Origin of the sequence: Halomonas alkalisoli, from assembly GCF_021412585.1 — a bacterium.
Taxonomy (GTDB): domain Bacteria; phylum Pseudomonadota; class Gammaproteobacteria; order Pseudomonadales; family Halomonadaceae; genus Halomonas; species Halomonas alkalisoli.
The window spans coordinates 107,218-162,533 of record NZ_JAKCMI010000029.1; the positions used below are offsets into that span (position 1 = coordinate 107,218).

A 55,316-nucleotide genomic window follows, 5' to 3' on the forward strand; every position below is an offset into this window, starting at 1 on the left:
GATCAACAACGTGGTGCTGGACGCCACGGACCCGATCTCCAAGCAGACGGACTTCAAGAAATGCGCCGTTCGTCTCGAACTGGTCAGCCTGGCCTGAGGCCGAGAGAGAAGGAGAAATGCAATGAAATGGCTCACTATGCTCAGTCTCTCGCTGGCGCTGGTCGTCGCCGGCCTTGTGATCGCCGAAGAGCACCGCGACGATTCGGCACCGGACGGCCTGCGGCCGGGCGGTACCCTCAGCCAGTCCCTGCCGGCACCGCCGCTGGCCGGCGAGCCCCGGGATGCGGGGCGTGAAGTGCTCAACTATCCCGAACAGCCGCCGGTCATTCCCCACGGTATCCGCGACTACCAGGTCGATGTCCGGGCCAACCGCTGCCTGACCTGCCACAGCCGCAGCGAGGCGGTACAGGCCGGCGCCCCCATGGTCAGCATCAGCCACTTCCGCGACCGCCACCAGCAGGTGCTGGCGGCGGTATCGCCCGACCGCTACTTCTGCACCCAGTGCCATGTGCCCCAGACCGATGCGAGCCCCATCGTCCCCAATACCTTCCTTACGGTCGACGAGGTGCTCGGCGACATGCTTCGGGAGCGGCGTGAGGGAGGTGGCCAATGAAGCGCTGGCTGGCCAGTTACTGGCGTATCCTCACCCGCCCCAGCATGCACTTCAGCCTGGGGTTCCTGACACTGGGGGGCTTCATCGCCGGGGTCTTCTTCTGGGGTGGCTTCAATACGGCGGTGGAGGCGACCAATACCCAGCAGTTCTGCATCTCGTGCCATGAGATGGAGCGCAATCCCTACCGGGAATTGCAAGGCACGATCCACGACGTCAACCGCTCCGGGGTCGGCGCGCAGTGTGCCGACTGCCACGTGCCCCACGGCTGGACCCACAAGATGGGACGAAAGATGGAAGCCTCCAAGGAGGTCTGGGGCTGGATCTTCGGCACCATCAATACGCCGGAGAAGTTCGAGGACAAGCGGCGTGAACTGGCCGAACGGGAATGGGCGCGGCTGGAGGCCAACGATTCCCTGGAGTGTCGCAACTGTCACGACTTCGAATCCATGGACTTCACGGCGCAGAGTTCCCGGGCTGCCCAAGCTCACTCCACCTCGCTGGCCAGCGGCGAGGCGACCTGCATCGACTGCCACAAGGGCATCGCCCACGAGCTACCGGACATGAGCGACTACCACGGTACCGCCACCCGGCTGCCCGATATCGAATCCTGGGTCGCGCACCTGGAGCGGGATGGGTGAGGTGATGCTGTAGCCACTTCTGTTTAACGTTCTGTGTTGCCCGATGTCCTGCCTATGGTGATAGGCAGGACATCTTTTTTTTCGGCTATTAGTTGTCCATTTGGTCGACGGATAAAAAATCCAGATTGGACATTTCTCTTCATGAGCTGCATTGCACCGTCTTGGTGCCGAAGCCTAAGCTCCTCCTTCCTACCTGCTAAAAGAAGCAGGGGACAAATAAGTATTAAAACAAGGAGAGAGAGATGGCTATAAATAATACCCTGAAAATGAGTGTGCTGGCTGCTTCGGTCTTCGTGGCATCGACTACAGTAGCGTACGCGGAAAATTCCTACCGGATCGGTATTACCCAGAACAACGTCGGCGTCGACAGCTACCAGACGACCTATGAAAGGGCTTTCGTGGAAGCCGCGGAGGCCGCTGGTAATATCGATATCGTGGTGCTGGACGCCGGGGGCGATGTGGCGCGCCAGATCGGCCAGATGCAGGACCTCGTCCAGCAGCAGGTTGACGCCATCATCATCTGGCCGACCAATGGTCAGGCGGTCATTCCCGCCATTCGCCAGGCAAACAATGCGGGTATTCCGGTCGTCGTGACCAACTCAAAAATTGCCGATGCCGGCATGGATTTCATCGCGGCGTTTTCAGGCCCCGATAACGTAGAACAGGGTTCTTCTTCGGCCGAGATGATGTGCGATGCCTTGGGTGGAGAAGGACAGATCGTGCAGATTTCCGGTCAGCCGGGCTATACCACCGCCATCGAGCGCGCTGCCGGGTTTGAGGAGCGGCTTGCCGAACTCTGTCCCGGTGTCGAACTGATGGAAACCCAGCCAGGCAACTGGAATCGTGAGCGGGCGCAACGTGTCATGGAAGACTTCCTCACCAAGTACGACCGTATCGACGGCGTCTATTCCGGGGACGACAACATGGGGGTTGGCGCCCTGAATGCTGCCAAGGACGCTGGTCGCGCCGGCGATATCGTGTTCATTGGTGCCACCAACTTCGCCGTAGGCTATGACGCCATTGCACGCGGTGAGTACTACGGCTCCATCTACCAGTCCCCGGTGGATGATGCTCATGCGGCGCTGCAGACAGCGTTGGACGTACTGGCCGGTGAGGATGTCCCCAAGCTCAACTTCTTCGAGACGCCGAAGATCACCGCCGAGAACCTGGAAGAGTTCGACCGTCCGGTCTTCTGACGACACGGTGCACTGCTCGGGGCGAGATATTCTTAAGCGATTTATGCCCGGGCTACAGGACTGGCCTGGGCGCAACCACCCCTGCGCAAGGCCTACCCAAACAGGTGATTAACATGGCTTCTGCAGAACAAACGAAACAGCCGGTCTTGAAGGGAAGAGTTAGCCGCGCGGGTATTCTCGGCTTTCTCTCCGCTCAGGGTATCCTGGTATTCTTTCTTTTAAGCATGTTCGTCTTCTCATTATTTTCCGAACAGTTTCTATCCCAGTCGAACATCATGACCGTCGTGCGACAAGCGTCGATCATCGGCATCATCGCCGTCGGAGTGACGGTGGTCATTATTGGCGGAAACCTGGACCTTTCCGTGGGCTCGATGCTGTCATTCGCCACCGTGCTGGTCGTGGATCTTCATGACAAGATCGGTCCGATGAACGCCATCCTGGTGATGTTCGCACTGACCCTGCTTCTCGGCGCCGTGAATGGTTTCCTGGTCGGCCTGATGCGACTCAACTCCCTGATCGTGACGCTGGCCATGCTCTCCGTCATCCAGGGGTTGGTGTTGATCTACAGCGGTGGCCAGAACGTGGATATCGCCAATCAGGGCGGCACCTGGTTCGCTTTCTTCGGCCGTGGGTATGTGTTGGGTATCGCGGTGCCGGTGTTGCTGTTCGGCCTGCTGGCCATTCTGGTCCAGTGCCTGATGTCCTACACGGGCTATGGACGGCGTATCTTCGCCGTCGGTGGCAACCCCATGGCGGCCGTCTACTCAGGCATTCGCAAGAACTGGTGTGTGTTCAGTACCTACCTGATCTCGGCCTTCTGTGTGGCATGCGCCGCTCTGGTGCTCGGCTCTCGGGTCATGGGCTCCCAGAACAATGTCGGCCAGGGCTACGAGCTGCTGGTGTTGGCCGGCATCATCCTCGGTGGCACCAGCCTGCTCGGCGGCGCCGGCAGCATCTGGAAGACCGTGATCGGCGTGCTCATCCTGGGGTTCATCCAGAACGGCCTGCTGCTGATGGGCTACCCCTACTACACCCAGTGGATCGTGACCTGGGTCATCATCATCCTGGCCGTCTGGCTGGACCTCGCCAACAAGCGCAAGCGCTTGCTGACGACCCACTCATGACGCGGAGGGCATCACGCATGACTTCAATAAAAGGCTTCTTCCGCGGTAAGGCGGCCATTCAGCCGATCTGGCTCTTCGTCATCGCCATCTTCATCTTCTTCAGCTTCATGTCGGAGTACTTCCTGTCGCTGGGTAACATCACCAATATCCTGGTCCAGACGTCGACCATCGGCCTGATCGCCTTGGGTATGACCTACGTGATGATCAACGGCAATATCGACCTCTCGGTGGGCGCGATACTGGGGCTTGCCGCCTCGCTGGCGGTCGGGCTACAGGACCATGGGTTGACCATCGCCATCATCGCGGCGCTGGCGTCCGGCATGCTGCTCGGGGCGCTCAACGGCCTGGTCGTGTGGAAGACCGGGGTCAACGCCTTCATCGTCACCCTGGGTGCCATGCTGGGTATCCGCGGGCTGATCTTCCTCTATACCGGCGAGCAGTCCTTCTACTCGATGAACTTCGCCTTCGCCGACTTCGGTGCCAGCACCATTGGGCCGATCCCGGTACTGGCGATCATCTTCCTGCTCTGCACCCTGGTGATGCACCTGGTGTTGACCCGCACCGGTCACGGCCGCAATACCTTCGCCGTAGGGGGTAACCCGGAGGCCTCCATCGATGCCGGCATCCGGCTCGGTCGCCACATGATGATCAACTTCATCATCGTCGGTTTCTTTGCCGCACTGGCCGGCGTCCTGCTGGCCAGCCAGATGGGTGCGGCCACTCCCAATCTCGGGCGTGACTACGAGCTGTGGACCATCACCGCGGTGGTGCTCGGCGGCACCAAGCTGACCGGCGGCTACGGCAGCATCACCGGCACCCTCGGCGGCGTCTTGGCCATCGGCATCCTGCGCAACGGCATGAACCTGATGCAGGTGCCGGCCTTCTACGTGCTGGTCGTCCTCGGTGTGATCCTGATCTCGGTGCTGATCATCGACAAGAAACTCAATGTGCCGTCGACCAAGGAGGTGCGGATATGAATCCCGTCCAAGCCATTACTGGCCGCCAACCGATCGACGCCGAGCCGATCCTGAAGCTCGAAGGCATCACCAAGCGCTTCCCCGGGGTGGTGGCCCTCAACAAGGTCGACTTCGATGTGCGCCCCGGCGAAGTCCATGCCCTGCTCGGCGAGAACGGCGCCGGGAAGTCGACCCTGATGAAGGTGCTGGCCGGCAAGCATCAGGCCAACGAGGGCAGGATCATTCTCGGTGGTGAGGAGATGGAGTTCGAGAACCCCAAGCATGCCAAGCGGGCCGGGGTCGTGCTGATCCACCAGGAGCAGTCGTTGGTCCCGGAGATGACGGTGGCCGAGAACATCTACCTCGGCAGCCTGCCGAAGAAGTGGGGCAACCGAGTCGACTGGCGCAGGTTGCGCGAGGACACCAACCGGATCCTCGAGACCCTCAAGTGCAGCTTCCAGCACGATGACCTGGTGGGTTCGCTGTCGATCGCCAAGAAGCAGATGGTCGAGATCGCCCGGGCGCTGGTCTTCACCCCGCGGGTGGTGGTGTTCGACGAGCCGACCGCCTCGCTCACCGACCACGAGAAGCCGGTGCTCTACGACGTGATCCAGTCGCTCTGCGAGCAGGGCGTGGGGATCGTCTACATCTCGCACCGCATGGACGAGATATTCCACCTGTCACATCGCATTTCGGTGCTGCGCGATGGCGAGTACACCGGCACGGTGAATACCTGTTCGACCAACGAGGACGAGGTCACGCGGATGATGATCGGCCGCAGCCTGGAGCTCGACCATGCCAGCAAGCCGAGCGAGTTTGGTGAAAACATGCTCGAACTGCGCAATCTCTCGGTCAAGCGGCTGTTCACGGATGTCAGTCTTAACGTCCGCAGGGGCGAGATCATCGGCATGTATGGCCTGGTGGGGGCAGGGCGTTCGGAGGTCGCCGAGACCATCTTTGGCCTGCGCTCTCCTTCGGGTGGAGAAATCCTGCTGGATGGCGAAGTGGTGAACTTTCGTAACTCCCACGATGCCGTTGTCGCGGGTATCGCCCTGGTGCCGGAGGATCGCAAGGACCAGGGGCTGATCCTGGGCATGAACTGCCGCGACAACATGACCCTGGCTGGGCTGAAAACAGTCTCCACGATGGGTTTCATGAAGCGTGCCGATGAGCGTGCCGTCTACGACAAGTACCACCAGGCGATGAAGATCAAGACACCCAGCTGGCGCCAGAAGGTCGGCAATCTGAGTGGTGGCAACCAGCAGAAGATTGTCATCGGCAAGTGGCTGCATACCCATCCCAAGCTGCTGATCCTCGACGAGCCGACCCGCGGGATCGATGTGGGCTCCAAGGCGGAGATCCACGCCCTGGTCAAGGATCTCGCCAAGTCGGGCTACGCGGTGCTGGTGATCTCCTCGGAGATGCCGGAAGTGCTCGGCCTGAGCAACCGCATCATCGCCATGTACGACGGCCGGGTCACCGCCGAGTTCGACGGTGACAGCGTCAGCGAGGACGAGCTGGTGCAGGCGATCACCGGAATGGGCACGCCAACCCCGGCGGCGGCCGTGATCGGCTAGGCGGCTCCGCCGTCATCGCGGCGTCCAGCAGGGCGCCGACATGCATCTTCAACGTCTGAGGAAAGACCCATGCAACCCTTTGTCTATCATGGCCTGCCATCTCGGGTGGTATTCGGCCAGGGGACCCTGTCGCGCCTCGTCGAGGAAATCGAGCAACTCGGTTGCCGTCGAGCCCTGGTGCTGGCTACTCCCCAGCAGCAGGAACAGGCCCGAGAGGTGCTGGATCAACTAGGCGAGCGTGGGGTCGGGCTTTATGCCGAGGCAGCCATGCACACGCCGGTCGAGGTCACCGAGCGCGCCATGCGGGTGGTCGAGGCACTGGGGGTCGACTGCACCGTGGCTATCGGTGGCGGTTCGACCATCGGCCTGGGCAAGGCCATCGCGCTGCGCACCGGGCTGCCCCAGGTGGCCATCCCCACGACCTATGCCGGCTCCGAGATGACGCCGATCCTCGGCGAGACCCGTGACGGCATCAAGACCACCCAGCGCACCCTGGAGGTGCTGCCCGAGACGGTGATCTACGACGTCGACCTGACCCTCTCGCTGCCCGCCGGGATGTCCGGTACCAGCGGCATCAATGCGATTGCCCATGCGGTGGAGGCGCTCTACGCCCGTGACCGCAACCCGGTGATCTCGCTGATGGCAGAAGAGGGCATCGCCGCGCTGGCCAGGAGCCTCAAAGTGATCGCCTATGACCCCGCCAATGCCGAGGCGCGCGCCGATGCCCTCTATGGCGCCTGGCTGTGCGGTACCTGCCTGGGCTCGGTGGGCATGTCGCTGCACCACAAGCTCTGCCACACCCTGGGCGGTTCCTTCGACCTGCCCCATGCCGAGACCCACACCATCGTGCTGCCCCATGCGGTGGGCTACAACGCCCCGGCGGCTCCCGAGGCGATGTCGCGCATCGCCCGGGCCCTGGGCTGCGAAGATCCCGCCGCCGGTCTCTTCGACCTAGCTCGGGCTGTCGGTGCGCCCACGGCACTGGAGGAGATCGGCCTGCAGGAGAGCGATATCGACCGGGCGACGCAGATCGCCACGAGCAATCCCTACTGGAATCCACGCGAGGTCGAGGCCGAGGGCATCCATCGCCTGCTGAGCGATGCCTATGCCGGCCGTCGCCCGACGTCGAGGGAGGTGACCGACGTATGAAGACCCTGCTGACCAATGCCACCGTGATCACCATGGATCCCGAACTCGGCGATCTGGCCGACAGCCAGGTGCTGGTGGAGGACGACCGGATCCTGGCCGTGGGCCATGACCTGCCGTCGGAGGGGGCCGAGCGGGTCGACTGCCGCGGCGGCATCCTGATCCCCGGGCTGGTCAACGCCCATATGCATACCTGGCAGACCGCCCTGCGCGGCGTCGCCGCCAACTGGACGCTGCTGGAGTACTTCCGCCACGTCCACCGTGGCCTGGCAACGCTCTTCACCCCCGATGACATCCATATCGCCACCCGCATGGGTGCGCTCAACCAGCTCAACTGCGGCACCACCACCCTGGGTGACTGGTGCCACAACAACCCCACCCCGGAGCATACCGATGCGGCGGTACGCGGTCTCAAGGAGTCCGGCATCCGGGCGCTGTTCTTCCACGGCTCGCCCAAGCCGGACCCCGAGCCGGGCCAGCCGCACTTCAGCGAGGTCCCGCACCCCCGCGGCGAAGTCGAGCGGCTGATGAAGGGGGCGCTTGCCGACCCCGAGGGCCGGGTGACCCTGGGGCTGGCCATCCTCGGGCCACATTACTCCACCCTCGAGGTCAGCCTGCAGGATTTCACATTGGCCAAGGAGTTCGGCCTGGTCGCCTCCATGCACCAGGGTGGCGGTGAGGCTGTCAGCCCCGGCGGCTGGGACGTGATCGAGGAGCGGGGACTGCTGGGGCCGGACATCAACATCGTTCACGGACAGAGCCTCGACGACGGACAGCTGGCCCGCTTCTGCGAGCAGGGCGTGACCTTCTCCATCGCGCCGGAGAACGAGATGACCCAGGGGCATGGCTTCCCGATCACCGGCCACCTGCGCCGGCACGGCGGTGTCGTTTCCCTGGGGGTGGACCTGGAGTCGGTCATCTCCGGTGACATGTTCTGTGTCGCCCGCATGGCGCTGGGCATGCAGCGGGCACTGGACAACGATGCCTCGCGGCGCGAGCAGGGCAGCATTCCCGACACCTCGACCATCCGCACCCGCGAGGCGTTGGCCTGGATCACCGTCGACGGTGCGCGTGCCCTGGGCCTCGAAGCGCGCATCGGTAGCCTGACGCCGGGCAAGCAGGCCGACATCGTGCTGCTCGATAGCGGCCTCCTGAACATGCAGCCGGTCAGCGACCCGGTCTCGACCGTGGTCATGCAGGCGAGTCTCGCCAACGTCGACAGCGTCATGGTGGCGGGGGAGTTCCACAAGCGAAACGGCCGGTTGCTGGCGGATGTGGCGGAGGGGGTCAGGCACCTCGACGCCTCCGCTCAGCGGATCTACGGCGAACTGATGTCACGGGAACAGGCTTCCCGAGCACAAGGGGAGAGAACCCAATGACCACGACAAGCCCAATGACCACCACAGACAGGGTGGCCTGGATCGGCCTCGGCAAGCTGGGCCTGCCCATGGCCGAGCGGATCGCTGCGGCGGGTTACCCCGTCCAGGGGTTCGACCTCAGTGCCGAGCGGATGGCGCTTGCCGAGCAGGCCGGCATCACTTCCCACCGGGCGTTGGCCTCTTCTGTTGAGGACTGCCACCTGGTCTTCGTCTCGATTCCCGATGACCGGGCGCTGCTGGGCCTGACCCTGGGGCCGGATGGGCTGATCGAGGCGATGGCCCCGGGCAGCGTGCTGATCGAGACCAGCACCGTCAGCATCGAGGCCTCCGCCAGGGTGGCCGCGGCCGCGGACGCCAGGGGCATCGCCTATCTGCGCAGCCCGGTCTCGGGGAATCCCGTCGCCGCCGAGTCCGGCACCCTGTCGGCCATGGTCTCCGGCCCGCGTGACGCCTTGGAGGGGGCCGTGCCGGTGATGGCCGCCTTCACCAAGGCCCAGTACTGGCTCGGTGACGAAGAGCAGGCTCGCTACGCCAAGCTGGCGATCAACCTGATGATCGCGGTGAGCGCGGGAATGATGGGCGAGGCCCTGGCGATGGCCCGCAAGGGCAACATCGGCTGGGAGGCGATGCTGGACCTGATGGCCGACAGCGCCGTCGGCTCGCCGATGGTCAAGTACAAGACCCAGCCGCTGAAGGATCGCGACTTCACGTCCACCTTCTCGGCCGCCCAGATGGCCAAGGACCTGGACCTGATCCTCGGCTGTGCCCACGGGGACGGTGTTGCCGTGCCCCTGGCCGCTCAGATGCGCGAAGCCTACAGCTCCCTGATCGGCACGGGCCACGGCGAGGAAGACTACATCGCCACGATCCACCACACCGAGCGCCTTTCCGGGCTGCCGGCCTTCGAGAGCGCCTCCGGCGCCAGGGGATGACGAGATGCGAAACCTTAACGCCGTGAACATCACGGATGCCGTGATCGAGCAGTTTGCCGGCTGTCGTGACGAGCGCCTGAAACAGGTGTTGAACAGCCTGGTTACCCACTTGCATGCCTTCATCCGCGACGTGGAGCCCAGCGAACAGGAGTGGACCGATGCCATCGACTTCCTGACCCGGACCGGCCAGATGTGCGACGACAAGCGGCAGGAGTTCATCCTGCTCTCAGATACCCTGGGCGTGACGATGCTGGTCGATGCCATCAATCACCAGACCTCGGACCCCATGGTCTCCGAGAGCACGGTGCTGGGCCCCTTCTATGTGGCCGACCCGCCCGAGGCCGCCCAAGGAGAGGCGATCGACTGGAACGTCGAGGGGGAGCCCTTCTTCGTGGAGGGGCGGGTGCACGATGCGCGCGGTGAGCCACTGGCCAATGTCGTGGTCGATGTCTGGCAATCGGACAGCGAAGGGTTCTACGACGTCCAGAAGGAGCTGGAGAGTGCCTCGCTGAGGGCCAGGTTTACCACCGATGCCCAGGGGCGCTATGCCTTCTGGACGGTGACCCCCTCACCCTACCCGATCCCCACCGACGGCCCGGTCGGCAAGATGCTGGAAATCACTGGTCGACACCCTTACCGGCCCGCCCATGTGCACTTCATGCTGATGGCCGAGGGATACGAGACCCTGGTGACCCAGGTCTTCGCCGAGGACGACCCCTACCTCGACTCCGATGCCGTCTTCGGCGTCAAGGATTCCCTGGTCAGGGAGTATGAACTGCTGCCTCCAGGAAGCGCACCGGATGGACGGTCGATGGAAGTCCCCTTCCGCCATCTGACATACGACTTCGGCCTCAAGGCGAGCCGCTAGTTGCATCGCAAGACGAAGCCATCCAGCAAGACGAAACCATCCAGCAAGACGAAACCATCCAGCAAGACGAAACCATCCAGAAAGACGAAACCATCCAGAAAGAGGAAAGCAACATGACGATCATCGACAACAAGGCGGTCGAGACCCTGTTTACCGAGGCACGTACCCATAACGTGTGGCAGGACCAGGAGGTCAGCGAGGAAAAACTGCGCGAGCTGTATGACCTGCTGCATTTCGGCCCGACCTCCATGAACTGCCAGCCCCTTCGCGTGCTCTTCCTGAAGAGCGAGGCGGCCAAGGAAAGGCTCAAGCCGGCACTGCTTCCCGGCAACCAGGAGAAGACCATGAAGGCGCCCGTGGTGGCTGTGCTGGGATACGACACAGAGTTCTACCAGCATCTGCCGCGCATGTTTTCCCACAACAAGGATGCCAAGTCGCTGTTCGAGGGCAAGACGGACTTCATCAACACCACGGCCTTCCGCAACAGCTCCATCCAGGGGGGGTATTTCATCCTGGCCGCCCGTGCGGTTGGGCTGAATGCCGGGCCGATGTCCGGCTTCAACAATGCGGCGGTGGATGAGGAGTTCTTTCCCGATGGCCAGGTGAAGAGCAACTTCCTCTGCAACCTGGGGTACGGCGATGCCTCGGCGCTCTTCCCGCGCCAGGAACGCTTCGCCTTCGAGGAGGTCTGCGACGTCCTGTGATCCCGTCTTTCGGGGGCGACTCCCGGATACCCCATGAGGCACCCCGCTCATGGGGGCAGCATCACCCTCCGCTTGGGCCGTGTTCGCTACGGCCCCTTTTTCATAGCCGGTCAGAGAATCGAGGCCCGCATGGTGTACGACTGGCAGTTCATTGTATTGATCATCATTGCCGTGCTGATTACCGGGATCTCAAAATCGGGTTTCGCCGGCGGCGTCGGGGTGGTGGCGGTGCCGCTGATCTCGCTGAAGGCCAGCCCGGCCTTCGCCGTGGCCGTCATGCTGCCTCTGCTGATAGTGATGGATGTCTTCAGCCTCAAGGCCTGGTGGCGCCATCGTGTGGGGGCCGTTCTGTGGCTGATATTTCCCCCGGCGGTGCTGGGGGTGGTGGTGGGCTACCTGACCTATGGCCGCTTCGATGAGGACCTGCTGAAAGTCCTGCTGGGGGTGTTCTCGATCCTTTTCGGGCTGTGGGGGCTACTCAAGCCCTTCCGTGGGCGGGTCCTGCCGACCTGGGTCGGTGGGTTGAGTGGCGGTATCGCCGGCTTCACCAGTTTCATCGCCCATGCCGGGGGACCGCCGCTCAACTTCTATCTGCTGCAGTGCCGGCTCACCAGGGAGCAGTTCCTCGCCACCGCAGTGGTCTTCCTGGCCGCCACCAATCTGGTCAAGCTGGTGCCCTATGGCATGCTCGGCCTGCTGAACCTCGAGAATCTCACCATTGCACTGTTGCTCATCCCGGTGGCTTGGCTGGGGGTTCGACTGGGGCTGGTCATACAGCAGCGTCTGAGTGGTGAGCTCTTCTTCCGAATCATTCTGGGCCTGCTGATCGTGCTGGGCATTCGCCTGATCGTCGACGGCTGGGGATAGCTGCGTTGGCGTCGCGTTTGCTGCCGGACGTGAGGCGGCGCTATCTTGGTGCACTACCCTCTTCCTGCCATGAGGCGAACATGAGCGACCTCCCCGACGAGAGGCATCCGGAGGGCCCCTATGATCGGCTGTCCCAGACGCCGATGCCGAAGCTTTCCAATACGGAACTCTCGCGCTTCATCGACTTCATCGAGAAGTTCGAGGAGGAAACCGAGCACTCGCTCTCCCTGAGCCACGGCTACCGGGAGATGCGCATGATGCTGCATATCATGCGCAACCACCTGGCCGGCCGACTGACGACGCCCACCTCGCTGGCGGATGCATCCGGGCTCTCCTACGGCACCGCCAAGCGCGGGATAGAGAGCATCATCCAACGCGGGCTGATCCTGTCACGCCCCAGGACGAAATCGGGCAAGACCGTCTCGCTGCATCCCTCGCCGATGATGATCGAGGAGTGGGAGAGCTATGCCCACCGGATCAAGGGCCTCCTGGGCCCCCTGTTCGGTGTGGATCCGGCCTCGGACACTGGCCGACGGATCTTCCTCGAGCCTGATGCGAAAAATCGCGTGATCTCGCCGCCGGCGGTGCTGTCGGCACGGCTCGAACTGAAGGGTGGGCTGCGTGGGCTGATCCACGCCGACCCCACCTTCATGGCGATGCATAACCTGAAGCAACAGCTGGAATCCATCTTCGGCCTGGAGATTCATAACTCTGCCAGGTCGATCGACGACCTGCTCGAGGCGATCCTGGCCAACGCGGGCCGGACCAGGTCCCGCTATGACCTGGTGGCCTGCGACCTTCCCTGGTTCGGCGAACTGGCGTCGAAGGGTATCCTGATGCCCCTCGACGGCTTCATTCGGCGTGATGGCTACGATCTCACTGATTTCCACCCGGTTGCCGTTCAGAGCACGCAATACGCTGGACGGCAATACGGTATTCCCCTGCAGACCACGCCGGAGCTGCTCTGTTATCGCAAGGATATCCTCGAGCAGGCACAGCTTGAGCCCCCGACAACGACCGAGGGACTGGTCAAGGTGGCCAGGCGGTTGCACGATCCCGCCCGGGGGCGGTATGGCATTGCCTGGAATGCTGCGCGAGGAACGCCGCTGGGCCATACCTTCAGTTTCCTGATGGCCAAGTTCGGCCAGCCGATCATCAATCTCCGCCCCTGCGATGGAGGCTATGACTTTCAGCAGGCGTCCGGGGAAGAGCTGCGACCAATGTTCCTGTCGGATGCCGCCTTTCGGGCCTGCGAATACATGCTGGATATCCTCAAGTACTCCCCTCCCAATATCCTCAACATGGCATGGTACGAGCGGGCCCAGTCCTATGCCGCCGGCGAATCCTGCATGGCCTACTGCTACACGCTGCTGGCCCCGCTTATCGAGTTCGATCGGGAGTCACCGGCCTGGGGGAAGACCGGTTATCTGCCACACCCTATCGGTAATCATGGCCGTCCGATCACCCCGATCGGGGGCTATGCCCTGGCCATCCCCGCCAACCTGTCCGATGAACGTGTCGAGGCTGCCTGGACGGCCCTGCGCCACCTGACCTCGGCCAACATGTCCAAGCTCTATATCCTGAACGGCAGCCTGGTAACCCCGCGTTTCAGCGTTAGCCAGGACCCTGAAGTTTCGGCACTGTCGCCGCTGATCGAGATTGTGGATGGCATGGCAAGGAAAGATATCCTGCAGGCATGGCCGCGGCCCCCGGTGCCGGGCATCACGGACCTGATCAGTATCGCCGGGCACGAGATCTTCGAGGTGCTGGATGGACGGCGCTCCATCAAGAAGGCCCTGTCCATGGCGCAGGACAGGGCCGATCGGGTGATGCGAGACAGGGGCTACTACTGATCCACCGGTCGGGTTTTCAGTGTTATCACTGCATAATCATGCCGCCGTCGATCATCAGCAACTGGCCGGTCATATAGTCCGATTCCTTGCTCGCAAGGAAGGAGGCTGTGCCGACCACATCTTCAGGATAGGAGTAGCGCTTCATCAGGATCATCTTCTCGGCGAGTTCGTCCATGGATTGACCCTGCTTGTCGAACTTGCCGATGCTGACCAGGTCCTTGTCAAGCTGCTCCCAGAGCTCAGTACGTACTACGCCCGGCCCGTAACCATTGACAGTAATATTGTGGTCGACCAGTGCCTTGGCGCCACCGTTGATCATGGCCAGCACGGCGTGCTTGCTGCAGGAGTAGGGCACCACGTCATCGAAGGCCTGGCGGGACAGGATGGAACCCACATTGAGGATCTTGTAGGGACCGTTCTCCTTGCCCTGCGCGATCATCTGCTTGGCGGCTTCCTGCATGCCGAGCAGGCAGCCCAGGGCATTCACGTCCATGATCTGATGCCAATTCTCTTCGGTAATATCGAGAAACATGAGCGGCTTGTTGATGCCGGCATTGTTGACCATGACGTTGATACTGCCGAAGGCATCGACGGTGGCCTGGACGGCTGCCTTCACCTGGTCTCGCTCGGTCACGTTGAGCTTGACCGCGATGGCCTTGCCGCCATCCCTGCCATTGATGCGCTTGACGACTTCCTCGCACCCCTCGATGTTGAGGTCAGCTACGCAGACATTCGCGCCTTGCTCGGCATAGTGTTCTGCGACCGCTGCCCCCATCCCTCGGGCTGCACCGGTGATAAGGCAGTTCTTTCCCGTGAGTCGATTATTGTCCATCGTTTCGCCCTTTATAGTGTTTAAAGAATTCATGGCGCAGGCCATCAAATTCTGGGTTGGTGTCAGTTGGAGCCAGCCATCACTAAGCTGTTGACCCAGCGATTTATTGCGAAGAAGCCAGCGGAGATGAACAGCTGCCTGGCTTGCTGAACTGCATTGTCGGTGGGGCGGTGGGGAAAGCGACAGGTCGTGAGCGGGTCAATCTGACCAGTTTGGATGTTTTGGGGTGGAGAAGAGTTACAGCAGTGCGACCACGGCCTCAATGGGGCCGGATTCAGGGCTGAAGGTATCAGCGAATGGGGAGAAGGTTGGCCAGCGTCATCAGCCAGATACCCAGGCTCAGGGTCACGAACGCGGCCAGGGTACCCACCATCAGCGCGGCGGCGCTGACGCCGGCCATGCCATAGCGCTGGCCGAGCAGCGGATAGATGCTGATCATCGGCGCACTGGCGAACAGCAGGGCGCCGACCAGCAGGGTCGGGTCTACCGACGGCATCAGCAGGAACAGGACAAGCACCGCCAGGGGATGCAGGATCAGCTTGCCGACGACGATCTGGCCGACGTCGTTGACCATGCCACGCACCTGAAGGCCAAACAGGGTGCCGCCGATGACGAACAGTGCTGCCGGGCCGGCGGCATTGGCCAGCATCTCGACGACCTGGGCCAGGGGGCCTGGCAGGGAGGTTTCCGTCACGGCCAGCACCAGGCCTGCCGCCAGGCCGACCAGGACGGGGTTGCGCACCAGGCGTACCACGGTCTTGCGAGCCACGGTGACGATGCCGGCGCCGCTCTGGCGACCCGCCTCGGCCAGGATCAGTGCTGCCGGTATGATCAACAGGTTCTCGATCACCATGTTAAGGGCCATGAGCACGGCCGCCGGTGAGGCGCCGAGCACCATGGCGGCGACGGGATAGCCGATGAAGCCGCTATTGGAGGCGGACATGCCCAGGGCATGCATGGCGCCCTCGCTGAGCGGCTTGCCTTGCAGCTTCAGGGTCAGCAGCAGGGCGAAGGCGAATACCGCCAGTGAGCCGAGGCCATAGGCCAGCAGGTAGTGGGGCTGGAAGACTTCGTCGAGGGGGCTTTGAGTCAGGGCCCGGATCACCAGGGCAGGGAGGGCGAAGTAGAGCACGAAGGTGGCCACACCCTGCAGCTGCTCCCGGCTCACCAGCCGGGTGCCCATGGCCAGGTAGCCGGCACCGATCAGCAGGAAGATCGGCGTGGTAATGGCGAGTATCTCGAGCACGTGGCCTCCTTGCCAAGGCAACCAGGACAGGGCCGCGGAAGATCACGGCCGGCCGTTTTCAGGAAGATGGAGGGTCAGCTGAAGGCGCGCGACGCCCTCAACTGATGTTGGTGCGTATCTCGCAGGCCTTCTGCTGAAGCAGCGGCAGGTACTCCTTCATCAGAGTGTCGAGATCCACCCGCGCGGCATTGGTGCTGATATTGATGGCGCCCAGCAGCTTGCCGTTGGCATCGAAGGCCGGCACGGCAATGGAGCGCAGCCCCGAGTCCAGTTCCTGGTCGGCGATGGCATAGCCCTGCTGGCGCACCTTGAGGATGCATTGCCTGAGTTCGGCCTTGTCGGTAATCGTCTTCTCGGTGTGGCGTTCGAGTACCACACCCTCGAGCCAGGCATCCAGCTCATTGTCTGGCAATTGGGCCAGCAGTGCGCGCCCCATGGAGGTGTGGGCCGCGGGCAGGCGCGTGCCCACCGAGAGGGTGATGGCCATCAGCCGGTGCCGCGAAGCGGAGCGGGCCACGTAGGTGACGTCGTTGCCATCAAGCACACCCAGTGACGAGGACTCGCCGCACTCGGCGGTGATGTCCTCGAGGACTTGCTGAATCACACTGCGATAATTGTTGGCGGAGAGAAAAGCATAGCCAAGCTGCAGCACCTTCGGGGCAAGCTCGAAGTGCCGCTGCTGCTTCCGTACGTAGCCCAAAGCATGCAGCGTCAGCAGGAAGCGGCGTGCCTTGGCCCGGTTCATCCCGGTTCGGGCAGCTACTTCGCTCAGGGTCATGCGTGGGTTTGCTTCGTCAAAGGCGAGTATCACCTCGAGACCGCTGGCCAAGGCGGTGATGAAATCGCGATCGTCTGTGCTTAGAGCGTCTTCCTGTGCTGCCTTTTCCATCCCGTATTGTCCTAAGTCTCGGTCGCTCGTCATGGGGCTTCAATCTAGCATAGCGTTCGAGTTGCGAACACTTGTACGTCTTTGGTTTTCCGGTGCCAGGAGAAGCTTCCGGCTTGGGCGAGTGGCCCCTTTCTATATACCTTGGTAGTGGTCGTCAGCAGGTCCGCACGCCCTTGTCTAACTGAATCTCACCTAACGTTTTGTCAAATCTCTATTTTCTATATCTCCGGATGTGAAGGGTGGGCCAAGTCCTCCCTTTTCAATTTGACGACGATTGTGTTCGGAGGTAGTTTGTTCGTATTGCAAATCAATGTTCACATAGCGAACTGCGATGATCGGCTCTACCGGCATCAGCTTGAACCCCCCAGGAGGCAAACCAAGATGGCCGAGCTCCTCAGCCTGCATGACGCGGTGGCACGCTACGTCGAAGACGGCGCCACCGTGGCCATGGAGGGCTTTACCCACCTGATTCCCTTCGCCGCCGGTCACGAGGTGATCCGCCAGCGCAAGCGCGACCTGACCCTGATCCGCATGACGCCCGACCTGGTCTACGACCAGATGATCGGCGCCGGCTGCGCCAGGAAAGTGATCTTCTCCTGGGGCGGCAACCCCGGCGTGGGCTCGCTGCACCGCCTGCGCGATGCGGTGGAGAAGGGCTGGCCGCACAAGGTCGAGATCCTCGAACACAGCCACGCCGCCATGGCCTGCGCCTTCGACGCCGGCGCCGCCGGGCTGCCGCTGGCGGTGCTGCGGGGCTATGTGGGCAGCGAGCTGCCCAGCGTCAACGACCAGATCAAGTTCATCGAGTGCCCCTTCACCGGCGAGCGCCTGGCCGCAGTGCCCTCGGTGCGCCCCGACGTCTCCATCGTCCACGCGCAGAAGGCCGACCGTGCCGGCAACGTGCTGGTGGAAGGCATCATCGGCGTACAGAAGGAAGCCGTGCTGGCGGCGAAGAAGAGCATCGTCACCGTCGAGGAGATCGTCGAGGACCTGACCACCGAGCCGGACTATCACCCCAACGCCTGCATCATCCCCGGCTGGGCGATCAGCGCCGTCGCCGTGGCCGAGAAGGGCTCCTACCCCTCCTACGCCCACGGCTACTACCCGCGCGACAACCGCTTCTACAAGGAGTGGGACGCTATCGCCCGGGATCGCGACGCCTTCACGGCCTGGATCGAAGATAACGTCATGAATGCAGGGGGGAACGCCTGATGAGCCTCGAGTACACCTCAGCGGAAATGATGAGCGTCACCGCCGCACGCGCGCTCGAAAACGGCATGACCTGCTTCGTCGGCATCGGACTACCCAGCGAGGCCGCCAACCTGGCGCGCCTGACCCACGCTCCCGAGGTGGTGCTGATCTACGAATCCGGCACCCTACAGACCAAGCCCGAGGTGCTGCCGCTCTCCATCGGCGATGGCGAGCTGTGCGAATCGGCGCTGACCACCGTCTCGGTGCCCGAGATGTTCCGCTACTGGCTGCAGGGCGGCAAGGTCAGCGTGGGCTTTCTGGGTACCGCCCAGATCGACCGCTTCGCCAACCTCAATACCACCCTGATCGGCGACTACCATGATCCCAAGGTGCGCCTGCCGGGCGGCGGCGGAGCGCCGGAGATCGCCACCAACGCTGGCGAGGTCTTCATCACCTTGAAGCACTCCAAGCGTGCCTTCGTCAAGGACGTCGACTTCATCACCACCCTGGGCTTCGGCCGCGACGGCAAGGGCCGCGACGGCGTGCCCAATATCGGCCGCGGGCCGACCCGGGTGATCACCGACCTGTGCGTGATGAAGCCCGATCCCGAGACCAAGGAGCTGGTGGTTGTCTCGCTGCACCCGAACGTCTCCCGCGAGGACGTGATTGAGGCCACCGGCTGGGAGATCCGCTTCGCCGACACGCTCGAAACCACGCCCGAGCCCAGCGCCCACGAACTCGAGATCCTGCGCGAATTGAAGGCCAGGACCGAGCGTAAGCACGCGGGCGAATAAATTCGCCTTGAAACGGGCTGCATTCGTCACGTTCTACAGCGAATTTCAGGAGATTTTTTATGACTGACGTCTTTCTTTGTCATCCGCGGCGCAGCGCCATCGGCCGCTTCGGCGGCACCCTGGCCAGCGTGCGCCCCGACGACTTCGCCGCCACCATCTTCAAGGCGGTGCTGAATGATGCGCCCGATCTCGACCCGGCCGCCATCGACGAGGTCTTCATGGGCTGTGCCAACCAGGCCGGCGAGGACAACCGCAACGTGGCGCGCATGTCGGCGCTGCTGGCGGGCCTGCCCACCTCGGTGCCCGGCACCACCATGAACCGCCTGTGCGGCTCCGGCATGGACGCGGTGGGCACCGCCTTCCGCGCCATCAAGGCCGGCGAGATGGAGCTGGCGCTGGCTGGCGGCGTGGAATCGATGTCCCGGGCGCCTTTCGTCATGGGCAAGGCCGACAGCGCTTTCTCGCGCGGCCAGAAGATCGAGGACACCACCATCGGCTGGCGCTTCATCAATCCGCTGATGAAGAAGGCGCATGGCGTCGAGTCCATGCCCGAGACCGCCGAGAACGTCGCCGAGCAGTTCAAGATTTCCCGCGCGGATCAGGACGCCTTCGCCCTGCGCTCGCAGCAGAAGGCCGCCGCCGCCCAGAAGGCAGGCCGCTTCGCCATCGAGATCACGCCGATCGAGATTCCCCGGCGCAAGCAGGAACCGCTGGTGTTCGATACCGACGAGCACCCGCGCGAGACCACCCTGGAGAAGCTGGCCGGGCTGCCGACGCCGTTCCGCGAGGGCGGCAGCGTCACAGCGGGTAACGCCTCCGGCGTCAACGACGGCGCCGCCGCCATGCTGGTGGCAAGCCAGTCCGCGGTGGAGCAGCATGGCCTCAAGCCGATGGCCAGGATCATCGGCATGGCCACCGCCGGCGTCGAGCCGCGCATCATGGGCTACGGCCCGGTACCGGCGGTACGCAAGCTGCTCGAGCGTACCGGCGTGACGATGGACGAGATCGACATTTTCGAGTTCAACGAGGCCTTCGCCGCCCAGGCACTCGCCTGCACGCGGGACCTCGGGCTCGCCGACGACGACCCGCGGGTCAACCCCAACGGCGGCGGCATCGCCCTGGGCCACCCGCTGGGCATGTCCGGCGCCCGCCTGCTGATGACCGCCGCCCATGAGCTGCACAAGCAGAACAAGCGCTATGCCTTGTGTACCATGTGCGTGGGCGTGGGGCAGGGGATTGCTACGCTGATCGAACGCGTATAACGGAGAGAGTCGCATGGCATTTCTGAACATCAACGGCCGCAGCGTCGCCTATCGCTTGCTCGGCCGCGAGGCGCTGCCGCTGGTGGTTCTGGCCCACCCGCTGGGCATGACCCAGGCGGTGTGGGACGACATTCTGCCCATGCTGCTGCCGCGCTATCGCGTGCTGACCTGGGACCTGCCAGGCCATGGTGCCAGCCAGGCCTGGCCGTCGGAGGGCGGCGAGATCACCCCGGCGGCTCTGGCCGCAGAGGCCCTGGCGCTGGCCGATCACGCCAGCGTCCGGCGTTTCCACTTTGTCGGTACCTCCATCGGCGGCGTGGTCGGGCAGCAGCTGATCGCCGAGCATGCCGAACGCCTGCTCTCCGCGACACTCACCAACACCGGAGCGGTGATCGGCAACGCCGACCTGTGGACCACTCGCGCCGGTCGTGTGCGCGATGAGGGCCTTTCGGCCATGTCCGGCGAGATCGTGCCGCGCTGGTTCTCGGCCCAACGGCTAGAAGACGAGCCTGCACTGGAGGCTGGCTGGCGCACCCAGATGACACGTACCGACGGCGAATCCTATGCCCGGCTGTGCGAGATGCTCGGCCGCACCGACTTCCGCGACAAGCTGAAGGGGCCGTTGGCGCAGCATCCGAACGTCAGCGTGCACCTGCTCGGCGGCAGCGAAGACGTGGCCACGCCGCCCGAGACCTTGCAGGCGCTGGCGGCCGAGTGCGGCGGCGCACCGCTGGAAATCCTCGAAGGCTTCGCCCACGTGCCCTCGGTGGAAGACCCCCAGGCAATGGCCAAGCGGCTGCTGCTATGGATGGCCAGCGACCGTGATGATGTCGGCTAGCATGGCGTGAGCTATGCCGGTGGACTACGGCAACTCGATGGCCGCAGCAGCACATTTGGATTGCGGAAGGACTTGCCCTCCGGCATGACGGGGCCGCACGCATTGCGGTAGTAGACGTTGGGCATCAACACGGCATAGCCGATAGCCGCCAACAACAGCCTCTCAGCCCCGTGGCTGCCATCCACCTTCTCGGATGGCGGTGTGGCCGTATATCTTGGGGTTGTAGAGATAGAGCCAGGCGAGGCCATAGGTAGTGGGGTGGACGGCGCGGTCGTAGAGCCCGGCTGCCGGGTTGTGCAGCTGATAATCCTCGAGGCGGTCCAGGTTGGCCAGCAGGCGGGCGCCTACCCGGAACACCTCAACCTCCACCCCGTGAGAGGGCTCGAGCTTGGCGCCGGGGAAGGGGCCCAGGTCATAAAGGGTGATGTGGTGCAGCCGGTCGCTGCCGAGGAAGCCAGCGCCATCTAGCCAGTGGTGGTTGCGCAGACCACGTTTCAGGGTGCCGTAGACGGCGACCAGCGGCGTGCGGGCAACGGCGATGACGGGGGTGGGCATGGCAGTAGTCCTCCCTGCAAGATATGGCTTCAGCATTGTATGCGCTCTACCGGGTTGGACATGATGCCAGGGCATCGGATCGCGGCTGATGGAGTGCGCCCTCGCGGAGCTGACGACGAAGGGGTAGTGGCCAGCGCGCCCGGTGTCAATTTACACCTGCTGACCTGTAGGCAGTGTGGGAGGCGTAAAATATCACCGGAATATATGGCCAGTATGGCTACTATGTGGAGTGTGGAACCTGCAACGCCAACACCTGATCTAAGAACTACAGGAATAAAGAGATGGAACTTATCGGCAATACCATCATGTCGGAATTTTCGGATTTTAACGATTTGGGTGAGTTTGTCGTTGTTGTGATTCGATTGCTGTTCGCTGCCCTTCTGGGTGGCCTGCTTGGGTACGAGCGAGAACAGCGTGGCAAGCCCGCTGGAATGCGTACTCATATGTTGGTTTGCATGGGAGCTGCTCTCTTTATATTTATCCCACAGCAAGCGGGTATCTCGGATGCGGAGATGAGCCGAGTCATTCAAGGTGTGATTGCCGGCATCGGCTTTCTGTGCGCAGGTACCATTATCACTCGCAAGGATGATCAAGGGGCCACAGGGCTTACCACGGCGGCTGGTATTTGGTTCACGGCAGCCATAGGGATAGCCGTTGGTCTGGGGCGCGAGCAGACTGCGGTATTGTGTACAGTTCTGGCTTGGATGGTGCTGTATGTGGTGCCTTTCTTTATTCACACTAAGCGCAAGAAAATCCAATAATGGTAGACGCTCTGAAAATAAATGTTCCAGAGCATCGGTATGATATTTGAATGCTGCATTGAATGCGATTTCTCCGCCCAATGTCACCGGACGCTCGTGACTCTCGCCATTTAATATATCATTATATTGCTCTTTTCCGAATTTCGATTCTAGCCACTGAGTGTCTATCTCAGTGGCTAGAATCGGCTTGTTTCCATACTTTTGTGCCGCGCTATTTTTGGTGATCTCACCAAGGTTGGCAACACCGCGGTCGCCGAAGCGTCGGGCCGGAGCTAAAGCCACCTCCAACAACGTTCTTTTCTTATATGATGGCGCGTCATGGCCGAATCCTGCCTTCACACTTCATTTCGCGCGATACGCGGTACCGCGAAATCGATGAAGGCCCGCAGCTTCTGCGGGAGCAGCGGCCGGCGTTCGTAAACCAGGTGGATCGGCCAGGGTGTTGGTTCCCACGCCTGCAATACGGTTTCAAGGCGCCGGGCCTGTATCCTGGGTGCGGCCTGATAAGAGAGCACGCGGGTAAAGCCGAGCCCCGCCTCTGCCGCATCAAGCGCCGCTTCGGCCGTGTTCACCGTTAGACGTGAATGCACAGGAATCCGCAGCGACTTTCCCTCCGCTTCGAAGCGCCAGGCCTGGGTGGCCAGCAACTGATCGAAGGTGATGCAGGAGGCACCTTCGAGTTCGCTCGGCGCAGCGGGCCTTCCGTGCTCGTCGAGATAGGCACGGCTGGCACAGACGACTTGGCGTACTTCGCCGACCTTGCGGGCGATCAGTCCGCTATCCGGCAGCGGGCCGATACGCACGGCCATATCGATGTGCTCCTCACCGATACTTATCGGGCGGTCGGTGAGTTGCAGCTGAATGTTCACGTCCGGGTGGCACTGCAGGAAAGCCGTGACCACCGGCAGGACATACAGGCGTCCGAAGACGATCGGAGCCGTCAGGGTCAGCGTCCCCCGAGGCGCCGAAAATTCGCCAGAGGCGCCACGTTCCGCTTCGGCCACCTCTTCCAGAATCCTTCGGCAAGCCGCCACGTAGGCAGTGCCCGCCTCGGTCAGCGTCAGCCCACGCGGAGAACGCAGGACCAGCTCGGCGTTCAAATCGGCTTCCAGCTCGGAGATCCTGCGGCTAACGGTCGCGATGGGCATTCGCAGGGCCCGGGCACCCGCCGTGATGCTGCCTTCGTCGACGACTCTTAGGAGCATGGCCATGGTCTGGAGTCTATCGGGCATGGGTCACCGATCCATCGAGCTGTGGTTTCCAAATAATGGAAGTCTAGGTTTCAACTTTGACATCTACTGCGGATTTTTAGAAACCAATATCCTCGTGAACAGCTCACCACATCGAGCGCGAAAGTCCCCATGTCACGTTCACAGGAGCCCAAGCATGAACCCCAACTTCCCCACTCATGCCGTCCCGATCAAACTGTACCGGCACCCGAAATCCGGCCACTGCCATCGCGTCGAACTCATGATGGCGCTGCTCGACCTTCCCTATGAAGCGGTCGATATCGATGTCGCGAACGGCGCGCACAAGGCACCCGAATTCCTCGCTATCAGCCCCTTCGGCCAGGTCCCGGCCATCGATGACAACGGCGTGACGCTGTCGGACTCGAACGCCATTCTGGTCTACCTGGTGAAATCCTATCCCACCGGCCGCGACTGGCTGCCTGAAAGCCCCGTGGCCGCCGCTGAGGTGCAGCGCTGGCTGTCGGTGGCCGCCGGCGAGATCGCGCGTGGCCCTTGTGCGGCACGGCTGGTGACGGTCTTCGGCGCATCGCTGGATCACGAAGGCGCCAAGGCGGCGGCGCATCGCTTGTTTGCCCAAATGGAGCCGATTCTGGAACGCCGCGATTTCCTGGCCGGGCCGACGATCACGATCGCCGATGTGGCCGGCTACAGCTACATCGCCCATGCGCCCGAAGGCGGCGTCAGTCTCGATGCTTACCCGTCGATCCGGGCTTGGCTGGCCAGGGTGGAGGCGCAGAAAGGCTTCGTCGGTATGGCTCGTACGCCACTTCCCGAAACCGCCTGACCGAGAGGGGCACCGCCATGGCACAGGACAATGTCTTTCACGCCGGCGAGCGTGCCGTCCAGGCGCGTGCCGAGGTTTCCGGCGACTGGCTAGAGAGTGCGGCAGGCTTCGTGCGCCCAGAGATGCCGCAGCAGCATCGCGATTTCTTCGAGAACTTGCCGATGCTGTTTCTGGGGCTGCTCGACCCGGCGGGGCGGCCATGGTGCGTTCCCGTCTTTGGGCCGCCTGGCTACTCGACTTCTCCCTCCCCGAATACGCTGGTGTTGCAATGTGCCCCGGTGCTTTCAGACGAGCTCGGGCTGGTGTTGACGCCTGGCGCGAGCATCGGCGTCGTCGGGGTCGATCTCACCAACCGCCGCCGCAATCGGATGAATGGCCGGGTGCAACGCGCCTCGGAAGGCGCTATTACCATCGCAGTCGATCAGAGCTTCGGGAACTGCCCGCAATACATTCAGACTCGCTCCCTGGCCCCTGCCAGGGGTGCGCCCTCAGCCGCCGTGGGCCGATGCAGCAGCCTGGATGACCCGGCGGTTCGTCACATTGTCGAATCTGCCGACACCTTCTTCATCGCCTCCCGTGCCGCCAGTCCGCTCGAAGGGGGAAGCGCTGGAGTCGATGCGTCACACCGCGGCGGGCGGCCGGGGTTTCTCGGCATCAACGACGATGGGTCGCTATCCTTTCCCGATTTTTCCGGCAATCGCATGTTCAATACGCTCGGCAACATCGAAAGCGATGGTCGGGTAGCCCTGTTCGTGCCGGCTTTCGAAACCGGTGAGGCGGTCGTGCTGACCGGCCGTGCCAGCATCGACTGGAGCGCAGGGCGCGCCGACGCGTTCACGGGCGCCGAGCGTATCGTCGATGTGGTGCCGGAGGAGGTGTGGCACGCGACCGCTACCTTGCCGGTGACCGCGACACTTGCCGAACAGTGGCCCGCACTCGATGCCACAGGCACCTGGGATGAGGTGCGCTTGGCCGCGCTCAAGCCCGACGGTTATCGCCGCTTCCAGATCGTCTCGAAACGCAGGGAAAGCGACGCCATCACCTCCTTTTACCTGACACCCGCGGATGGCGGCCCGATCGAGCCGCATGTCGCAGGGCAGTTCCTGCCGATCCGGCTTCAGGACGATGACGGACCGATTCTGCGCAGCTACACGATCTCGCAAGGGCCAAACGGGCGCGACTATCGGCTCTCCATCAAGCGTGAAGCGCGCGGCCGGGCTTCCCGGCTGCTGCACGACCGGCTGGAGAAGGGGGATATGGTCGAAGCCGCCTCGCCTGCGGGCGATTTTGTGCTGGACGACGGCACCCAGCCCATCGTCATGCTCTCCGGCGGCGTCGGCATCACGCCGATGGTCGCCATGCTCGACGGGCTTGTGAGCGCGCTGCATGGCGGAGCGCCTCGGCGAGAGGTGTACTTCATTCATGCCACCCGGAACGGTGCCAGCCGGGCGTTTCGCGGCGAGCTCGAGGCTATCGCCCGCCAGTACGACTGGCTGCATCTCTTCACGGCGTATTCGGCGCCGGGGGCGGGGGACAGGTTGGGCCACACCCACGATACCGAGGCGCGGCTGAGCATGGAGGTGCTTGCTGAGCTTCTCCCCTTCAGCGGTTACCAGTTCTATTTGTGCGGCCCCGAGAGTTTCATGCGAGCGCTTTATACGGGCCTGCGTGACATGGGCATCGACCGCTCACATATCCACTACGAATTTTTCGGCGCGGGCGAACTCGATGAGCCGAAAGAGATAGGTCCGGCCGTGAAGTTGCCAGCGCGCGCAACGGTTACCTTCGCCCACTCGGAGACCCAGGCCGAATGGAACGCGCAGAGCGGCACACTGCTGGAAACCGCCGAGGCGGCCGGGCTGAAACCTTCCTACAACTGCCGCTCGGGCAAATGCGGCACTTGCGCCACGCGGCTGCTCTCGGGAAGCGTGCATTACACGCGCAAGCCGCTGGTCAGCCCGGCCGATGGCCATGTGCTGACCTGCTGTGCGGTCCCCATGGGCGAGCAGGTGGAGATTGGCCTTTGAGGTAAAACGTGCGGAGGCGCGGCGGGATGGGGTGTGTGCGACCAAAGTCGAATAAATTAGACTAAAGTCTAGCGATCGGCTATTCTGTTAGCATCCTCATGAAATGACCGAGAACCCAAGCCATGACCGCCCAGACGCTTTCCGACAGTGCGACCGCCACCAAACCCCGTGCTTCCCTGATCAAGCGTATCGGCCGGGCCGCCTATCGTCTGCTAGAGCGGATGACCGAGCGCGCCTACCATCAGCACAAGCCCTGCTTGCGCAACAATTTTTATCTCTAACGGCTAAGGCCGTGCTTGGCCCGGGGCGGGCCGGCAACATGACACGACGAGAAGAGCCAGCGCATTTTTTGCGCTGGCTCTTCTCGTTTTGGGAGGGGCATTCGACAGAATCTCGGGCTCCGGGGGCGAGGCCTCCCACCTGGTGGTGTCGATTCCACCTGCACCCGCTCGACTGGATCAGGAGTCATGAGAAACAGCGGATGTCTGCCAATCGATGGAGCCGAAAATGCTGAAACTATACGGAACGCCCCCGACCCGTGTCCTGCGCGTCATCTGGTTGCTCAACGCCGCCTATACCCTGGACTGGGCGAATGAAGAGAACATGCTCGACGGCGCACCGAGGTTGAGAGAGCACCTGGCGTCGATGTATTCCCGCTCTACAGCGCCGCCGACCATCGCCGAGGCGTTCGCGGCGATGGAAAGCTAGACGCATCAGCGAGGCGGTAGTGATCTGGCAGATCAGGAGGGCGCACTCTCCATTCGTACTTATACGAGGCACGGCATTTCTACCGTGCCTCGCTCATTTTCAGGCCGCATCGTTCCTATACCGGCCATGTTATCCATCAGCCTATTTCGAGATTTGCTCGCATTGGTGCCCGACCACCTGAGCTGTGGTGATTGACGCCGAGATTTTCGGGGAGTATTTTGTTCGTTATGCAAATCAATGTTCGCAAAGCGAACTCAAGGTGCTTCGAACGAGTGCTCTAGCCCTCGTAAGAGGCAGGGTTCGCGATCTGCCCCGCCAGTCAATTACGCCGCTACGGTTCGGTACGAAGAGAGGCCACCATGTCCAACCCCTGCATCATCTGCGTTGCCATCACCGGCAGCCTGCCGCGCAAGGAAAACAACCCCGCTGTTCCCATCACCATCGAGGAGCAGGTCGAGAGTACCCAGGCGGCCTTCGAGGCCGGGGCGACCATTGCCCACTGCCATGTGCGCAACGACGACCAGACGCCCAGCTCCGATCCGGAGAAATTCGCCAGGCTGATGGAGGGGCTGAAGAAGCACTGCCCCGGCATGATCATCCAGCTCTCCACCGGCGGGCGCTCCGGGGCGGGGGAGGAGCGCGGTGGGATGCTGCCGCTCAAGCCCGACATGGCGAGCCTCTCGGTGGGCTCCAACAACTTCCCCAACCGGGTCTACGAGAACCCGCCGCAGCTGGTGGAATGGCTTGCCGACGAGATGCTGAAGTACGACATCAAGCCCGAGATCGAGGCGTTCGACCTGTCGCACATCCACCAGGCGGTGAATCTGTCGCAGCAGGGCAAGCTCAGGGCGCCGCTCTACGTGCAGTTCGTGATGGGGGTCAAGAACGCCATGCCGGTGGACAAGTCGACCTTCGACTTCTACGTGGAGACCCTGAAGCGGCTTGCCCCAGATGCCCAGTGGTGTGGCGCCGGCATCGGCTCGAACCAGTACCTGCTGAACGAATGGTCCATCGCCGCGGGCGGCCACACTCGCACCGGACTCGAGGACAACGTGCGTCTCGACCGCGATACCCTGGCTCCGTCGAATGCGGCCCTGGTTGAGCGCGCGGTGGCACTATGTGGAAAGTACGAACGCCCGGTGGCCACCTGGCAGCAGGCGCGTGAGATGTTGGGCCTTGTGACTGCTTGATGGTGCCCGCTGGCTGCCCTCAGAATCCGAGAAACGTTGCGAATGCCTTCGCGGTGGGCGCCGGGTGAGCAAGGAAGGCGATGGGCAGGCCAAAGATTAGCATGCTCATGAAAAAGTGCTTATGCTGAAGAAGAGGCCCCTTGCCCGCAACGGAGATAGCTCATGGCGACTCGAATCACGACCTCCCGCAGAGAGGACGGCATCACCCTGCTGAGGATCAGTTGCCCTGAACGACGCAACATCCTGGACGAGGCGAGTTACACCCAGTTGATGGATGCGCTGGCCTCGGCCGAGGCGGACGATGGGGTCAAGGTCCTGATCATCACGGGCAGCGAGAACTGCTTTACCGCCGGCAACGACCTGGCCAACTACAAGGCCCTGGCGGAGGCAACCGAGGTGCCGGCCATCACCTTCCTGCGCCGCCTGCATGCCTTTCCCAAGCCCGCTATCGCCGCCGCAGAGGGTCTCGCCCTGGGGATTGGCTCGTCGATTCTTCTACACTGCGATTTCGCCTATGCGGGCAATTCCACGACGTTCTACCTGCCCTTCATCAACTTTGCCCTGACGCCCCTAGGCGCCACGACACATCTGCTGCCCAAGCTGGCCGGCAACAAGTCGACCAGCGAAATGCTCTTGCTCGGTAAATCCTTTTCCGCGTCCCGCGCCTGTGACCTGGGCCTGCTGACCGATACCACTCCCGATGGCAAAGCGCTGGAGCAGGCGATCGACTGTGCCACGCGGCTGGTCGCCAAGCCTTTCGATGCGCTGCTGGCCACCAAGGCGCTGCTGCGGGAGAGCGAAGCCGAAGCAGTCGGCCTTGCCTTCGACCGGGAAGAAAGGCAGCTGCTGGAACGGTGTCGCTCCGCGGAAGCCCAGGGTGCCATCGACGCTTTCTTTGCCAGGAAAGCCAGCCACTAGCGATAAGCGCATAGCCAGCTGCTCGCAACTCCTTGCTGATCTGCTGTACTGGAGGCAAGAACAACCGTGATGGGAGGGGCGGTATGCAGATACTTCATGTGGCAGTGGACGAGTCGAGACGCTCCTTGCAGGGTATCGCCTTGGGCGAGCTGCTTCATCGTCAGTGGGGCGGCACAATGGCGCTGGTTTCCGTCGTGGCGTCATCCGACCAGGTGGATAAACGCCGGGCCGCGCTGCTTGACGCACTAGACCGGGAGGAGCTGGGGGCGTATCGGGAGTCACTCGAGATAGTGACAGGTGATGCCGCCGACGTGCTGGCCGAACTGGCTTCCGAGCCTGGCGAAGGGTTGCTGTGCATGACCTCCCACGGCCGACGCCCGTCTTCCGAGTTATTGCTCGGCAGCGTTGCGGCAGAAACCGTGCGCCGTGCTGGTGCACTGGTGGTGCTTGGCGGCCCCCGGTTCGATCCTGGCAGGCATGGGCGCATCGATACCCTGATGGTCTGCGTCGATGGATCGCGCCCAGCCGAGTCGGTGCTCGAGCCTGCTGTCAATCTGGCCAGGCGCCTCGATGCCAGGCTGCAACTGTTGCACGTGGTTGACGTCGTGACCGATGCGGCATCGGCATTGCCGGGCGGTACTGGTCATGGCGACATCATGGAGTCGGGGTATGTGCAAAGCCTGGCGCGCCGGATTCGCGAGGCGGACGGATTCGAGGTGGACTGGGAAGTGCTGCATGGGGACAGCCCGGCAGAGGCTATCCACCGTTACCTGACCGCTTGCAACAACGTCATGGTTGTCATGACTACCCATGGGCGCAGTGGTTTATCACAAGTAGCCGCAGGCAGTGTCAGCCGCGAGATATTGCACAAGATGCACTGCCCGGTGGGGATAATGCGCCCGGTAAAAGGGGGGTGACGGCTTCTTCCGGGAGTCGTCTTTTCTTCGGATAGGGCCCGCTACGGCGATTCTCCACCAGCACCTCAAGAATGGCATTGGCCTCCTGCATGACCGGCGTGGGGAGTTCGCCCTTGCGGCGGCGCAGTAAAGCCCACCCCATCCGATGGGCATTGAAAAAATACTAAAGACCTCCGCAGCCCGGCCGATATACCTTGGGCATCTTTTGCAAACATGATCGCCAGCGCCGGATGAGATCTTGCTTTAGTGAGGCCTACTTCCCAAGAGGTGCGCGACAGCCGGGAGCGCGGGGAACCATGAAGACACCGCAGTGGCTGAGGTGGCGGGTCGAGAGCGATACCGATACCGGCTCGGGAGCGGACCCGCGGCGGTCTGGGTTGGCCAACTGCTTCTTGATCATCGTTGCGCTGACGTCCCTGGTCTATGCCGTGATCAACTTCTTCCACTTCGAGGCCATCCTGCTGGCGGCCGTCGAATTAGCCTTCTTCGTCATCGTTGTGCTGGCGCTGGCCGACATGCGGGTCAACCGTAATATCGAGCGATCGGCCTGGGTGACGGTGTTGTCCTGTGGTGGCCTCTCGGCATTCTTCTATTGGTACGTCAAGGCCGATGTCTCGGCGGCGGTATGGACGGTTTTCTTCGCGATCATCAATTTCTTCCTGCTCGGCACGCGCAAGGGCCTGCCCGTCTACTTGGTCTTCTTCGCGGTCATCCTCTCGATGACCGTCACATACCGAGACGATTGGCCGGCACTGGCATCGGGAGCCGCCCTGACCAACATCCTCGGCGCGATGATGGCCTTCGGGGCCGCGGCCTATTATCAGGAACGGTCCCGGGAAGCCGCCCACGATAGAATCGAAGCCCTGGCCAACCAGGACAGCCTGACCGGCATCTCGAACCGCCGCCATTTCTTGCAGCGCTTCGAGCGGGATCGCCAAGCCTTGTGCCTCCTGGGCGGGCAGTATTCCCTGGTTCTCATCGATATCGACAATTTCAAGTCGGTCAATGACACCCACGGGCATACCGTGGGGGACCAGGTCATTATTGCCGTCACCCGACGCATTCTCTCGGCCGTCCGGTCTCAGGACCTGGTAGCCCGCTTGGGCGGAGAGGAGTTCTGCGTCCTGCTCCACGACTGCGGGGGCAGCGATGCCTTGCGCCTTGCCGAGGGGCTCCGTCGGGTCGTCGGTGCTGAGCCGGTGGCGGTGGGCAGCCAGAGTGTGATGGTGACGATCAGTGCGGGGGTCGCCGATGGGGATCCTCGGACCCGGGGGTTCAACGAGATGTTCGCGGATGCGGACAGGCGCCTGTATGCCGCCAAGGCAAGGGGGCGCGATCGGGTGGTGGGACAGTTGTCGCCGTGATGCCGTTTTCGGCTCGCGGGCGTTCGCGCATCTTCTTCACCCGACCTTCCAGCAGCGGCCCACTACGGATAACGCCCCGTACGGCGATTCTCCACCAGCACCTCGAGGATGGCGTTGGCGTCCTGCATGGCCGGCGAGGGGAGCTCGCCCTTGCGGCGGCTGCAGATTACCGGTGAGGTAAGCGTCTTGTCGGCGAGGTAGACGTAGACGATGCCGTCCCGCTGTACCCGGCGGACCTGCTCCGGCACCAGGGTGATGCCCAGCTCCGAAGCCACCAGGCCGAGGGCCGTCTGCAGCTCGTTGGCCTCCTGGGCGATGGTCACCTTGAGGCCGTGGCGGCGAAACAGGCCGAGGGTGATGTCGGCGAGACTGGGGCGCGGCTTGGCGGGAAACAGCACCAGCGGGTATTCGGCGAGCTGCTCCAGGGTCGGCGTGGTGCCTTCCAGCGGGTGGCCCACGGGCAGGGCGGCCATCAGGGGTTCGTCGAACAGCACCTCCTGTACCACGTCGGGGTCGTCGATGCGCAGCCGGCCGAACCCCAGGTCGATGCGGCCGGCCTTCAGCGCCTGGATCTGCTGCACCGTGGTCAATTCCGCCAGTATCAGCTCGACATTATCCTTTTGTCGTAAGCCCCGCACCAGCAGTGGCAACTGCCCATAGAACACCGACGGCACGAAGCCGATGCCGAACATGACGCGCTCGCTGCGTGCCATGCGGCGGGTGGTGACGACCGTGGCGTCGACCTTGTCCAGTATCTGCAGGGTATGCTCATAGAAGAACTGTCCCGCCGTGGTCAGGCGCAATCCCCGTGCCCCCCGCTCGAAAAGTGCCGCTCCTATCTCCTGCTCCAATTGCTTGATTTGTCTTGATAAAGGCGGCTGTGCCATATGCAGGCGCGCCGCCGCCCGGGTGAGGTTCAGCTCCTCTGCCACGGCGCAGAAGTAGCGCAGGTGTCGCAGCTCCATGATACCTCCAGGGTATGGCTTGTGACTCAAACGATATTGGTTCTGGCGTCGTGTGGCAATCAAACTGCTCACCATCACCCGTTTCCCGGAGTTCAGAGTCTTCATGTCATCCCTGATCGAAGCCATCGAGACGCTGCTGGTCGACCTGCCGACCATCCGTCCCCACAAGCTCTCCATGACCACCATGGCCTGCCAGACGATGGTCATCGTGCGCATGCGTCACAGCGACGGGATCGAAGGGCTGGGCGAGGGCACCACCATCGGTGGCCTGGCCTATGGCCCCGAGAGCCCCGAGAGCATCAAGCGCAATATCGACAGCTACCTGGCGCCACTGCTGATCGGCCAGCCCTCCGGCAACGTCAATGCCCTGCGGGCACGCATGAACCGCCATGCCCGGGGCAACAGCATCGCCAAGTCGGCGCTCGAGACCGCGCTGCTCGACGCCCAGGGCAAGCGGCTGGGGCTGCCGGTGGCCGAGCTGCTCGGCGGCGCACGTCACGACCACCTGTCGGTGCTCTGGACCCTGGCCAGCGGCGATACGACCAAGGACATCGACGAAGCCTTCCAGCGCCTCGACGACCGCCGCCATTGCGACTTCAAGCTCAAGATCGGCGCCAACGCCGTCGATGCCGACGTGCGCCATGTGGCCGCCATCAAGGAAGCCCTGGGCGACCGGGCAAGCGTCAGGGTCGACGTCAACCAGGCCTGGGACGAGTCCACCGCGGTGCGCGGCATCCAGGCCCTGCAGGACGCCGGCATCGAGTTGATCGAGCAGGCCATCCCCGCTCGCGAGCATGCCGGCCTGATCCGGCTGGCGAACCGCTTCAACGTGCCGATGCTGGCCGACGAGGCGGTACAGGATGCCCGTGACGGCTTCGACCTGGCCGCGGGCGGCTTCAGCGGCGCCTTCGCCCTGAAGATCGCCAAGTCCGGTGGCCTGCTGGGTGTGCTGGAGCTGGCCCACGTGGCTCAGGCCGGCGGCATCGGCCTCTACGGCGGCACCCTGCTGGAGGGCACCATCGGCACCGCCGCCTCGCTGCACGCCTGGGCAACGCTGCCCGAGATGGCCTGGGGCACCGAGATGTTCGGGCCGCTGCTGCTCAAGGACGACATCGTCACCGAGCCCTTGCGTTACCACGACTTCGGCGTCGACCTGCCCCGCGGGGCAGGGCTCGGTATCGCCCTGGACGAAGACAAATTGGCGCACTACGTGCGCAAGTGAAGGGAGGACGTAACGATGCTTTTTCAGGTGGAAATGACCGTGAAGCTGCCGCCGGAGATGCCGGCCGAGCAGGCCGCCGAAATCAAGGCGCGGGAGAAGGAGTACGCCCAGGGGCTGCAGCGCCAGGGCAAGTGGCGCCACCTGTGGCGGGTCGCCGGCAGCTACGCCAACGTCAGCATCTTCGACGTGCGCGATAACGCGGAGTTGCAGGAGCTCGTCTCCGGCCTGCCGCTCTTTCCCTACATGGCGATCAGCGTCAAGCCGCTGTGCCGCCATCCTTCGTCCGTCCGCGAGGACGACAGCTAGCGGCTCGGAAGAGCCATGCGCCAGACCACACCCGTGCGGGTGAATGACAACGATACCGTGAGGATAGCACCCATGACCGTGAAGATTTTCGATACCCCGGAAGTCCAGGATTTCCTGAAGACCGTCGCCGGCTTCGACCAGGCGGGCGGCAACGAGCGCGCCAAGCAGATCATGCATCGCCTGCTCTCCGACCTGTACAAGCTGATCGACGACTTCGACGTGACCGAGGAGGAGTACTGGTCCGCCGTCAGCATGCTCAATGCCTTGGGCGGCCAGACCCAGTTCGGCCTGCTCTCGCCGGGCCTGGGCTTCGATCACTTCCTGGACATGCGCCAGGACGCCATCGACGCCGAGGCCAAGCGCACCGGCGGTACCCCGCGCACCATCGAGGGCCCGCTCTACGTGGCCGGCGCCCCGGTGGCCGAAGGCTTCACGCGCATGGACGACGGCAAGGACCAGGACGGCCAGACCATGTGGCTGACCGGCCAGGTGCGTGACGTCGACGGCAACCCGGTCGCCGGCGCCAAGGTCGAGATCTGGCACGCCAACTCCAAGGGCGGCTACTCCTTCTTCGATCCGACCCAGAGCGAGTACAACCTGCGCAGCACCATCATCACCGACGGCGAGGGCCGCTACACCGCGCGCAGCATCATCCCCTCCGGCTACGGCGTGCCGGAAGGCGCGCCGACCGATCAGGTCCTCAAGTCCCTGGGCCGCCACGGCGAGCGCCCGGCACACATTCACTACTTCATCTCCGCGCCGGGACACCAGCACCTGACCACCCAGATCAACCTGGCCGGCGACCCCTACACCTTCGACGACTTTGCCTTTGCCACCCGCGAGGAGCTGGTCGTGGAAGGCAGGCAGATCGAGGATTCGGCCGAGATCGCCAAGCGCGAGCTGGACGGCCCCTTCACCGAGGTGGTGTTCGACGTCGAGCTGGCCAGGACCGATGCCCCGGAGCTGCAGGTGCGCCACAAGCGCCCGCGGGCCAAGGAAGACGCGCAGGACCAGCACAGCCAGCTGGCCGCCACCGCCAAGGTCTGATCGGCGCCAGGGCTATCGCTGTTACTTCCAGCGAGGAGCGCCGGGGGCAGGCCGAATGAGAAAGCAGACCTGCCGCCGGAAAAGCTCAGACGATAGATACGACAACTTACGACAAGACATCGAGGACCTGGATCATGACCACCAAGCTTGATCAACTCGAGGAGCGTGTTCGCGGTGCCGTCGTCGACGACGCCGAGAATGGCATCTTCCGCTGCCACCGTAGCATGTTCACCGACCCGGCCTTCTTCGAGCTGGAGATGAAGCACATCTTCGAAGGCAACTGGCTGTTCCTGGCCCACGAGAGCCAGGTGGCCGAGCCGGGCGACTACTTCACCGTGACCATGGGGCGCCAGCCGGTGGTGGTCACCCGCGACAAGAACGGCGAGCTGCACGGCCTGATCAACGCCTGCGCCCACCGCGGCGCCACCCTGTGCCGACGCAAGCAGGGCAACAAGGGCACCTTCACCTGCCCGTTCCACGGCTGGACCTTCAAGAACGACGGCAAGCTGCTCAAGGCCAAGAACGAGAAGACCGGTGCCTATCCGGAGGGCTTCAAGCAGGAGGGCTCCCACGACCTCAAGCGCCTGCCGCGCTTCGAGAGCTATCGCGGCTTCCTGTTCGGCAGCCTGAGCGCCGACGTCGTGCCGCTCCAGGAGTATCTCGGCGAGACGATGAAGGTCATCGACAACATCGTCGACCAGGCCCCGGAAGGCCTCGAGGTCCTGCGCGGTACCTCCTCCTACACCTTCCAGGGCAACTGGAAGCTGGGTGCCGAGAACGGCGCCGACGGCTACCACGTCAGCACCGTGCACTGGAACTACGCCTCGACCATGGGCCGTCGCAACTACGACGCCGGTGGCACCAAGGCGGTGGACGCCGACGGCTGGTCGAAGAGCCAGGGCGGATTCTACTCCTATGACAACGGCCACATGATGCTGTGGACCCGCCTGCTCAACCCCGAGGTGCGCCCGGTCTACACCCAGAAGACGTGGCTCGAGAAGGAGCTGGGCGAGGCGCGGGCCGACTCCATCGTCAACCAGACCCGTAACCTCTGCCTCTACCCCAACGTCTACCTGATGGACCAGTTCTCCACCCAGATCCGGGTGATCCGCCCGCTCGCCGTGGACAAGAGCGAGGTCACCATCTACTGCTTCGCCCCCAAGGGCGAGTCCGCCGAGAACCGTGCGCTGCGCATCCGCCAGTACGAGGACTTCTTCAACGTCAGCGGCATGGGTACGCCGGACGACCTGGAGGAGTTCCGCGCCTGCCAGGCCGGCTATGCCGGGCTCGATGCCGAGTGGAACGATCTTTCCCGCGGTGCCCGGCAGTGGATAGAAGGCGCCGACGACAACGCCCGCGCGATCGACATGAAGCCGCTGCTCAGCGGGGCCTCTCCCGAGGACGAAGGCCTCTACGTACTGCACCACCAGCACTGGGTCGAGGAGATGCTGCGCGCCATCGACCGCGAGCGCAGCCAGTTCATCGCCACCGCCACTGCCGAGGAGACTTCCGCATGAGCATTTCCTATCAGGAGCTCCAGGTCTTCGTCTACCGCGAAGCCCGCCTGCTCGACGACCGCCAGTGGGACGAATGGCTGGAGTGCTACAGCAAGGGCGCGGTGTTCTGGATGCCGGCCTGGGACGACGACGACCAGCTGACCCGCGATCCCCAGCGCGAGGTCTCGCTGATCTACTACCCCAGCCGCGAGGGGCTGGAGGACCGGGTCTACCGCATCAAGACCGAGCGCTCCGGCGCCAGCACACCGGAGCCGCGCACCACGCACCAGATCACCAACCTCGAGGTGCTGGAGCAGGCGGGCGACCGGGTCGAGCTGCGCTTCAACTGGCACACCCTGAGCCACCGCTACAAGCAGACCGACGGCTACTTCGGCACGTCCTTCTACACCCTGGACGTATCCGGCGAGACGCCGCTGATCGAGAAGAAAGTCGTGCAACTCAACAACGACTATATCCACCAGGTCATCGACGTCTACCACGTCTGATCCGGTGCGGGAGGAGATTCGACCATGAGCTATACCATTGCCCTGAACTTCGAGGATGGCGTGACCCGCTTCATCGGCTGCAAGGCCGGCGAGACGGTACTCGACGCCGCCTACCGGCAGAAGGTCAACCTGCCGATGGACTGCTCCGACGGCGTCTGCGGCACCTGCAAGGGCCACTGCGAGCAGGGTGCCTTCGACATGGGTGACGACTACCTGGACGATGCGCTCTCCGAGGAGGAGGCGGCCGAGGGCCAGGTGCTCACCTGCCAGATGGTGCCCTCCTCGGACTGCGTCATCCAGGTGCCGGTGGCTTCCACCCTGTGCAAGACCCAGGTAGGGGAGCTCCACGGCACCGTGGCCATGGTCGAAGCGCTCTCCGAGGACAGCATCGAGCTGGCCATCGACCTGGATGAGGGTGCCGAGCTGGCCTTTCTGCCCGGTCAGTACCTCCATATCGAGGTGCCCGGCAGCGGTCAGCATCGCTCCTACTCCTTCAGCTCGCTGCCGGGGAGCCGACGCGCCACCTTCCTGATACGCAACATCCCGGGTGGCCTGATGAGCGGCTACCTGGATGGGCAGGCCAGGCCGGGCGATCGCCTGAAGCTGACCGGCCCGCTGGGCAGCTTCTACCTGCGCGAGGTGACGCGCCCGGTGCTGATGCTGGCCGGCGGCACTGGCCTGGCGCCGTTTCTCTCCATGCTCGAGCAGCTGGTTCAGATGCGCGCCGACGGCAAGGCGACCGATACGCCGATCCACCTGATCTACGGGGTCAACAAGGACGACCACCTGGTCAAGGTCGGTGCCCTGGATGCCTTCGCCGAGGCGCTGCCGAACTTCCGCTACACCACCGTGGTGGTGGACGAGGCGAGCGAGCACCCACACAAGGGCTACGTGACACATCACATGGACGCCGAGGTACTCAACGACGGTGACGTGGATGTCTACCTGTGCGGGCCGCCGCCCATGGTGGATGCCGTGCTCAAGCACTTCGACGCCAAGGGCATCGTGCCGCAGAGCTTCCACTACGAGAAGTTCACCCCCAACCAGGCGCCCTCGGCCGAGGAGGTGGCATGAGCGACGCTCCTGTACTGAGCGCACCGGGCCAGCGCTTCACCGACCGGGTGATGGTGATCACCGGGGCGGCCCAGGGCATCGGCCAGCGGGTCGCCGAGCGGGCGGCCATGGAGGGCGCCCGCCTGGCCCTGGTGGATCGTTCCGACCTCATTCATGAGGTGGTGGCCGGGCTTGTCGAGCAGGGTGTCGATGCCATCGCGCTGCAGGCCGACCTGGAGACCTGGGAAGGTGCCAGCGACGTGATGAACCGGACCGTCCAACACTTCGGTCGGATCGATATCCTGGTCAACAACGTGGGCGGTGCCATCAACTTCAAGCCGTTCACCGAGTTCACCGATGCCGAGATCGCCGCCGAGATCACCCGCTCGCTGATGCCCACCCTGTGGTGCTGCCGCGCCGCGCTGCCGGCCATGGTGGCGCAGGGTGGCGGCGTCATCGTCAACGTGTCGTCGGCGGCGACCCGCGGTATCCATCGGATCCCCTACTCGGCGGCCAAGGGCGGGGTCAACGCCATGACCGCCTCCCTGGCCTTCGAATACGCCGATCACGGCATCCGCGTGGTGGCCACCGCACCCGGCGGCACCGAGGCGCCGCCACGGCGTATCTCTCGCGGCACCCCCGAGCCCCGCAACGAGCAGGAGCAGGCCTGGTTCCAGGCCCATATCGACCAGACCAAGGCCAGCTGCCTGATGCACCGCTACGGCACCCTGGACGAGATGGCGGCACCGATCCTGTTCCTGGCTTCCGACGATGCCGCCTATATCACCGGTACCGTGGTCCCGGTGGCGGGAGGAGACCAGGGCTAGGACTGACCGTATTTGGCGAATGACTCAATACAATACCAACGACAACAACCCCTGGAGCCACCATGAAACATATCGAAAAGGGCGTCAGCCTCCGGCGCGCGCCCGGCGACTTCCTGCGTGACCTCAATGCCGACAACGCCAGTGCCGGCCTGGTGGCCGGCATCTTCGGCCTCAGCGCCGGCGTCATCCACATCAGTGCCGGCACCGCCGCGGGGCTCGACTCCGCGTTCATCATGATCTGGGTGATCAGCTACCTGATGATCAACGGCCTGTTCGGGCTGTTCATGCCGGCCTACTACCGGCTGCCGCTGCCCATGGCCAACTCGATTCCCGGGGCCCTGCTGTTTGCCGCGGTGATCCCCGTGGTGGGCCTGGAAGCGGCGCTCGGCGCGACGCTGATCGCCGGGTTCATTGCCCTGGTGGCCGGCCTTTCCGGCGTGATGTCGACGGTGATGCGGCTGATCCCCATGCCCATCGTCATGGGCATGATCGGGGGCGTGCTGCTGAGCTTCGGCCTCAACATGGTGCGGCCGCTGGAGAACGCCATGCTGCCGGCGGCGATCATGATCCTCAGCTTCTTCCTCTCGGCCAGGCTGATCCGCAAGGTACCGCCGCTGTTCGTCTCCATGGCGGTCGGTATTGGCTACCTGATGTTCACCGGCGTCGACTTCTCCGGCATCCAGGCCACGGTGCGCTTCCCCGAATTCATCGTGCCCGAGTTCACCCTCGCGGCCTTCCTGGCCTATGGCTTGCCGCTGGCGATCATCCTGGTGGGCATGGAGACGCCGGCCGGGGTCGGCCTGGTGAAGGGCATGGGCTACAAGGAAGTGCCGGCCAATGCCATCACCGCCGTGGGCGGCCTCGGCACCATGATCTCCTCCTTCTTCAATCTGCACAGCACCTGCATCGCCGCGCCGATGACGGGGATCTGCTCCTCGCCGGAGGCGGGCGAGCGTGACAAGCGGTGGGTGGCGGCGGTGATCGCCGGGGCGATCTTCGTGGTCTGCGCCCCCTTCTACGGCTATGTGGTCAGCCTGATCGAGGCCACGCCGGGCTACTTCATCGCCATCATCGCCGGCCTGGCGCTGATTCGCGTCATCACCTCGTCGCTGGCCATCGCCTTCTCGGGCAGGAAGCACGAGATGGGCGCGCTGTTCGCCTTCCTGATCGCCGCATCGGGCATCCAGATATTGGAGATCGGTTCCTCCTTCTGGGCCCTGGTGCTCGGCGTGATGATCTCGCTCGTCTTCGAGACCAAGGACTTCGAGTTCGCCAAGGGCAAGCAGGCGGTGGCGTAACGCCGGCGCCCTCCACGCTACCCGTTTCCTCCTTGGCCCGCCTGACTCGCGCAGGACGGGCTTTTTTTCCTTAAAGGTGTGTCATGTCAGCGCTCAAGGACATCTCGCTTTCCGCCATCGCCGCCGGTTTCGTGGCGGTACTGATCTCCTACGCCGGGCCACTGGCGATCTTCTTCCAGGCCGCACAGGGCGCCGAGATATCGACGTCGATGATGAGTTCCTGGGTCTGGGCGATCTCGATCGGTGCCGCCGTGTCGGGGATCGGCCTCAGCCTGTGGCTGAAGGTGCCGGTGATCACGGCCTGGTCGGCGCCGGGGACGGCGCTGCTGGTCTCGCTGTTTCCGGGGCTGTCGCTCAACGAGGCGGTGGGGGCCTATCTCACCGCGGCGGCGATTATCCTGGCGATCGGTGTCAGCGGCTCGTTCGACCGCATCATCCGTCTGATACCCCCGGGCATCGCCGCGGCGATGATGGCCGGTATCCTGTTCCAGTTCGGTGTTGGGGTGTTCACTTCGCTGGAGAGCTCACCGGCGCTGGCGCTCGGCATGCTGGCCGCCTACCTGCTCTTCAAGCGGCTGTTCCCCCGCTATTTTCTGGTGTTTCTGCTGATGGCCGGCATCGTCCTGGCAGTGCTGTTCGAAGGGGCCAGCCTCCAGGGCGTGTCATGGCAGCTGGCCGAACCGCAGTTGATCCGTCCCGAATGGACGCTGGGTGCCACGCTCAGCCTGGCCATTCCGCTGGCGCTGGTCAGCCTGACCGGGCAGTTCCTGCCGGGCATGGCGATACTGCGCGGGGCGGGTTACGGCACCGAGGCGAGGCCGATCCTGACGGTGGCGAGCCTGGTATCGATGCCGATGGCGCTGTTCGGCGGCATCACCACGGTGGTGGCGGCCATCACCGCCGCCCTGTGCACCGGCAAGGAGGCGCACCCCGACCCCGGCAAGCGCTATGTGGCCGGGGTCGCCAGTGGGCTCTTCTACCTGCTCGGCGCGCTCTTCTCGGGCAGTATCGTGCTGCTCTTCACGTCACTGCCGGTCACCTTCGTGGCGCTACTGGCGGGGCTGGCGTTGATCGGGGCGATCAGCAGCAATGTCGCCGCGGTCGCGGCACAGAAGGATCACCTGGAGGCCTCGATCATCACCTTCCTGGCGACGGCCTCGGGCATGAGCCTGCTGGGTCTGGGAGCGGCGTTCTGGGGGGTGGTGTTCGGCTGTATCGCCTATCTCGTGCTGCATCGCCGGCCGGTGCGGCAGGGGGAGGGGCCCGGGCGGGCCGAGCCTGCCGCCATTCGACGGTGAAGCGCCTTCAGCTATCACTTCTCGTCTCGGTCTCCCGGCTTGACCTCGTAGTCGCCTTCCAGCACCTGCTGTTCGCGGTGGGGTTCACCGCCAGTCCGGGTGCGATAGTGCGTCTCCCGGTAGTGAAAGCCGGAGCCGACATCGCTAGCCTGCTCGGCGCGCATCTGCTCGAGGCGCTTCTTCATGCGATAGCGCATGATGGGCAGCATGGCCCAGCCGATCAGCAGGAAGAACAGGCCGAGCACCGTGCCGACGATCAGCAGCATGCCGAACAGCAGCCAGGTCAGGATCAGCTTCAGCCCGCCGAGAGGCCCGCGCGGCGTCTGGCGAGCGCGGGCACGCCACTGCTGTGCGGCGTGCCAGGCGGCGTTGCGGCGCGGGTCGTTGGGATCGGTCATGGACATCTCCAGCGCGAGCATGGCGTCACCATAAAGGGGTGACGAGGTGAATGGCTCTCTCTTGGAGGCCATGACTGGGTAAACGTTCCTGGGGTGCGACACGCTACCACGGTCGCTTCTGCCAGGGCACTTCTCACGCAGATGCGCTACAGCATCCGCCATAGGGCGGCGGTGACGATGCCGGCAGTGATCGCGGGCAGGGGTTTCTGCAGGAGCAGCATGACCGCCAGGGTGGCGACCAGTGCCAGCCGGGCGCCCCAGTCGCCGTGCACGGCCATGGGGGTAATCACCGCCACCAGCACGGAACCGGCCATGGCATTGATGAAGCGCTCCACCCTGGGGCCGATCGGTACCCGCGACATGATGAAGACCCCGCCGGCGCGGGTCAGGTAGGTGACGAGGGCCATGATGACGATGGCGGCGATGGCTCCGGCCAGTGTGGCGGGAAGGGTCATGGTTGCTCCCTCTTGCGCGCCGGCAGCAGGAGGCCCACGAGCCCGCCTGCCAGTGCCCCGACGATGACATGGGCGTGGTCGGGTAGCCATGCCATGGCCGCCAGTGCCGCCAGGGCGGCGGCGGCCCAGGGCAGCAGCATCGACAGGTCGCGGCGGCCGCCCACCAGCATGGCGAGCAAAAAGCAGCCCATGATCACGTCCAGGCCGAAGCGCTGCGGCTCCTCGATGCCGCTGCCGAACAGCACGCCGAGCAGGGTGCCGAACAGCCAGGTCACCCACAGCGCGATGCCCCCGCCCACCAGCATGCCGACATTGGTCTCGCCCTTCTGGTAATCGGCGGCGGCCATGGCCCAGTTGGAGTCGCTCATGATGACCACGCTGGCGTAGCGCTGGGCCGTTGGCAGGTGGGCGAGCCAGGGCTGGATGGCGGCTCCCATCAGCAGGTGGCGAGCATTGATGGCGAAGGTGGTGGCGATCAGCGGCAGCAGCGGAATCTCCGGCCCCCACAGCTCCAGGGCGGCGAACTGCGAGGCGCCGGCGAAGACCAGGGCGCTCATCAGCATCGCCTCGAGGCCGGAAAGGCCGCGGGAGAGGGCGGCCACGCCGAAGGCCAGGCCGAAGACGACAACGAACAGCGACAGCGGTGCCATGCGCCGAATGCCGACGAGAATGCCGGCCAGGTCGAGCTGCGCGCCCTTCGGGCCTTGGCTCATCCTCGCCACGCCTCGGCGACGATCTCGTAGCTTCTCAACCGATCCTCGGCTTCGAAGACGTCGGTATTGAGCATCAGCTCGTCGGCGCCGGTCTGCTCGAGGAACCGCTCGAGCCCCGCCTTCACCGTCGCTGGCCCACCGATGATCGCGGCGCCCAGGAACTGCTGGACCTGGGCCCGCTCCATGGGAGACCAGTCGAGGGCTTCCACCGGTGGCAGCGAACGGGTGCGCCCGCCGCGAACCAGGTTGAGGAACTTCTGCTGTGCGGTGGTGGCCAGGTACTCCGCCCGCTCGTCGCTGTCGGCGGCGATCACCGGCAGGCCGACCATGGCGTGGGGCTTGTCGAGTGTGTCGGAGGGGCGGAAATTGTCCCGATACAGGCGCAGCGCCTCATGCAGGTACCCCGGGGCGAACTGGGCGGCGAAGGCGAACGGCAGCCCTTCCCGGGCCGCCAGCTGGGCGCTGTAGCCGCTGGAACCGAGCAGCCAGAGTGGCACGTGGGTGCCCTGGCCCGGGACGGCTCGCACCCGCTGTCCGGGCTGGGTCTCGCCAAGAAACCCCTGCAGTTCGGCCAGCCGCTGGGGGAAGTCCTCCACACCGGCGTGGGGGTCGCGACGCATGGCCTGCATGGTGGCGGCGTCGGAGCCCGGGGCGCGGCCCAGGCCCAGGTCGATGCGGCCGGGATAAAGCGTCGCCAGGGTGCCGAACTGCTCGGCCACCACCAGCGGCGGGTGGTTGGGCAGCATGATGCCGCCACTGCCGACACGGATATGCGAGGTGGCACCGGCGATATGGCCGATCAGCACGGCGGTGGCGGCACTGGCGATGCCGTCGAGGCTATGGTGCTCGGCCAGCCAGTAGCGGGTGAAGCCGAGCCGTTCGGTCAGCTGTGCCAGGCTGACGCTTTCACGAAAGCTGTCGGCGATGGTGCCGCCCTGGCGGATCGGTGCCAGATCAAGCACGGAGAGTGGGGTATCGGCGAGTCGGGGCATGATCGGGTTCATCCGCTAATTGATTAGCCTGCTGTGTATTGTCACCAACATCGGGGCTAGGCCGGAAATATGCAATCCCTGTTGTGAGAAAACGGTGGCTGCAGCCTTGAGGAGCCGTCGAATGGCGCCCACCCTTTCCGCTGTTTGTTGCAATACAGTAGTCAGGCGGCAGCGCAGGCCTTAAGCTCAGCAAATAGGGCGAAACCGGACTTCAGCCATGTCTCTCATCGGATCGAACCGCGGCAACTCCCGCCGTGGCGCTACCCGTCGACGAAATCCCCCACGCCAGCGCCGAAGAGGCTTTGATGGCTGGCTCGATCGCGCAGTGGACGTCGCCGTGATCACTGCCCTGATCGTCGGCGGTGTGGCCCTGGTGCTAAACCTGTTGCTGTGATGTGAGGTGGTATGCGCTTTCTGTTGACCCTTGCCTTGCTGGGCATGGTCGCGGCCATTGCCTGGTGGCAGTTCGAGGCGCGGATTCCCAGTCAGTGGCATCCTTGGAAGCCGCTTTCGGTGGATGACCCCCTGACCCCGGTGACGAAATGGAAACTGCATCGCCTGGGCGACCGCCGCGAAGACTGCCTGGCGACACTGGCCACCGCACCCGATGGTGCGCTGCGGATGACGCCGCTGGAGGATCACGAGCCGGTAGAGGGCTGCCCATTGGAGAACGTGGTGCGTGTGCATGGCGGTGATGTCGATTTCAATGCCAGCTTCGTCGCCGCCTGTCCCTTGGCGCTGGCCTGGGTGATGTTCGAGCGGCAGCGGCTGCAGCCGGCCGCCGAGACCCATTTCGGCAGCCGGGTGGCCCACGTCGAACACTACGGCAGCTATTCCTGTCGGCGGGTCTATGGCCGGGAGGATGGCCGGATGAGCGAGCATGCAACGGCCGAGGCGCTGGATGTGGCCGCATTCCGGCTGGCGGACGGCCAGCGGATCGCCCTTCAGGAGCACTGGGACGAGGAGGGCGAGCGAGGCGACTTCCTGCGCGAGATTCGCGACGGCGCCTGTGACCTGTTCGGCAACGTGCTTGGCCCCGACTACAACCCGGCCCATGCCGATCACTTCCATTTCGGCATGCGGGGATACCGGCTGTGCCGTTGAGGCCGGCCTCCGGCTTACGGTCGCACGCGGCCTCAAGCCCCCGTACACTGGTTGCATCCTCCAAGGTCGCTGAGTAAGGAGACCTATGCTGGGATTTCTCCAGGGCTTTGCCTATGGGCTCTTCGTCACCTGCCTGCCGTGGCTTCTGGTCGGCATGGCCAATCCACGCCTGGCGGTGCCCACCGACGCTCCCAGCCGCCTGCAGGTGGTCTTCCGCTACTGCCTGTTGATCCCGTTCATCAGCATGCTGCTGTGGCTGACGTCGCTGTGGGGCGGTTTCGGGCCGAGCCTGGGCGGCTGGCTGGCCGGGCTGGTCGCCGTCCCCGTGGCGTTTCCCCTCGAACGTGCCTGGCGCCGCTGGCGGGCCAGGCGACATCGCCGCCGGCTGGAGGCGCGTCTCGAAGCCGAGGCGGCGCGGCGGCGTGCAGAGCAGGAGCGTGAAGCCCGCGAGGCCGGCGTGGCGGTACTCGACCCGGCCCATCCGCCGGTTGACGCCGATGCATTGGTCATGGCCCTGTGCCGCGCCAAGCAAGGCCTGCTCGATACCCGGCGCCCCGATCTCGCCATCCAGGTGGACCGTTTCTACAGCCGCTACTTGAGCGTGATGGATGTGCTGGTGGCCCGCTTCGACAGGAGCGAGCTGGCCTTCGAACGCTCCCGCGGGCTGGTCACCGAGGTCTGCCTGGGTGCGGTGGACAACTTCACCTCCATGGCCGCTCAGGCGCGGGGGGTGATGGGGCTCGACGGGGACTTCGTGCGTCGCCGCCTGGAGCAGGACGGCGCCAAGCTGTCGGTGGAGGAGCGGATTGCGCTGAAGCGTCGCCTGGAACTGATCGATGACACCGAGCTGCGGCTGCGCCGCCTGGTGGCGCGAAACGAGTCGGCGCTGACGCTGCTCGACGATGCCGCCGTGGCCCTGGCGCGGATCGAGACGGGGCGTCCCCAGGCGTCGGTAGCCACCGACCAGGCCCTGGAGGAGCTGCGGCGCTTCATCGGCAGGGCCGAGCGCTATGGGCGCGGAAGCCAGCGCTGATTTCGGCAGGATGCTAGCTTATAGCCTAGCAACCAGGCACTTGAGACCAGGCACTTGAGATAAGGGGAAGGTAGCATGAAAGAGCCGTCCGAACGTGGGTCCCGCCTCTCCTTGCCGCCGGTGGAGGAGATCGCCAGCGAGCTGGTGGAATCCCTGCCCGAGGCCGGGGAGGAGGACGCCTTCGGGGAGGATGACCCCGAGCTGAACCAGATGGCCGACGCCTTCGTGGAGGAGGTGCTGGCCAGCGGTGACGACGGCAGTGCGCTTGCGCGTCAGCGCCGTGCGGTGGACGAAATGGGCCTGGAACTGCAGCAGCAGGCGGCGCACAAGAGCGAGATGCTGCAGACGCCGTTGAAGAAGCTGGCGCACCAGGGCGATGACGGCGGGCCGGTGGCCCGTGCCCTGGTCGACCTGCGCGGCAGGATGGAGGAGCTGGATCCGCAGCAGCACCGGCTCTCGCCCAACCGGCTCGACCGGCTGCTGGCGCGAATTCCCGGCGCGGGCAGCCGGGTACAGCGCTACTTCCGCAAGTTCGAGAATGCGCAGCAGGCGCTGGATGCGATCATCGCCGACCTGGAGGCGGGGCGCGACATGCTGCATCGCGACAACCTGACGCTGAATGACGACCAGGAGGCCCTGCGCGAGCTGATGGGTCGGCTGCAGCGTCAGATCGGACTCGGGCGCCTGATCGACCGGCGCCTGCAGCAGGCGCTGTCCGGACTCGTCGCCGACCATCCGCAGCGCCCCTTCATCGAGGAGGAGCTGCTCTTCCCGCTGCGCCAGCGCATCGTCGACCTGCAGCAGCAGATGGCGGTCAGCCAGCAGGGGGTGCTGGCGCTGGAAGTCATCATCCGCAACAACCGTGAGTTGATCCGCGGGGTGGACCGGGCGATCCATGTCACCGTCTCGGCGCTGACCGTGGCGGTGGCGGTGGCCATGGCGCTGGCCAACCAGCGGCTGGTACTCGACCGCGTCGAATCGCTCAATACCACCACCTCGGACATGATCGCCGGTACCGCCAGGGCGCTGCGCCACCAGGGGGTGGAGATCCAGACACGGGCGGCCTCGGCCCAGCTGGACATGGAGGCCCTGGAGCAGGCGTTCGGTGACGTCATGGGGGCCATCGACGATCTTTCCCGCTACCGCCAGGAGGCCCTGCCTCGCCTGGACGAGCAGATCACCCGGTTGGCGAAGCTGTCGCGCCAGGGAGGGGAGGCGATCGACCGACTCCAGCGTGGCAGCGAAGCCCAGCCAGAGTCTCTCGAAGAGAAGACGTCACCATCGGAGCGGCGCGACGACAGCTAGTCGGCACCCGGCAGGCGAGACTATCGCCTGTCGGGGCGCTCGTCGTGGTCGTCCTCGGGCGTGGTATCGGGGGGCGTGGTATCGGGCGGACTGCCCGGTGGAACCTCATTGCGCCAGGCATCCCGGAACGCCTTGCGCATCAGTTCCCAGGACTCCTCCATGCCCTGGCGTAGCGAGTCCCAGGCCGCCTCGCTGGCGTGCTGCAGTTCATCGAGCCGGCGACGTGTTTCGTCGCGACGCTGCTTCAGCCGCTCGATATCCTCCTCGTACTTGACCTGTGCCTCGTCGCTGGCCTGACGGGCCCTGGCGGCCAGCTCATCGATCTCGGCGTTCCACTCGTCCAGCCGGGCCTTCATCTGCTCGACGAATTCGTCGCGTTTGCTCATGGTCTCATCCCCCGTCCTATCCCGCTATCGCAAGACACTTCTCGCTTGAGCATGAGATAGAAGCCGGCTTCCCACAAGCGTGGCCAAATCGCTCATGTCTCCCACGCCACCCGGTCGCGGCCCTGGTGCTTGGCCCGGTAGAGCTGGCTGTCCGCCTGCTCCAGCAGCTGTTCGCAGGTGATCCCGCTGGCCGCGGGTACGGTGCTGGCCACCCCCAGGCTCGCGGTGACCTGGTCGGCGTGGTCCGAGTAGGCATGGGGGATCGCCAGCGCTCGAATCGCATCACGGATGTTTTGGGCGACCAGGCGGGCACCCGCGAGATCGGTATCGGGCAGTACGCAGACGAATTCCTCCCCCCCGTAGCGGGCCACCAGGTCGGTGGAGCGGGTGACCACGCCGGCCAGGGCATCGGCGATCGCGCGCAGGGTATCGTCGCCGGCGACATGGCCGTAGTGGTCGTTGAAGTCCTTGAAGCGGTCGATGTCGATGAAGATTACGGCGAGGGGCTTGCCGGAGCGCCGAGCCCGCTGCCACGAGGCCTCCAGGAAGGTATCGAAATGGCGCCGATTGGCGATGCCGGTAAGGCCATCGATGGTGGAGATCTGGTGCAGCTGATCGCGCTGGTCGAGGCCTTGCTGGAAGGCATGGAGGAGCTCGTCCAGGCTCTCGACCAGATGACCCAGTTCGTCATCGCCATGGTGCGCCAGGTTGGGCTTGCGCCACCGGCCGGGCCGGCTGGGGTCGGTCTCGATGATGGCCGCATGGACCTGCAGCAGTGGCCGGGTAATGAATGCGTGGAAGACCACCACCAGCAGAGCGGCGATGGCCAATGCCTTGAAGACACCCAGCGAGAAGATCAGCAGGCTTCGATCCATGAAGTCCCTGGCCAGGCTGTCGAGTGCCAGCGTCATTTCGATATCGCCTACCGGTTCGGTCGGCGAGGCGGTCCCCAGGTCGTATATCAGGACTTCCTGGTAATGCAGGATGTCGCCGAAAAGCGCATGGGCCAGCCAGCTGCTATCGGGCGCGACGCCTCTTGCACGCGAGGCCATGCTGCGGCCGAAGTCGTCCCGAATGACCACGTCGGCTACCCTGCCGCCGCTGAACAGGCCCTCCACCACCTGCGTCGCCAGTTCGGGGTTGAGCTGGAAGGCGGCTTCCGCGGCGGTGCCGTGAACCAGGTCCAGCCGGTGCTGGGTCTGATTCTGCACTTCATGTCGCATCTTGCGGGCGTCCAGGGCGAGTTCGATGGCTCCGGCAATGATGCTCAGCAGCAGCGCGATGGAGAGCGTCAAGACAGCCTGCTTGGCGGTCAGGCTGCTGCGGCGTGGGCGTCGCTGGCGCCTTGGGGGAGCCGCTGTCATCGCTCCGCTTCCGCGTCATCGCTTGATTCGAGCCCCACGACCTCAGGCGGTTCGGGGGGGCGAAGCCTGTCGATGGCAGCCTGCAGGCGGGCCACATAGGCCTCGGGCACCGTGGGGTGGCAGGCGAGATAGAGCTGGGCTTGCTGGAAGCCGAAAAGGCGCTTCAGGTCGATTTCCGCCTCGGCGGCAAGATAGTCGGCTGCCTGCTCACCCGTGACCCAGACATCGATGAGCCCCGATTGCAGGCGGCCGATATTCTCGCGCTCGCTGGTTGCCAGAATGATCGACGTCCCCTGGCTTGCCACGAACTGGCCCACGGCATCCTCGCGAAAGCTACCGACGCGCAGCTCCTGGAGGTCCTCCAGCGAGCTGGCTTCTATCCCCGAGCCCACCTGGGTGAAGGCCGCCCAGTCGTTGGTCGCCAACGGACCGATCCAGGTGAAATGAGGCTCACGATCGCTGGTGCGTGTCGTCGAATAGACACAGTGGTTGTCCTTCAGCTGGGCCTCGGTATAGGCGCGCGCCCAGGGAAGCAGCCGAAACCTGGCGGAAAGCCCCGCCTCTTCCAGGGCGGCCCGCAGCAGCTGGGTCGACTCGCCGTCGATGTCGCCATCATCCGCCAGGTAGTTGTAGGGCGGATACTCCTCGGTGTTGAAGGTCACCTCGGTGCTAAAGATGTCGCCGAGTTCACCCCGCTGCCGGAGAGCGTCCACCGCGGCCTGCATGCGCTCGACCAGGGCCGGCTCGGTATCCCGGTGCAGGGCATAGTAGAGGTCCGACTCGCTGATCGTCAGTACCGACATGAAGTCGGCGATGGGCAGGTCGTGCTCCTGCATCAGCCAGAATGCCACATCCTCACCGTAGGCCCACAGGTCGACCCGTCCGCGGTCGAGCATCTTCAGGGCGCTGACATTGGACATCGCCAGGCGCAGCTGGTCGGCGGGTACCCCGGCTTCTTCCAGGCGCTGGGCGCCGATGTCCTCACGGATCACGGCGACTCGATAGCCGCCATGCACCAGGTCGTCGAGACTGTCGAGCTGGATGCCGCTGTCGCGCCGGGCGATCAGGGTGACTCGGTCGGTGGCGATGGGCCCGACCCACTGGAACAGCGCCTCGCGCTGCTCGGTGCGGGTGGTGGAGAAGAGGACCGTGCCGGGCTCGGCCAGGGCGGTGTCGTAGCCGCGGGCCCAGGGGTAGAAGAGGACGTCGTCCCGGGTTAGTGGGGTTTCGGTCTCCTCGAAGATGCGCTCGAGGATCTCGATGGAGATGCCTTCCAGCCGCTCCCCGCCCTTGTAGTTATAGGGCGGATACTCTTCGGTAATGAAGGTGAGGCCGTCCAGGCTGGCAGACGCCGGGGCAGGGAACAGCAGGCAGACCGCGAACAGTAGCCATTTTCTCATGCGGCTGTCGATGCCTCCTGTGTTGGTATTATTATGTGCCAATTTCCATGGAGAACGTGGCTGCTGGCGGCAGCTGTCGGAACTAACCTAGTCGATACCTCTCGTAAAGTCATCTTCACACCGCCAACGCAAGCGCCGTCCCTCCTCATGGGATCAGGCCGTGCCGCGCCCCTGGCGAGCGTCGCCGATACTGCCGGCCCGCGGTAGAGGAATGCCAACCCGTCAGTGAATGCTCCCGCTGCGTCATTAGCTGATAGGCTATGAGCCGAACGGGCCCACCCACGGCAAGGAAAGTACACTATGAGCGCGGTTCCTGCGGCTGCCGGCGACACGCCCCGGCAGCGGGCGTCGAGAAAGGAGATCTTCGGCTGGGCGATGTTCGACTTCGCCAACCAGGCCTTTACCCTGCTGATCATTACCGTGGTCTTCGGTGAGCTCTTCACCACGGTGATCGTCGGCGACCGGGACGACGGCTATCGGCTGGCCAACCTGCTGTGGAGTCTCGCCCTGGCGGTGAGCTACCTCATGGTGGTGATCACGGGCCCGCTGTGCGGCGCGGTCATGGATTACCATGCCGCCAAGAAGCGGTTCCTGTTCGTCAGCTATCTGGCAACGGTGGGTGCCACCGCGATGCTCTACTTCGTGGAGCCCGGCTATGTGGTGCTGGGCCTGCTGCTGATCGTGGTCTCCAACTACGCCTACTCCATGGGCGAGTCCTTCATCGCCGCCTTCCTGCCCGACCTGGGGCCCCCGGAGGACATGGGCAAGATCTCCGGCTTCGGCTGGTCGCTGGGCTATGTGGGCGGGCTCTTCGCCGCCGGCTTCACCCTGCTGGTACTGGGCGAGGCCACCGCCGACAACTTCGAGCGTATCCGCTGGGTGGGTCCCTTCGCGGCGGGCTTCTTCCTGGTGACGGCCATCCCCACCTTTCTCTGGGTCAAGGAGCGCGGTACGCCGCAGCCGCCGGGCAAGTCCTACCACCAGATCGCCTGGGAGCGGGTCGCCACCACCCTGCATGAGCTCCGGCACTTCCGCGATCTGGGTATCTTCCTGGTCTCGCTGCTGTTTTCCATGGCGGGGGTCTACATCATCATCGCCTTCGCCTTCATCTACGGGGCCCAGGTGATCGGCTGGGATGAATCGATCCGCAACATCATGTTCATCATCGTCCAGATCACCGCGGCGGCGGGGGCGCTGGGCTTCGGCTTCATCCAGGACCGCATCGGTACCAAGTTCACCTACCTGCTCACCCTGACGCTATGGGTGGCGGCGATCTTCGCCATCTGGGCCACGCCGGAAGTCACGGCCTTCCTCAATGAAAGCCTGGGACTGGACTGGGAGGCGCAACATCTATTCCTGGTGGTGGGCTGCCTGGCGGGGCTGAGCCTGGGGTCGAGCCAGTCGGCCAGTCGCGCCCTGGTGGGGCTCTTCTCGCCCACACGCAAGGCGGCCGAATTCTTCGGCTTCTGGGGGCTGGCCAACAAGCTCGCCGGCGTCTTCGGCATCATCGGCCTGGGGCTGCTGCAGACGGTGGTCGGCCTTCAGGCCTCCATCCTGCTGTGCGCCGCGCTGTTCATCGTCGCGATCCTGATCTGCCTTGCGGTCAATCAGGCGCGTGGCCAGCAGGCGGCCCGCGACTGGGAGACGCGCAACCCGATCCAGGGAGGGACAGGCTAGTGCCGCTGCTGCTCGATCCTCTGCTGCTGGTGTCGGTGGCCCTGGTTTTCCTGGTGGCCGGCACCGTCAAGGGGGTGATCGGCATGGGCATGCCCACGGTGTCGTTGGCCTTGCTCACCGCCACGGTAGGGCTGCCCTCGGCCATGGCCCTGCTGCTGGCGCCGACCATCATCACCAACATCTGGCAGGCATTGGTGGGAGGCTATCTGCAGCAGATCCTGCGGCGACTGTGGCCCTTCCTGTTGGCCTCGGTGGTTACCGTATGGCTGGGCGTTGGCGTGTTGGCCAGGGTCGACGTGCGCTGGCTCTCCGGCCTGCTGGGCGTGTTGATCGCCTTCTATGCGCTGTCGGGGCTGTTCAACCTCGGCCTCGGCAAGCTGGTCAGTCGTGGCCGACATGCGGCTCCGGTCAATGGCGCCCTGACCGGGCTGATCACCGGCATGACAGGCTCGTCGGTCTTCCCGGGGGTGGCTTACCTGCAGGCGCTCGGCCTGCCGCGGGACATGCTGATCCAGGCCATGGGCGTGCTGTTCGTGGTCACGACCGCGGCGCTGGGGTTTTCCATGGGCGAGCAGCGTCTGCTCACTCTCGAACTGGCGGTGCTTTCCCTGATGGCGGTGGTGCCCGCCCTGCTCGGCATGCAGCTGGGGCAGCGGCTGCGGCATCGGCTGTCGGAGGCGACCTTCCGGCGTGTCTTTCTCACCGGCCTGCTGGTCATGGGGGCCTATCTGCTGGTGCGCTCCCTGGCGGGCTGAGCCGCCAGGGAGCGGGCGTCTCACTCGGCGAGGAAGGCACGAATCCGGTCGCCGGCCTGGTCGATACCGACGACGCCATCGAGATGGCCGCGGTTGCCGTCCAGGGTAACCAGTTCCACCGAGCTGCCGTTGGCGCCGATCATCTCGGCGGTATCGCGGACTCCCTCGGGAGCGAAGACCAGGTCGTTCTCGCTGTAGAGGATGAGCGTCGGCGCGTCGATGTCGGCGAGCCCCGCTTCCAGGCTGTCGCCGTGACCGGTGACAAAGGCCTGGTTGGCCTTGACCAGGTAGAGCAGGTGGTTGGCGTCGGCGATCTCGGCCCGGGCCGCGGCGATGTCGTCTAGGGTCTGCTCGATGGCGTAGCGGGCGTGGATGTCGCGGGTCGGATCGGCGTCTTCGTCAGCCCAGCTGCGGTCGAAGGTCTCGTTGGCCCACTGCCAGTGATTGGCGTTCAGGGTCACCAGCTTGAGCGCTTCCCGCAGGCCGTCCAGGGGCGCCTCGCCGTCGTAGTAGTCGCCGTCGTTCCAGTTGGCATCGATCCGGATGGGGGCCGCCCAGGCGCTCAGGGTGGCGAGCAGCCAGGGATCGCTCTGGCCCCCGCCGATGACCGGGATCAGCCGTTCGACCCGCTCCGGGTAGGCGCTGGCCCACTCATAGGCCTGCAGTGCTCCCATGGAGGGACCCATGACCGCGTGAAGCTGTTCGATGCCCTGGCTCTCCAGCAGCGCCTTCTGCACCTCGACGAAGTCGCGTATGGTCACCAGCGGAAAGTCCAGCCCCCAGGGTTCGTCGGTGTCCGGGTTGATCGAGGCAGGACCGGTGGTGGTGACATTGGGGTCATGGGCATTGAGATTGACCAGGGTATCCGAGGAGATGATGTAATACTCGTCGGTATCCAGCGGCTTGCCGGGCCCGATGATCGCATCCCAATAGCCCGGTGCGGCATCGTCCTCGGCATAGCGGCCCGCCGCATGGCTGGAGCCCGAGAAGAAGTGAGTGATCAGGATGACGTTGTCCTTCGCCTCGTTGAGGGTGCCGTAGGCCTCCCAGCCAATCCTCACCGGGGCGATGGTCTCGCCGCTGACGGTGGTGTACTCGTCCATCTCGAAGACCCGCTTCTCCACCAGTCCGTCCCAGGCCAGGGCGGCCGAGCTGCCCAGCAGCAGGGCGCCGGCACACAAGGTCGCGCCGGCAAGACGCCGCGAGGCGAGGGAATGCTTTGCCGAGGCGAGGGTCGAATACTCGATGCTGTCATGCATGGGGCTATCCTTGTTGTAGTCGTTCGCACGTTGGTCGTCTGCGTGCCCGGGGCCTTCATGGCCCACGGTGGCAGGCGCTCTACAGTACAGACAGCAGGCACAGGGGTGTCAACGCCAACGGGGCTGGCCTCGTAAATGGCCAAGGGAGACGTGCTATGAGCCGTGGAGACGGGGCTACCCGACGCACTGGACTGGGTATGATGCTGCTGTTCTGGGTACTGTTCATCGGTGCCGGGGCCTGGTGGTTCCACGGCTTTCTCGAGCAGCAGCGCAATCCCAATGCCCATCTGGTCAACGCCGTGGCCGGGGACAGCGATCCGGTTGTCCTCGAGCGCAACCGTTCGGGCCATTTCATGGCCACCGGGCGCATCAACGGGGAGCCGGTGGAATTCCTGCTCGACACCGGCGCCACCTATGTCGCGGTTCCCGCGGATCTGGCAGAGCGACTCGGCCTCGAGCGCACGGGGTCGGCCTGGTTCAATACCGCCAACGGCCGCGTGCGTGGGGACCTGACGACGCTCGGCGAGGTGAGCCTGGGAGGGTACACGGCGGATCAGGTGCGAGGCTCCATCAGCCCGGGACTGGACGGCGAGGTGGCCCTGCTGGGCATGAGCTTCCTCAACCGCTTCGATATCGAGATTCGCGATGCCCGGATGATCCTTCGCCCAGCCCAGCAACCTTGAGGCGTTCATGACCGACCAACCGAGAGGCCGCCGTGCCGAAAGACCCAAGCACATACCGGGCCCGGGCTGGCTCGACGTCATCTGGCGGGTCAAGCAGGAGCTGGCCGACGACCGCGTCAACTTGCTGGCGGCCGGTATCGCCTTCTACGCCCTGTTGTCGCTGTTTCCCGCCATTGCCGCCGTCATTTCCCTATGGGCGCTGGCCTTCGACCCCCATGAGATCGTCAGTCAGATCGGTGAAATCAGCCGCTTCATGCCGCCGGGTGGGGCGAGCCTGATCAATGAGCAGGCGCGGGAGGTCAGCGAGAGCACCGATACCGGGCTCAGTCTGACCGCTATCTTCAGCCTTGCGGTGGCGCTGTTCCTGGCATCCAAGGGCGTGCGTGGGCTGATGG

The 55,316-nt window shown here is 64.3% G+C and carries 58 protein-coding genes (2 of these 58 only partly in view); 44 read left to right on the forward strand and 14 right to left on the reverse strand.

The features are described from left to right. From napA to LY622_RS14240, 14 genes are all read left to right on the forward strand, one after another. A protein-coding gene (napA, locus tag LY622_RS14175; protein ID WP_234291488.1) for a nitrate reductase catalytic subunit NapA crosses the window boundary here: on the forward strand, positions 1-97 show its end. The gene continues 2,408 nt to the left of window position 1, outside the view; 97 of the gene's 2,505 nt are visible here — the last part of the coding sequence; the start codon falls outside the window, past its left edge; it ends in the stop codon at positions 95-97. Positions 98-121: 24 nt separating this feature from the next. Further along, a complete protein-coding gene (locus LY622_RS14180) occupies positions 122-613 on the forward strand; it encodes a nitrate reductase cytochrome c-type subunit (protein ID WP_234291489.1) in 492 nt (163 codons plus the stop codon). Next, positions 610-1,251, forward strand: a complete 642-nt coding sequence (locus LY622_RS14185) for a NapC/NirT family cytochrome c (protein WP_234291490.1) — start codon at positions 610-612, stop codon at positions 1,249-1,251. The genes LY622_RS14180 and LY622_RS14185 overlap by 4 nt, the downstream gene beginning before the upstream one ends. A 242-nt stretch (positions 1,252-1,493) precedes the next feature. Further along, the gene (locus LY622_RS14190) at positions 1,494-2,447 is read left to right on the forward strand and encodes a sugar ABC transporter substrate-binding protein (RefSeq protein ID WP_234291491.1); all 954 of its coding nucleotides are present in this window, start codon (positions 1,494-1,496) and stop codon (positions 2,445-2,447) included. Between the two features lie 275 nt (positions 2,448-2,722). Continuing rightward, positions 2,723-3,571 carry an ABC transporter permease gene (locus tag LY622_RS14195; protein WP_234291492.1) on the forward strand — a complete coding sequence of 283 codons (849 nt, stop codon included), beginning with the start codon at positions 2,723-2,725 and terminating at the stop codon, positions 3,569-3,571. 17 nt (positions 3,572-3,588) lie between these two features. Beyond that, a complete protein-coding gene (locus LY622_RS14200) occupies positions 3,589-4,548 on the forward strand; it encodes an ABC transporter permease (RefSeq protein WP_234291493.1) in 960 nt (319 codons plus the stop codon). Next, on the forward strand, positions 4,545-6,104 hold the full coding sequence (locus tag LY622_RS14205; protein WP_234291494.1) for a sugar ABC transporter ATP-binding protein: 1,560 nt from the start codon (positions 4,545-4,547) through the stop codon (positions 6,102-6,104). The genes LY622_RS14200 and LY622_RS14205 overlap by 4 nt, the downstream gene beginning before the upstream one ends. Positions 6,105-6,173: 69 nt before the next feature. Beyond that, positions 6,174-7,253: a maleylacetate reductase gene (locus tag LY622_RS14210; protein WP_234291495.1), complete on the forward strand. Its 1,080-nt coding sequence runs from the start codon at positions 6,174-6,176 to the stop codon at positions 7,251-7,253. Continuing rightward, positions 7,250-8,629, forward strand: a complete 1,380-nt coding sequence (locus LY622_RS14215) for an amidohydrolase family protein (protein WP_234291496.1) — start codon at positions 7,250-7,252, stop codon at positions 8,627-8,629. The genes LY622_RS14210 and LY622_RS14215 overlap by 4 nt, the downstream gene beginning before the upstream one ends. After that, positions 8,626-9,561, forward strand: a complete 936-nt coding sequence (locus LY622_RS14220) for an NAD(P)-dependent oxidoreductase (RefSeq protein ID WP_234291497.1) — start codon at positions 8,626-8,628, stop codon at positions 9,559-9,561. Before LY622_RS14215 ends, LY622_RS14220 begins: the two co-directional genes overlap by 4 nt. 4 nt (positions 9,562-9,565) lie before the next feature. Then, on the forward strand, positions 9,566-10,429 hold the full coding sequence (locus LY622_RS14225) for an intradiol ring-cleavage dioxygenase (RefSeq protein ID WP_234291498.1): 864 nt from the start codon (positions 9,566-9,568) through the stop codon (positions 10,427-10,429). Between the two features lie 113 nt (positions 10,430-10,542). Next, positions 10,543-11,133 carry a malonic semialdehyde reductase gene (locus LY622_RS14230; protein ID WP_234291499.1) on the forward strand — a complete coding sequence of 197 codons (591 nt, stop codon included), beginning with the start codon at positions 10,543-10,545 and terminating at the stop codon, positions 11,131-11,133. A 129-nt stretch (positions 11,134-11,262) separates the two neighbouring features. Beyond that, on the forward strand, positions 11,263-12,000 hold the full coding sequence (locus LY622_RS14235; RefSeq protein ID WP_234291500.1) for a sulfite exporter TauE/SafE family protein: 738 nt from the start codon (positions 11,263-11,265) through the stop codon (positions 11,998-12,000). Positions 12,001-12,080: 80 nt separating this feature from the next. Then, a complete protein-coding gene (locus tag LY622_RS14240) occupies positions 12,081-13,853 on the forward strand; it encodes an ABC transporter substrate-binding protein (RefSeq protein ID WP_234291501.1) in 1,773 nt (590 codons plus the stop codon). 25 nt (positions 13,854-13,878) lie between these two features. Here the strand turns inward: LY622_RS14240 and LY622_RS14245 are convergent, their stop codons facing one another. The 3 genes from LY622_RS14245 to LY622_RS14255 form a co-directional block, all read right to left on the reverse strand. Continuing rightward, entirely contained in the window at positions 13,879-14,730 is an 852-nt protein-coding gene (locus LY622_RS14245) for an SDR family NAD(P)-dependent oxidoreductase (protein WP_234291502.1), read from the reverse strand. Between the two features lie 244 nt (positions 14,731-14,974). Then, positions 14,975-15,931: an AEC family transporter gene (locus tag LY622_RS14250; protein ID WP_234291503.1), complete on the reverse strand. Its 957-nt coding sequence runs from the start codon at positions 15,929-15,931 to the stop codon at positions 14,975-14,977. 97 nt (positions 15,932-16,028) lie between these two features. Beyond that, positions 16,029-16,820 (reverse strand): IclR family transcriptional regulator domain-containing protein, encoded by a 792-nt coding sequence (locus LY622_RS14255; protein WP_234291504.1) that lies wholly within the window; start codon positions 16,818-16,820, stop codon positions 16,029-16,031. A 381-nt stretch (positions 16,821-17,201) separates the two neighbouring features. Between LY622_RS14255 and LY622_RS14260 the strand changes: the two genes are divergently transcribed. From LY622_RS14260 to LY622_RS14275, 4 genes are read left to right on the forward strand one after another with little or no spacing between them, the layout of a single operon-like run. Continuing rightward, positions 17,202-18,032, forward strand: a complete 831-nt coding sequence (locus LY622_RS14260) for a CoA transferase subunit A (protein ID WP_234291505.1) — start codon at positions 17,202-17,204, stop codon at positions 18,030-18,032. Then, positions 18,032-18,805, forward strand: a complete 774-nt coding sequence (locus LY622_RS14265; protein WP_234291506.1) for a CoA-transferase subunit beta — start codon at positions 18,032-18,034, stop codon at positions 18,803-18,805. Before LY622_RS14260 ends, LY622_RS14265 begins: the two co-directional genes overlap by 1 nt. 59 nt (positions 18,806-18,864) lie before the next feature. Next, a complete protein-coding gene (gene pcaF / locus LY622_RS14270) occupies positions 18,865-20,067 on the forward strand; it encodes a 3-oxoadipyl-CoA thiolase (RefSeq protein ID WP_234291507.1) in 1,203 nt (400 codons plus the stop codon). 13 nt (positions 20,068-20,080) lie between these two features. Beyond that, the gene (locus LY622_RS14275; RefSeq protein WP_234291508.1) at positions 20,081-20,905 is read left to right on the forward strand and encodes an alpha/beta fold hydrolase; all 825 of its coding nucleotides are present in this window, start codon (positions 20,081-20,083) and stop codon (positions 20,903-20,905) included. A 162-nt stretch (positions 20,906-21,067) separates the two neighbouring features. Here the strand turns inward: LY622_RS14275 and LY622_RS14280 are convergent, their stop codons facing one another. Beyond that, the gene (locus LY622_RS14280) at positions 21,068-21,460 is read right to left on the reverse strand and encodes a gamma-glutamylcyclotransferase family protein (RefSeq protein WP_234291509.1); all 393 of its coding nucleotides are present in this window, start codon (positions 21,458-21,460) and stop codon (positions 21,068-21,070) included. A 281-nt stretch (positions 21,461-21,741) separates the two neighbouring features. Between LY622_RS14280 and LY622_RS14285 the strand changes: the two genes are divergently transcribed. Next, a complete protein-coding gene (locus LY622_RS14285) occupies positions 21,742-22,221 on the forward strand; it encodes an MgtC/SapB family protein (RefSeq protein ID WP_234291510.1) in 480 nt (159 codons plus the stop codon). 335 nt (positions 22,222-22,556) lie between these two features. Here the strand turns inward: LY622_RS14285 and LY622_RS14290 are convergent, their stop codons facing one another. After that, positions 22,557-23,453, reverse strand: a complete 897-nt coding sequence (locus tag LY622_RS14290) for a LysR family transcriptional regulator (RefSeq protein ID WP_234291511.1) — start codon at positions 23,451-23,453, stop codon at positions 22,557-22,559. Between the two features lie 154 nt (positions 23,454-23,607). Between LY622_RS14290 and LY622_RS14295 the strand changes: the two genes are divergently transcribed. From LY622_RS14295 to LY622_RS14330, 8 genes are all read left to right on the forward strand, one after another. Beyond that, positions 23,608-24,255: a glutathione S-transferase family protein gene (locus LY622_RS14295; protein WP_234291512.1), complete on the forward strand. Its 648-nt coding sequence runs from the start codon at positions 23,608-23,610 to the stop codon at positions 24,253-24,255. Positions 24,256-24,272: 17 nt separating this feature from the next. Beyond that, the gene (locus LY622_RS14300) at positions 24,273-26,282 is read left to right on the forward strand and encodes a 2Fe-2S iron-sulfur cluster-binding protein (RefSeq protein WP_234291513.1); all 2,010 of its coding nucleotides are present in this window, start codon (positions 24,273-24,275) and stop codon (positions 26,280-26,282) included. Between the two features lie 122 nt (positions 26,283-26,404). Continuing rightward, positions 26,405-26,563 carry a hypothetical protein gene (locus LY622_RS14305; protein ID WP_234291514.1) on the forward strand — a complete coding sequence of 53 codons (159 nt, stop codon included), beginning with the start codon at positions 26,405-26,407 and terminating at the stop codon, positions 26,561-26,563. A gap of 226 nt (positions 26,564-26,789) precedes the next feature. Next, entirely contained in the window at positions 26,790-26,990 is a 201-nt protein-coding gene (locus LY622_RS14310; protein ID WP_234291515.1) for a hypothetical protein, read from the forward strand. Positions 26,991-27,349: 359 nt separating this feature from the next. Then, the gene (locus tag LY622_RS14315) at positions 27,350-28,180 is read left to right on the forward strand and encodes a 3-oxoadipate:acetyl-CoA acetyltransferase (RefSeq protein WP_234291516.1); all 831 of its coding nucleotides are present in this window, start codon (positions 27,350-27,352) and stop codon (positions 28,178-28,180) included. 162 nt (positions 28,181-28,342) lie between these two features. Continuing rightward, positions 28,343-29,098, forward strand: a complete 756-nt coding sequence (locus tag LY622_RS14320; RefSeq protein WP_234291517.1) for an enoyl-CoA hydratase-related protein — start codon at positions 28,343-28,345, stop codon at positions 29,096-29,098. 83 nt (positions 29,099-29,181) lie between these two features. Next, complete coding sequence (locus tag LY622_RS14325; protein ID WP_234291518.1) at positions 29,182-30,015, forward strand: universal stress protein; 834 nt, start codon at positions 29,182-29,184, stop codon at positions 30,013-30,015. A 296-nt stretch (positions 30,016-30,311) separates the two neighbouring features. After that, positions 30,312-31,379, forward strand: coding sequence for a GGDEF domain-containing protein (locus tag LY622_RS14330; protein WP_234291519.1), 1,068 nt, complete (start codon positions 30,312-30,314; stop codon positions 31,377-31,379). Between the two features lie 62 nt (positions 31,380-31,441). Here the strand turns inward: LY622_RS14330 and LY622_RS14335 are convergent, their stop codons facing one another. Then, positions 31,442-32,344 (reverse strand): LysR family transcriptional regulator, encoded by a 903-nt coding sequence (locus LY622_RS14335; RefSeq protein WP_234291520.1) that lies wholly within the window; start codon positions 32,342-32,344, stop codon positions 31,442-31,444. A 103-nt stretch (positions 32,345-32,447) separates the two neighbouring features. Here LY622_RS14335 and LY622_RS14340 point away from each other — a divergent pair, with 103 nt between their 5' ends. The 9 genes from LY622_RS14340 (at position 32,448) to LY622_RS14380 (ending at position 41,397) form a co-directional block, all read left to right on the forward strand. Then, the gene (locus tag LY622_RS14340; RefSeq protein WP_234291521.1) at positions 32,448-33,566 is read left to right on the forward strand and encodes a muconate/chloromuconate family cycloisomerase; all 1,119 of its coding nucleotides are present in this window, start codon (positions 32,448-32,450) and stop codon (positions 33,564-33,566) included. Between the two features lie 15 nt (positions 33,567-33,581). Next, positions 33,582-33,872, forward strand: coding sequence for a muconolactone Delta-isomerase (catC, locus tag LY622_RS14345; RefSeq protein WP_234291522.1), 291 nt, complete (start codon positions 33,582-33,584; stop codon positions 33,870-33,872). Between the two features lie 72 nt (positions 33,873-33,944). Further along, positions 33,945-34,919: a catechol 1,2-dioxygenase gene (gene catA, locus LY622_RS14350; protein WP_234291523.1), complete on the forward strand. Its 975-nt coding sequence runs from the start codon at positions 33,945-33,947 to the stop codon at positions 34,917-34,919. Between the two features lie 134 nt (positions 34,920-35,053). Next, positions 35,054-36,436 carry a Rieske 2Fe-2S domain-containing protein gene (locus LY622_RS14355; RefSeq protein ID WP_234291524.1) on the forward strand — a complete coding sequence of 461 codons (1,383 nt, stop codon included), beginning with the start codon at positions 35,054-35,056 and terminating at the stop codon, positions 36,434-36,436. Then, positions 36,433-36,921 (forward strand): benzoate 1,2-dioxygenase small subunit, encoded by a 489-nt coding sequence (benB, locus tag LY622_RS14360; protein ID WP_234291525.1) that lies wholly within the window; start codon positions 36,433-36,435, stop codon positions 36,919-36,921. Before LY622_RS14355 ends, benB begins: the two co-directional genes overlap by 4 nt. Positions 36,922-36,945: 24 nt before the next feature. Next, positions 36,946-37,995, forward strand: coding sequence for a benzoate 1,2-dioxygenase electron transfer component BenC (benC, locus tag LY622_RS14365; RefSeq protein WP_234291526.1), 1,050 nt, complete (start codon positions 36,946-36,948; stop codon positions 37,993-37,995). Then, positions 37,992-38,801 (forward strand): benzoate diol dehydrogenase BenD, encoded by an 810-nt coding sequence (benD, locus tag LY622_RS14370; protein ID WP_234291527.1) that lies wholly within the window; start codon positions 37,992-37,994, stop codon positions 38,799-38,801. Before benC ends, benD begins: the two co-directional genes overlap by 4 nt. A 62-nt stretch (positions 38,802-38,863) precedes the next feature. Next, complete coding sequence (locus LY622_RS14375) at positions 38,864-40,099, forward strand: benzoate/H(+) symporter BenE family transporter (protein WP_234280720.1); 1,236 nt, start codon at positions 38,864-38,866, stop codon at positions 40,097-40,099. Between the two features lie 83 nt (positions 40,100-40,182). Beyond that, positions 40,183-41,397: a benzoate/H(+) symporter BenE family transporter gene (locus LY622_RS14380; protein ID WP_234291528.1), complete on the forward strand. Its 1,215-nt coding sequence runs from the start codon at positions 40,183-40,185 to the stop codon at positions 41,395-41,397. Positions 41,398-41,411: 14 nt separating this feature from the next. Here LY622_RS14380 and LY622_RS14385 read toward each other — a convergent pair whose 3' ends face one another. From LY622_RS14385 to LY622_RS14400, 4 genes are all read right to left on the reverse strand, one after another. Next, complete coding sequence (locus LY622_RS14385; protein ID WP_234291529.1) at positions 41,412-41,795, reverse strand: hypothetical protein; 384 nt, start codon at positions 41,793-41,795, stop codon at positions 41,412-41,414. A gap of 146 nt (positions 41,796-41,941) precedes the next feature. After that, a complete protein-coding gene (locus LY622_RS14390) occupies positions 41,942-42,250 on the reverse strand; it encodes an AzlD family protein (RefSeq protein ID WP_234280718.1) in 309 nt (102 codons plus the stop codon). Next, a complete protein-coding gene (locus LY622_RS14395) occupies positions 42,247-42,963 on the reverse strand; it encodes an AzlC family ABC transporter permease (protein ID WP_234291530.1) in 717 nt (238 codons plus the stop codon). Before LY622_RS14395 ends, LY622_RS14390 begins: the two co-directional genes overlap by 4 nt. After that, complete coding sequence (locus tag LY622_RS14400) at positions 42,960-43,955, reverse strand: LLM class flavin-dependent oxidoreductase (protein WP_234291531.1); 996 nt, start codon at positions 43,953-43,955, stop codon at positions 42,960-42,962. The genes LY622_RS14395 and LY622_RS14400 overlap by 4 nt, the downstream gene beginning before the upstream one ends. Before the next feature lie 217 nt (positions 43,956-44,172). Between LY622_RS14400 and LY622_RS14405 the strand changes: the two genes are divergently transcribed. The 4 genes from LY622_RS14405 to LY622_RS14420 all read left to right on the forward strand — a co-directional run bounded on the left by LY622_RS14405 (position 44,173) and on the right by LY622_RS14420 (position 47,397). Beyond that, positions 44,173-44,349, forward strand: a complete 177-nt coding sequence (locus LY622_RS14405; RefSeq protein ID WP_234291532.1) for a hypothetical protein — start codon at positions 44,173-44,175, stop codon at positions 44,347-44,349. An 11-nt stretch (positions 44,350-44,360) separates the two neighbouring features. Next, complete coding sequence (locus tag LY622_RS14410; protein ID WP_234291533.1) at positions 44,361-45,059, forward strand: extensin-like domain-containing protein; 699 nt, start codon at positions 44,361-44,363, stop codon at positions 45,057-45,059. Positions 45,060-45,144: 85 nt separating this feature from the next. Beyond that, the gene (locus LY622_RS14415) at positions 45,145-46,092 is read left to right on the forward strand and encodes a cobyrinic acid a,c-diamide synthase (RefSeq protein ID WP_234291534.1); all 948 of its coding nucleotides are present in this window, start codon (positions 45,145-45,147) and stop codon (positions 46,090-46,092) included. A 75-nt stretch (positions 46,093-46,167) separates the two neighbouring features. Continuing rightward, the gene (locus LY622_RS14420; protein WP_234291535.1) at positions 46,168-47,397 is read left to right on the forward strand and encodes a toxic anion resistance protein; all 1,230 of its coding nucleotides are present in this window, start codon (positions 46,168-46,170) and stop codon (positions 47,395-47,397) included. 20 nt (positions 47,398-47,417) lie between these two features. Here the strand turns inward: LY622_RS14420 and LY622_RS14425 are convergent, their stop codons facing one another. From LY622_RS14425 to LY622_RS14435, 3 genes are all read right to left on the reverse strand, one after another. Then, the gene (locus LY622_RS14425) at positions 47,418-47,783 is read right to left on the reverse strand and encodes a sll1863 family stress response protein (protein ID WP_234291536.1); all 366 of its coding nucleotides are present in this window, start codon (positions 47,781-47,783) and stop codon (positions 47,418-47,420) included. Positions 47,784-47,875: 92 nt separating this feature from the next. Continuing rightward, entirely contained in the window at positions 47,876-49,147 is a 1,272-nt protein-coding gene (locus LY622_RS14430) for a GGDEF domain-containing protein (protein ID WP_234291537.1), read from the reverse strand. After that, a complete protein-coding gene (locus LY622_RS14435; protein ID WP_234291538.1) occupies positions 49,144-50,547 on the reverse strand; it encodes a substrate-binding periplasmic protein in 1,404 nt (467 codons plus the stop codon). The genes LY622_RS14430 and LY622_RS14435 overlap by 4 nt, the downstream gene beginning before the upstream one ends. Positions 50,548-50,847: 300 nt before the next feature. Here LY622_RS14435 and LY622_RS14440 point away from each other — a divergent pair, with 300 nt between their 5' ends. Then, positions 50,848-52,224, forward strand: coding sequence for an MFS transporter (locus LY622_RS14440; RefSeq protein WP_234291539.1), 1,377 nt, complete (start codon positions 50,848-50,850; stop codon positions 52,222-52,224). Next, positions 52,224-52,979, forward strand: coding sequence for a sulfite exporter TauE/SafE family protein (locus tag LY622_RS14445; RefSeq protein ID WP_234291540.1), 756 nt, complete (start codon positions 52,224-52,226; stop codon positions 52,977-52,979). The genes LY622_RS14440 and LY622_RS14445 overlap by 1 nt, the downstream gene beginning before the upstream one ends. Before the next feature lie 20 nt (positions 52,980-52,999). Here the strand turns inward: LY622_RS14445 and LY622_RS14450 are convergent, their stop codons facing one another. After that, positions 53,000-54,238: an E22 family MetX-like putative esterase gene (locus LY622_RS14450; protein WP_234291541.1), complete on the reverse strand. Its 1,239-nt coding sequence runs from the start codon at positions 54,236-54,238 to the stop codon at positions 53,000-53,002. Positions 54,239-54,393: 155 nt separating this feature from the next. Here LY622_RS14450 and LY622_RS14455 point away from each other — a divergent pair, with 155 nt between their 5' ends. Both LY622_RS14455 and LY622_RS14460 read left to right on the forward strand, forming a co-directional pair. Further along, positions 54,394-54,921 (forward strand): retropepsin-like aspartic protease family protein, encoded by a 528-nt coding sequence (locus tag LY622_RS14455; RefSeq protein WP_234280705.1) that lies wholly within the window; start codon positions 54,394-54,396, stop codon positions 54,919-54,921. Positions 54,922-54,928: 7 nt separating this feature from the next. Further along, positions 54,929-55,316, forward strand: partial view of a YihY/virulence factor BrkB family protein gene (locus LY622_RS14460; RefSeq protein WP_234291542.1) — the 5' end (the start) only. 605 nt of this gene lie beyond the right edge of the window; the window shows 388 of its 993 coding nt (coding positions 1-388); the start codon lies at positions 54,929-54,931; the stop codon falls past the right edge of the window.

What these genes read in the sequence shown, in the direction of transcription:
- LY622_RS14435 (WP_234291538.1), bottom strand. Translation starts at nt 50,547, where the DNA reads ATGAGAAAATGGCTACTGTTCGCGGTCTGCCTGCTGTTCCCTGCCCCG.
- LY622_RS14315 (WP_234291516.1), top strand. Translation starts at nt 27,350, where the DNA reads ATGTCCAACCCCTGCATCATCTGCGTTGCCATCACCGGCAGCCTGCCG.
- LY622_RS14450 (WP_234291541.1), bottom strand. Translation starts at nt 54,238, where the DNA reads ATGCATGACAGCATCGAGTATTCGACCCTCGCCTCGGCAAAGCATTCC.
- LY622_RS14375 (WP_234280720.1), top strand. Translation starts at nt 38,864, where the DNA reads ATGAAACATATCGAAAAGGGCGTCAGCCTCCGGCGCGCGCCCGGCGAC.
- LY622_RS14310 (WP_234291515.1), top strand. Translation starts at nt 26,790, where the DNA reads ATGCTGAAACTATACGGAACGCCCCCGACCCGTGTCCTGCGCGTCATC.
- LY622_RS14400 (WP_234291531.1), bottom strand. Translation starts at nt 43,955, where the DNA reads ATGCCCCGACTCGCCGATACCCCACTCTCCGTGCTTGATCTGGCACCG.
- LY622_RS14220 (WP_234291497.1), top strand. Translation starts at nt 8,626, where the DNA reads ATGACCACGACAAGCCCAATGACCACCACAGACAGGGTGGCCTGGATC.
- LY622_RS14190 (WP_234291491.1), top strand. Translation starts at nt 1,494, where the DNA reads ATGGCTATAAATAATACCCTGAAAATGAGTGTGCTGGCTGCTTCGGTC.
- LY622_RS14430 (WP_234291537.1), bottom strand. Translation starts at nt 49,147, where the DNA reads ATGACAGCGGCTCCCCCAAGGCGCCAGCGACGCCCACGCCGCAGCAGC.
- LY622_RS14245 (WP_234291502.1), bottom strand. Translation starts at nt 14,730, where the DNA reads ATGGCCTGCGCCATGAATTCTTTAAACACTATAAAGGGCGAAACGATG.
- LY622_RS14265 (WP_234291506.1), top strand. Translation starts at nt 18,032, where the DNA reads ATGAGCCTCGAGTACACCTCAGCGGAAATGATGAGCGTCACCGCCGCA.
- LY622_RS14295 (WP_234291512.1), top strand. Translation starts at nt 23,608, where the DNA reads ATGAACCCCAACTTCCCCACTCATGCCGTCCCGATCAAACTGTACCGG.
- LY622_RS14385 (WP_234291529.1), bottom strand. Translation starts at nt 41,795, where the DNA reads ATGACCGATCCCAACGACCCGCGCCGCAACGCCGCCTGGCACGCCGCA.
- LY622_RS14290 (WP_234291511.1), bottom strand. Translation starts at nt 23,453, where the DNA reads ATGCCCGATAGACTCCAGACCATGGCCATGCTCCTAAGAGTCGTCGAC.
- LY622_RS14260 (WP_234291505.1), top strand. Translation starts at nt 17,202, where the DNA reads ATGGCCGAGCTCCTCAGCCTGCATGACGCGGTGGCACGCTACGTCGAA.
- LY622_RS14280 (WP_234291509.1), bottom strand. Translation starts at nt 21,460, where the DNA reads ATGCCCACCCCCGTCATCGCCGTTGCCCGCACGCCGCTGGTCGCCGTC.
- LY622_RS14215 (WP_234291496.1), top strand. Translation starts at nt 7,250, where the DNA reads ATGAAGACCCTGCTGACCAATGCCACCGTGATCACCATGGATCCCGAA.
- LY622_RS14405 (WP_234291532.1), top strand. Translation starts at nt 44,173, where the DNA reads ATGTCTCTCATCGGATCGAACCGCGGCAACTCCCGCCGTGGCGCTACC.
- benB (WP_234291525.1), top strand. Translation starts at nt 36,433, where the DNA reads ATGAGCATTTCCTATCAGGAGCTCCAGGTCTTCGTCTACCGCGAAGCC.
- LY622_RS14205 (WP_234291494.1), top strand. Translation starts at nt 4,545, where the DNA reads ATGAATCCCGTCCAAGCCATTACTGGCCGCCAACCGATCGACGCCGAG.
- LY622_RS14340 (WP_234291521.1), top strand. Translation starts at nt 32,448, where the DNA reads ATGTCATCCCTGATCGAAGCCATCGAGACGCTGCTGGTCGACCTGCCG.
- LY622_RS14185 (WP_234291490.1), top strand. Translation starts at nt 610, where the DNA reads ATGAAGCGCTGGCTGGCCAGTTACTGGCGTATCCTCACCCGCCCCAGC.
- LY622_RS14320 (WP_234291517.1), top strand. Translation starts at nt 28,343, where the DNA reads ATGGCGACTCGAATCACGACCTCCCGCAGAGAGGACGGCATCACCCTG.
- LY622_RS14180 (WP_234291489.1), top strand. Translation starts at nt 122, where the DNA reads ATGAAATGGCTCACTATGCTCAGTCTCTCGCTGGCGCTGGTCGTCGCC.
- LY622_RS14355 (WP_234291524.1), top strand. Translation starts at nt 35,054, where the DNA reads ATGACCACCAAGCTTGATCAACTCGAGGAGCGTGTTCGCGGTGCCGTC.
- LY622_RS14390 (WP_234280718.1), bottom strand. Translation starts at nt 42,250, where the DNA reads ATGACCCTTCCCGCCACACTGGCCGGAGCCATCGCCGCCATCGTCATC.
- LY622_RS14440 (WP_234291539.1), top strand. Translation starts at nt 50,848, where the DNA reads ATGAGCGCGGTTCCTGCGGCTGCCGGCGACACGCCCCGGCAGCGGGCG.
- LY622_RS14240 (WP_234291501.1), top strand. Translation starts at nt 12,081, where the DNA reads ATGAGCGACCTCCCCGACGAGAGGCATCCGGAGGGCCCCTATGATCGG.
- LY622_RS14420 (WP_234291535.1), top strand. Translation starts at nt 46,168, where the DNA reads ATGAAAGAGCCGTCCGAACGTGGGTCCCGCCTCTCCTTGCCGCCGGTG.
- LY622_RS14425 (WP_234291536.1), bottom strand. Translation starts at nt 47,783, where the DNA reads ATGAGCAAACGCGACGAATTCGTCGAGCAGATGAAGGCCCGGCTGGAC.
- LY622_RS14225 (WP_234291498.1), top strand. Translation starts at nt 9,566, where the DNA reads ATGCGAAACCTTAACGCCGTGAACATCACGGATGCCGTGATCGAGCAG.
- benD (WP_234291527.1), top strand. Translation starts at nt 37,992, where the DNA reads ATGAGCGACGCTCCTGTACTGAGCGCACCGGGCCAGCGCTTCACCGAC.
- LY622_RS14200 (WP_234291493.1), top strand. Translation starts at nt 3,589, where the DNA reads ATGACTTCAATAAAAGGCTTCTTCCGCGGTAAGGCGGCCATTCAGCCG.
- LY622_RS14325 (WP_234291518.1), top strand. Translation starts at nt 29,182, where the DNA reads ATGCAGATACTTCATGTGGCAGTGGACGAGTCGAGACGCTCCTTGCAG.
- LY622_RS14335 (WP_234291520.1), bottom strand. Translation starts at nt 32,344, where the DNA reads ATGGAGCTGCGACACCTGCGCTACTTCTGCGCCGTGGCAGAGGAGCTG.
- LY622_RS14410 (WP_234291533.1), top strand. Translation starts at nt 44,361, where the DNA reads ATGCGCTTTCTGTTGACCCTTGCCTTGCTGGGCATGGTCGCGGCCATT.
- benC (WP_234291526.1), top strand. Translation starts at nt 36,946, where the DNA reads ATGAGCTATACCATTGCCCTGAACTTCGAGGATGGCGTGACCCGCTTC.
- LY622_RS14255 (WP_234291504.1), bottom strand. Translation starts at nt 16,820, where the DNA reads ATGGAAAAGGCAGCACAGGAAGACGCTCTAAGCACAGACGATCGCGAT.
- LY622_RS14195 (WP_234291492.1), top strand. Translation starts at nt 2,723, where the DNA reads ATGACCGTCGTGCGACAAGCGTCGATCATCGGCATCATCGCCGTCGGA.
- LY622_RS14300 (WP_234291513.1), top strand. Translation starts at nt 24,273, where the DNA reads ATGGCACAGGACAATGTCTTTCACGCCGGCGAGCGTGCCGTCCAGGCG.
- LY622_RS14305 (WP_234291514.1), top strand. Translation starts at nt 26,405, where the DNA reads ATGACCGCCCAGACGCTTTCCGACAGTGCGACCGCCACCAAACCCCGT.
- LY622_RS14415 (WP_234291534.1), top strand. Translation starts at nt 45,145, where the DNA reads ATGCTGGGATTTCTCCAGGGCTTTGCCTATGGGCTCTTCGTCACCTGC.
- catA (WP_234291523.1), top strand. Translation starts at nt 33,945, where the DNA reads ATGACCGTGAAGATTTTCGATACCCCGGAAGTCCAGGATTTCCTGAAG.
- LY622_RS14455 (WP_234280705.1), top strand. Translation starts at nt 54,394, where the DNA reads ATGAGCCGTGGAGACGGGGCTACCCGACGCACTGGACTGGGTATGATG.
- LY622_RS14235 (WP_234291500.1), top strand. Translation starts at nt 11,263, where the DNA reads ATGGTGTACGACTGGCAGTTCATTGTATTGATCATCATTGCCGTGCTG.
- LY622_RS14230 (WP_234291499.1), top strand. Translation starts at nt 10,543, where the DNA reads ATGACGATCATCGACAACAAGGCGGTCGAGACCCTGTTTACCGAGGCA.
- LY622_RS14285 (WP_234291510.1), top strand. Translation starts at nt 21,742, where the DNA reads ATGGAACTTATCGGCAATACCATCATGTCGGAATTTTCGGATTTTAAC.
- LY622_RS14395 (WP_234291530.1), bottom strand. Translation starts at nt 42,963, where the DNA reads ATGAGCCAAGGCCCGAAGGGCGCGCAGCTCGACCTGGCCGGCATTCTC.
- LY622_RS14380 (WP_234291528.1), top strand. Translation starts at nt 40,183, where the DNA reads ATGTCAGCGCTCAAGGACATCTCGCTTTCCGCCATCGCCGCCGGTTTC.
- pcaF (WP_234291507.1), top strand. Translation starts at nt 18,865, where the DNA reads ATGACTGACGTCTTTCTTTGTCATCCGCGGCGCAGCGCCATCGGCCGC.
- catC (WP_234291522.1), top strand. Translation starts at nt 33,582, where the DNA reads ATGCTTTTTCAGGTGGAAATGACCGTGAAGCTGCCGCCGGAGATGCCG.
- LY622_RS14210 (WP_234291495.1), top strand. Translation starts at nt 6,174, where the DNA reads ATGCAACCCTTTGTCTATCATGGCCTGCCATCTCGGGTGGTATTCGGC.
- LY622_RS14275 (WP_234291508.1), top strand. Translation starts at nt 20,081, where the DNA reads ATGGCATTTCTGAACATCAACGGCCGCAGCGTCGCCTATCGCTTGCTC.
- LY622_RS14330 (WP_234291519.1), top strand. Translation starts at nt 30,312, where the DNA reads ATGAAGACACCGCAGTGGCTGAGGTGGCGGGTCGAGAGCGATACCGAT.